Genomic DNA, 55,617 nt, shown 5'->3' with positions numbered 1-55,617 from the left:
GATTATCGCGAAGTACTGGAAGTGGGGCAGTCGACGCGGCGTGACCAGCGGGATGCCCGCTTCAAGGACCAATACACGGTAGGTTTGAGTTGGGTCGACCCGTCCCTGGGAGGCTTTTCCGTCAGTTATTCCCGTAGCTCGCAATTTGATGATCGCTCCGCCGAACACGTCTTTGCCTCATGGAACCAGCAGTTCAATGGCACCCAGGTGGCTTTGATTGCGGATTCCCGGGTGGGCGGCTCTCGACCGCGCAAGGTCAAGAACACCGTTCGAGACGAGCGCAGCGATGTGTCGGATAAGGGGCTTTCGCTTCGGTTGCAGGTCACCGTGCCGTTCGGTGGGGATCGCCGCGTCACCTCGTATGCCAGTCGGCGGGGCGACAGGTTCGATCTTGGGACCGCCTTCAGCGATCGGGTCAACGACTATGTGAACTATGAAGTGGGGGTTGCGCGTGAACAGGCGAGCCGTACACAGGCTGTTCACGCCCGCGTGAATGCCATGCCGCGTTACACCCAGATAGGGTTGGGTGTGCGACATGATTCATTGAGCACCGGATATACCGGCCAATTGCAGGGCGGCGTGGTGGCCCACGACAGAGGCATGACGTTCTCGCCCTATGCCGTCCAGGACACCTTTGGAATTGTCTCGGTGGGTAATGTCGGGGCAGCCAAGGTTTCGACGCCGCAGGGGCCGGTCTGGACTGACTACCGCGGGCAGGCGGTGATCGCCAGCCTGCCTGCCTACCGCAGCAGCAATGTCGAGGTGCAAACCCAATCCCTGCCCAAGCGCATCGATCTGAAAAACGGCACCAAGGTCCTTGCGGCCGGACGCGGTTCTTTCAACACGATCGATTTCGAAGTAGTGAAAGTGCGCCGTGTATTGCTTGAGGTCCGTGACGCGCACGGCCAACCCTTGCCCCAGGGAGCCTCGGTTCTCGACAGCAACAATGCTTTCCTGACCAGCGTCGTGGGCGAGGGCATGGTCTTCCTTAACAGCCTGGATGAGTCGCGAGCGCTGAACATCTCCTTGCCAGATTCAAGCACCTGCTTGTTGCAACTGAACCTTGAGCCAGAATCCAATGACGACAAATTCTATGAAACAGGTTCGGCGGTCTGCCGTACCCTCTGAGCCGGTGGGGCCTTTTGACGGTGTACGCCTGCGTCATGGGCTTATCCTTTACCTGCTGCTGTTTGTCGTGGTGTTGGCCAATGAGGCGCGGGCAGATAACTGCCAGGTGTCCTTGAGCCAGCCCCGGGTTGATTACGGCCTGGTTCGCCAGGCCGAGCGGGGCGACCCACAGATCGCGCTGGGCAAGCGCACGCTTCGCCTGAGCATGGCCTGTGAGGTGCCGGTATCCATGGCGCTGCGCTTTACGGGCGTACCCGCAGGCCTGGAGGGCTTTCGGTTTGGGCGCCAGGGGCATTTCACCCTGAGCCTGCAGTCCGCTCAAGTCGATGGAAAATCCGTTGAGCTGGTAATGCCGCACCTGTCTGAAGAGCCGGCGACCGGACGATTGCTGCCGGGCCATAGGCTTGTTGCACACGTAGCGGGTATGCCGGTGCATGGGCGCCGCTTCACCGCCCTGGTCAACGTCGAGACCTTCCTGCCTGCGGCTTTGCTGGCCGTCAGGGATGAAACGACATTTGAGGGGCAGGGCGGTTTTGAGTGGGCGCCCGGGGCTTGATGCCTCAGTCCGTGCGCTCCACCGAACCAATGAAGTTGGCCAGCTCGGCGGTCTGCGGATTGGCAAACAGGATTTTCGGGTCGCCCACTTCATGCACCTTGCCCTGGTGCATGAACACCAGCTTGTCACCCACTTCCCGGGCAAAACGCATCTCATGGGTGACCATGATCAGTGTCATGCCATCCTTGGCCAGTTGGCGCACTACGCTGAGCACTTCGTTGACCAGCTCCGGGTCCAGGGCCGAGGTGATTTCATCGCACAGCAGCACTTTGGGCGACATCGCCAGAGCCCGGGCGATTGCTACCCGCTGCTGCTGGCCGCCGGACAAACGATCGGGGAACGCGTCGAACTTCTCCCCCAGCCCAACGCGCTCAAGCATCTGTCGCGCCAATTGTGCGGCCTTGGCTTTCGGCACTTTCTGCACCACTTGCGGCGCAAGCATGACGTTTTCGCCCACCGTCAGGTGTGGGAACAGGTTGAACTGCTGGAACACCATGCCGACTTTCTGCCGCAGGGTGCGCAGGTCGGCGCGGGCGGCGTCGAGGTATTCGCCGTCGACCTCGATCACGCCGTCGTTGATCGACTCCAGGCCATTGAGGGTGCGCAGCAGGGTGGATTTGCCCGAGCCGCTGCGACCGATGATCGCCACCACTTGGCCTTCTTCGACACTCAGGTCGATGCCCTTGAGTACGTGGTGATCGCCGTAATACTTATGCAGGGCGGAAATTCTAAGCAGAGGCATGCAGTCTCCTTTCCAGGTAGCGCGCACTGAGGGACAAGGGGTAGCAGAGCAGGAAGTAACCCAGCGCCACCAGGCCATAGACCATGAAGGGTTCGAAGGTAGCGTTGGCGAGCATGCCGCCGGTCTTGGTCAGCTCGGTGAAGCCGATGATCGAGGTCACGGCGGTGCCCTTGACCACTTGCACCGAGAAACCCACGGTTGGCGCCACGGCAATGCGCAGGGCCTGGGGCAGGATCACATAGCGCAATTGCTCCAGCGGGTTCAGGGCCAGGCTCGCGGACGCCTCCCATTGGCCGTGGGCGATGGAGTCGACGCAGCCACGCCAGATTTCGGCCAGGTAGGCGCTGGTGAACAGGGTCAAGGCAATCGCCGCCGCCAGCCAGGGCGAAATGTCCACGCCGAGCAAGGCGATGCCGAAGAACACCAGGAACAGTTGCATCAACAGCGGCGTGCCCTGGAACAGCTCGATATAGGTGCGGGCGACATTGCGCGGGAACGCCTTGGTGCTGATGCGCATAGTCATCACCAGCAAGCCGATCACGCCGCCGCCGATGAACGCCACCAGCGACAGCAGCAAGGTCCACTGCAAACCGGTGAGCAGGTTGCGCACGATGTCCCAGAACGAAAAATCACTCATCGGGCGTTCCTCATGACATAGCGCCGGCCGATCCAGTTCAGCAATTGGCGGATCATCAACGCCATGCACAGGTAGACCAGGGTTGTCAGCGCATAGGTTTCAAAGGCGCGGAAGTTGCGCGACTGGATAAAATTGGCGGCAAAGCTCAGTTCCTCGGTGGCGATCTGCGAGCAGACCGCCGAGCCGAGCATCACGATGATGATCTGGCTGCTCAGGGCCGGCCAGACCTTGCCCAGCGCGGGCAGCAACACCACATGGCGGAACGCCTCGAAACGTGTCATCGCCAGCGCGGCCGCCGCTTCCAGTTGCCCGCGGGGGATCGCCTGGATCCCGGCGCGGATGATCTCGGTGGAGTACGCCCCCAGGTTGATCACCATCGCCAGCACTGCCGCCTGCCATTCGGTGATTTTCAGGCCGAGGGACGGCAGGCCGAAGAAGATGAAAAACAACTGCACCAGGAACGGCGTGTTGCGGATCAACTCGACGTACACGCCGAAGATCCAACTGAACGGCTGGATCTTCCACGCCCGCACCACAGCGCCGACGATTCCCAGCGCCACACCCAGCACGGCGCCGATGGCGGTCAGTTCAAGTGTGAACAGCGCGCCGCGCAGCAACAGATCGGTATTGGCCAGGACCGGCACAAAGTCGAATTGATAGGCCATAGGCTAACCCTCGTTACCGCGCTCAGAGATCAGCCGGCAGCGGCTCTTTGAGCCACTGCAATGCATTCTTTTCCAGGCTGCCGTCGGCCTTGGCCGCGACCAGGATCTGGTTCACCTTGTCCAGCAGCGCCGGCTCGTTCTTGTTCACGCCCACGTACACCGGCGAGTCCTTGAGCTTCACTTTCAGTGCCGGCACGCGCTTGGGGTTGCGTTCGCTGATGGCCACCATCACCACGTTGCCGCTGGCGATCAGGTCCACCTGGCCGGCGAGGTAGGCGGCGATGGTCGAGTTGTTGTCTTCAAAGCGCTTGATCGTCGCCTCTTTAGGCGCCACGGCGGTCAGCTCGATGTCTTCGATGGCGCCACGGGTCACGCTGATGGTTTTGCCGTTGAGGTCGTCTACGGTGCTGATCGGCGCATCGGGAGGGCCGAATACGGCGAGGTAGAAGGGCGCGTAGGCCTTGGAGAAGTCGATGACCTTCTCGCGCTCGGCGTTCTTGCCCAGGCTGGAAATCACCAGGTCGACCTTGCCGGTGGTGAGGAACGGGATGCGGTTGGTGCTGTTGACCGGGGTCAGTTCAAGCTTGACCTTGAGCTGGTCGGCCAAAAGCTTTGCGGTGTCGATGTCCAGGCCGCGGGGCTTCATGTCCGGGCCGACCGAGCCGAACGGCGGGAAATCCTGGGGCACGGCCACCTTGAGGGTGCCACGGGCGACGATATCGTCCAGACCGTTGGCCTGGGCGGGCGCCTGGCTCAGCATCAGGCTGGCAAACAGGGCAGTGAGCAGGGCGCTGCAACGCTTGGTCATGGCGACTCTCCGAAAAGGACGAAAGGATTTTCCGGTTTTTGCCAGTGCACAGCCCATGCCAGCACCGCCGTATTTCGCGCCAGAGCCGGTGGCTGTTGAGTCTTGGCGGTCTTACTGGTCTGAACAGTTACTGGGTTTTCTGCACCCTTTTCGAGCGCCTTCAAAACCGCGCGAGCCCCTTTGGGGCGTGGCTTGCCGGGCGCTGCGAATAGCTTTACAACTAGCCGCTCAGTTGACTGGAAACCTGAGTTTCTTATGAATTCCATCGCCCAAGCCGTACCGGAAGTGGCGCTACAGGCCATCCGCAAATTGATCGCTGACGAGGGCTTCGGGCCGGGTGATGCGTTGCCCTCCCAGCGCGACCTGGCGCTGCAATTGGGCGTGAGCCGGGCCTCTTTGCGTGAAGCCTTGTCGTCACTCAGTGCCTTGGGCGTGGTAAGTGTGCAGCCGGGCAAAGGCGTGTTCGTGCAAGCGGCCGAAGAGCTGCCGGGGTTGGCCTGGCCGTTTACGGCACAGGCGACGCCGCTGGATATCTTTCAACTGCGCTACGCCCTGGAAGGTTTTGCGGCGGGGCTGGCGGCGGTGATGCTGACCACCGGGGAGTTGGACATCCTGGAAGATAACGTCGAGGCGATGCGCAAGGAGCTGAAGGCCGGTGATTTCGAGGCAGCCGCCCGGCTGGACTTCGAATTCCACCGGCGCATCCTGCTGGCCAGCGGCAATCAGGCGATGGTGAGCATCCTCAGCGCCAGTGCCGAGGTGTTCCTGGAGAGCCAGAAACTACCGTTCATCCGGCCGGAGCGGGCCATGGAGACCTGGCAGGAGCACCGCAAGGTCCTCCGTGCCCTGGCCCGACGCGCCAGCGGGGCGGCGCAGAAAAGCATGCAGGAACATGTGCGTAACGCGGCGTTGCGTACAGGGATTGCCTTCATCACTCCCGTAACCCCATGAGTTGGGCTATACCCAAACTCATGCGCCATCATAGGAAGAGTCAATCAGCTGCAGCTTCCTGAACGCGGGAAGGGCGGCTATGATGGGCAACGTTTTTTTTGCTTACAACCCGGAGACATCCATGAGCAACGATCTTATCAAGCACGTCACCGACGCGACCTTCGAGGCCGAAGTACTGAAGGCCCAGGGCCCGGTGCTGGTTGACTACTGGGCTGAGTGGTGCGGTCCTTGCAAAATGATCGCTCCGGTCCTGGACGACATTGCCACCACTTACGAAGGCAAGTTGACCATTGCCAAGCTGAACATCGACGACAACCAGGAAACTCCGGCCAAGCACGGCGTGCGTGGTATCCCGACCCTGATGCTGTTCAAGAACGGCAACGTCGAGGCCACCAAGGTCGGCGCGCTGTCGAAGTCCCAGCTGCAGGCTTTCCTCGACGCCAATATCTAAGCGTCCTCAAAAAGCCCCGCAATTTGCGGGGCTTTTTCGTGAAACAGGGCTAGACGCTCTGAAACTCAGGTGGTACATTCGGCCCCGCACTGGTTTCTCCACTGCCCCCTGCAAGCCGTCGCCGACGCTCTCCTTTTCGATTAGTACGCGATCCTGTCGCCTTCTCTGCGGCGCGGCCTCATTAAGCCAAAAGCTTAATTTCCCCCCCTCCATAAATGATTACGTCATTCCTATATGAATCTGACTGAACTCAAGCAAAAGCCGATTACCGAACTGCTCGAATTGGCCGAACAGATGGGCATAGAAAATATGGCCCGTTCGCGCAAGCAGGACGTGATTTTCTCCCTGCTGAAAAAGCACGCGAAAAGCGGCGAGGAAATCTCCGGTGATGGCGTGCTGGAGATTCTCCAGGACGGCTTCGGCTTCCTCCGCTCTGCAGACGCTTCCTATCTCGCCGGCCCAGACGATATCTACGTCTCGCCGAGCCAGATCCGTCGCTTCAACTTGCGCACCGGTGACACCATCGTTGGCAAGATCCGCCCTCCAAAGGAAGGCGAGCGTTATTTCGCCCTGCTCAAGGTCGACACGATCAACTACGATCGTCCCGAGAACGCGAAAAACAAGATTCTCTTCGAGAACCTGACGCCGCTGTTCCCGACCGTGCGCATGAAGATGGAAGCCGGCAACGGTTCCACCGAAGACTTGACCGGTCGTGTCATCGACCTGTGTGCCCCGATCGGCAAAGGCCAGCGCGGCCTGATCGTGGCCCCGCCGAAAGCCGGCAAGACCATCATGCTGCAGAACATCGCAGCGAACATCGCCCGTAATAACCCTGAAGTTCACCTGATCGTGTTGCTGATCGATGAGCGTCCGGAAGAAGTAACCGAAATGCAGCGCACCGTGCGCGGCGAAGTGGTTGCCTCGACGTTCGATGAGCCGCCAACCCGCCACGTGCAGGTTGCCGAAATGGTGATCGAGAAGGCCAAGCGCCTGGTCGAACACAAGAAAGACGTGGTGATCCTGCTCGACTCCATCACCCGTCTGGCCCGTGCCTACAACACCGTGATCCCAAGCTCCGGCAAGGTGCTTACCGGTGGTGTCGATGCCCACGCCCTGGAGAAACCGAAACGTTTCTTCGGCGCTGCGCGGAACATCGAAGAAGGCGGCTCGCTGACCATCATCGCCACCGCACTGGTTGAAACCGGTTCGAAGATGGATGAAGTGATCTACGAAGAGTTCAAAGGTACCGGCAACATGGAACTGCCTTTGGACCGTCGTATCGCCGAGAAGCGGGTGTTCCCGGCCATCAACATCAACCGTTCCGGCACGCGCCGCGAAGAGTTGCTGACCGCCGATGACGAACTGCAGCGCATGTGGATCCTGCGCAAGCTGCTGCACCCGATGGACGAAGTTGCGGCCATCGAGTTCCTGATCGACAAGCTGAAAACCACCAAGACCAACGACGAGTTCTTCCTGTCGATGAAGCGCAAGTAACACGACGCTTCGGTCAAAAAGGATGGCGCCCCATGGGGCGCCATTTTTTTTGTTTCTGGAAAAGGAGGTTTGGCTTTAGTGTGTGTCTGTTTAGAAACAAACTCGCGTGTGTGACTACACTCGCTGTCCATCCGATCAGGCAAATTACAAGATTTTATGACCATTCTCGCTTATCGCAGGGACATTGACGGCCTGCGTGCCATAGCTGTGCTCGCTGTTGTGCTGTTTCATTTTGGTGTACCGGGCTTTACCGGCGGCTTTGTCGGCGTCGACGTGTTTTTCGTGATCTCCGGCTACTTGATCACCTCGATCATCTGGCGCGAGCGTGAGGCCGGCCGTTTCAGTTTTGTCAGCTTCTGGGCCAGGCGAGCGCGGCGTATCCTGCCGGCACTGTTCGTGATGATGCTCGGCGCGCTGGTGGTGGGCTGGTTCCTGCTGGCGCCCAAGGATTACAGCGAGTTGGGGCGCTCGATACATAACCAGGTGGTGTTTATCTCCAACCTGTTTTTCATGCGTCAGGACGGTTACTTTGATGTGGCCTCCGATATCAAACCGTTGCTGCATACCTGGTCATTGTCGGTTGAAGAACAGTTCTACATCCTCTTCCCACTCCTGCTGACACTGCTGTCGAGCCGGCTCAAATATTGGCGCACGGCGCTGTTCGTGTTGTTGCTGGTGTCATTCGGCATGAGTACATGGGCGGTGGCCCACGCTCCGGAACGAGCCTTTTTCCTGCTGCAGATGCGTGCCTGGGAGCTGTTGGCGGGTGCAATGCTGGCGGTAATGCCGGTACGCGAGTACCGCGCCAGCCCGGCGTTGGCGCAGGCCGTCAGCCTTGCCGGCCTCGGCCTGATCCTGCTGGCGGTCTTCGCGTATGACCCGAGCACGCCGTTTCCCGGCGCCGCAGCGCTGTTGCCGGTGGCGGGCGTGGTCTGCCTGATTTGGGCCAACGGCCAGCAAACTACCCTGATGAGCAAGCTGCTGGGTAGCCGCTTGCTGGTGGGGATTGGCCTGATCTCCTACTCCTGGTACCTGTGGCACTGGCCGGTGTACGTGTTTGGCAAGTACGCCAGTGTCGACGGGCTGGGTCCGTGGGAGCTTGGTGCACTGTTTGTGTTGAGCCTGGTGCTGGGTTATGCGTCCTGGCGGTTTGTCGAGGCGCCGTTCCGTGAGCGTCGGCTGTTGGCAGGGCGCAAGCAAATCCTGGTGGCGGCTGGTATCGCGCTGCTTGGGGTGGGACTGCTCGGCAAAGGCCTGGTCTTGACGAAGGGCTTGCCTTGGCGCCTGTCGCCCGAGGCGCTGCAATTTGCCCAGGCGCGCGAGTGGAGCCCGGACCTCATGGCCTGCCTGGTGGATGGTGGGAAAAATCGCCACCATGGATTTTGTCATTTCGGACCTCAGTCCGCGCCGACGCGCGCGCTGGTCTGGGGCGATAGCCATGCCACGGCGCTGGTTCCGGCGTTGCGAGACGGCGCCAGCAAGTACGGTGTCAGCGTCACGCAGGCAGGTTATGCCGGTTGCCTGCCGTTTAATCGCAAGGAAAGCGTTCCGGGCTGCCTGGCCTTTAACCAGCAGGTCACGCAGTTGCTCGGCAAGGAAACCTTTAGCGACGTGGTGCTGGTGGCGCGCTGGAGCCTGTATGTCTATGGGCAGCGCGATGGTGACACCGAGGCTTCGTTGCTGGACCCGGCGACCGGAACCTATGACCGCGCCTTCGCCGAGCGGCGCTTCGCTGAAAGTCTGGGCGCCCTTGTGCAGCAATTGCGCGCCAGCGGTCATCGGGTGTGGCTGGTCAAGGAAGTCCCCCTGCAGGAATTCAGTCCGCCTTACCGCCTGAGTCGCCTGGCGATGCTCGGCCGGCCCACCGACAAAGAAGGCATGCCCCTGGATGAGCACCTCCAGCGCCAGGCCTATATCAGTAGCGTATTCGAGCGCATGGCGGCGGCTGATCCCGGGGTAAAGGTAATGGATCCGGCGCCCAAGTTATGCAGTGCGAATGACTGGTGCCGGGTGGAACTGGACGGTCAGTCGCTGTACACCGACGACAATCACCTCTCGGCGGTTGGTTCGCGGTATGTCGAGGCGTTTCTTGAACCCTTGTTCAAAGCCTTGCGCGATGAAACCCAGGCATCGGCTCTTTGAGTCTGTGTCGTCGGCAATGCTGCTCAATAAGCTGCCAGCGACCGTAAGAGCAGGTAGGATGTACGCCTATTTTACGGGTGGCATGGTTAATGAAATTCAAGGATCTTCGGGATTTCGTGCAGCAACTTGAGCAGCGCGGAGAGTTGAAACGTATCCAGGTGCCGATTTCCCCGGTCCTGGAGATGACTGAGATTTGCGACCGCACCTTGCGCAACAAGGGCCCGGCGCTGCTGTTCGAAAACCCGGTGGGCTTTGATATCCCGGTGCTCGGCAACCTGTTCGGCACTCCCGACCGCGTGGCGTTTGGCATGGGCGCCGAGTCGGTCAGCGAACTGCGCGAGATCGGCAAGCTGCTGGCCTTCCTCAAGGAACCCGAGCCACCCAAGGGGCTCAAGGACGCCTGGTCGAAGCTGCCCATCTTCCGCAAGATCATCGCCATGGCCCCCAAGGTCGTGAAAGACGCGGTTTGCCAGGAAGTGGTGATCGAAGGCGAGGATGTCGACCTCGGCATGCTCCCCGTGCAGACCTGCTGGCCTGGCGACGTCGGCCCGCTGATCACCTGGGGCCTGACCGTCACCAAGGGCCCGAACAAGGACCGCCAGAACCTCGGCATCTACCGTCAGCAAGTGATCGGCCGCAACAAGGTCATCATGCGCTGGCTGAGCCACCGTGGCGGCGCCCTGGATTTCCGTGAGTGGTGCGAAAAGCATCCCGGCCAGCCATTCCCTGTTTCCGTGGCCCTGGGCGCCGACCCGGCGACCATCCTCGGCGCCGTCACGCCGGTGCCCGACAGCCTGTCCGAGTACGCTTTCGCCGGCCTGTTGCGCGGCAATCGCACTGAGCTGGTGAAATGCCGCGGTAACGACCTGCAAGTGCCGGCCACCGCCGAAATCATCCTCGAAGGCGTGATTCACCCGGGCGAGATGGCCGATGAAGGCCCCTACGGCGACCACACCGGCTACTACAACGAAGTCGACAGCTTCCCGGTGTTCACCGTCGAGCGCATCACCCACCGGATCAAGCCGATCTACCACAGCACCTACACCGGCCGCCCGCCGGATGAGCCGGCGATCCTCGGCGTGGCGTTGAACGAAGTGTTTGTGCCGATCCTGCAAAAGCAGTTTCCGGAAATCACTGACTTCTACCTGCCGCCCGAAGGCTGCTCGTATCGCATGGCCATCGTGACGATGAAGAAGTCGTACCCCGGCCACGCCAAGCGGGTAATGCTGGGTGTGTGGTCGTTTTTGCGACAGTTCATGTACACCAAGTTCGTTATTGTCACCGACGACGACATCAACGCCCGGGACTGGAACGACGTGATCTGGGCCATCACCACGCGCATGGACCCCAAGCGCGACACGGTGATGATCGACAATACGCCGATCGACTACCTCGACTTTGCTTCCCCGGTATCGGGCCTCGGCTCGAAAATGGGCCTGGACGCCACCCATAAATGGCCGGGTGAAACCACCCGCGAATGGGGCCGCGTGATCGTCAAGGACGAAGCGGTCACTGCCCGTGTCGATGCGCTCTGGAAAGAATTAGGAATAGATTGATGCGTGTAACCCTGCAGCCTTCCGGTGCGGTACTTGAACTGACGCCCGGCGAGCGGATCCTCGAGGGCGCGCGCCGCCTGGGCTACGATTGCCCCCAGGCCTGCCGCAATGGCGTGTGCCACGTGTGCGCGGCGCTGCTGGTGGAAGGCCGGGTGCAGCAAGCCGGTGAGGTGCGTGACCATGGCGAGTTCTATACCTGCATTGCCGAACCGCTGGAAGATTGCATTGTGTTGTGGGATGGCGTGCTGGCGCCGGGAGAATTGCCGGTGCGCAAACTGTCTTGCCAACTGAGTGAATGCGTTGAAGTGGGCGGTGACGTCTGGCGCGTGCGCCTGCGGGCTCCGGCCGGCAAGGCGGTGCGCTACCACGCCGGGCAGTACCTGATGATTGAGCGGGAAAACGGCGAGAAGTCGGCGTTCTCCCTGGCCTCGGCGCCCCACGCCGGGCGCGAGCTGGAATTGCACGTGCTGGCCCGGGAAGACAGCGCCCGCAGCCTGCTGGAGCAGTTGCAGCGCAACCAGATGGCCCGCATCGAAATGCCGTTTGGCGACACCCACCTGGCGGAACTGCCCGACGGGCCGCTGGTGCTGATCGCCGCCGGCACCGGCATGGCCCAGATGCATAGCCTGATCGAACACTGTCGCGCCAGTGGTTTCAAGCACCCGGTGCATCTGTATTGGGGGGTACGTCGACCGGAAGACTTCTACGACATCGAGCACTGGGACCAGTGGCTGCAACTGCCCAACCTGTTCCTGCACAAAGTGGTCAGCGACCTGTGTGGCTGGGAAGGGCGCTGCGGGCTGTTGCATGAAGCGGTGTGCGAAGACATCAGCGACCTCAAGGCCGTGCATGTCTACGCCAGTGGTTCACCGGCGATGATCTACGGCACCCTGGATGCGCTTGTCGAGGCCGGCATGGATGCACACCAGATGCGTGCTGACGTATTTGCCTACGCACCCCGCCCGTAACGTGTGGCGAGGGAGCTTGCTCCCGCTGGGCTGCGCAGCAGCCCCGAAACAGTCGCTGGGATCTATCTGAAAGACCGCATGAACTTCAGGGGCCGCTTCGCGACCCAGCGGGAGCAAGCTCCCTCGCCACAGAAGCCCTTCAGCGGCTCGATCAGAAACGAACGCCCGTGGTCACCATCGCCGCATTGAACCCGAGCAACACCAGCTCGGCGGCGACCGGCCCGTAGTGGGTGCCCACCGAGGGGATGATCACCGGCGCTACCCCCAGTCCATTCAGCGGAATCTTGTCGCGGTACTTGCCGCGATAGCCCTGGATCACACCCCCTGTCAGCTTCAAGTACACCGGGTAATCGGGCATGTCATAGCGTTTGCCGGCATAGGCGTAGTACGAACGCTGGCTGAACGAGTTGCGAAACGTCGCCCCGCCATACACCAGGCCTGACGCTTCATTGCGCTCCAGGCCGATCAGGTCCTGGTTGTTGTTGTGGTCCTTGTCCGGCGCAAAATGCCGGGTGTAGACGCTCGTCTGGGCATACCAGAAGCCTTTTTCGTCCTGGGTCGGCACTTCCGCCGCCAGGGCGGTGGTGGCCTGTGCCAGGAACAACAGGCTGGGCAGTCGGTATTTCATGGAGTGACCTCGGTAGTCGATTCGGTTGGCGGCCAGGTGGGTCGTGACAGGCGCCTATTTTGAAGGCCCAGCGTGCCCCCAGGCTGAACCTGCGCTGAAACTACAGGGATTGAGGCAGCCAATCCTGATGAGCGGAGGGGCCTGGGCTTATGCATTCGCTTATTCTTTAAAGGTATTTAATTTGTTACATAAATATCATTAAGCTATATGCCAACGGACTACCGACTTTCTGCCAATAACCAATAAATGACCGCCACCGTCCGCCACACGGATCGATCGTACGAGCTCAGAGCATTGACGTTCTGGCTTTTGATTCCAAGGGGAGCGGTATGGGGAGCAACAAGCAGCACCTGCTGTACACGGCGATTTTGTCGGCTAATTTGCTGACCGCTGTGGGATTCAGTCCAGTGGCATCCGCCGAAACGGCCACTGCCGATGTACCCAAACTCGATACAGTCATTGTCACCGGCACCCGCGCCCAAGAGCGCACCGCCAGTGCCTCGTTGTCACCTATCGATGTGATTTCCGGCGACACCTTGCGCAGCACCGGCTCTGATGAGTTGGGCGCGGTGTTGGCCCGATTGATTCCTTCCATCAACTTTCCACGCCCGAGCCTGGTAGACGGTGCCGAACTGGTGCGCCCGGCGCAGCTGCGTGGCCTGTCACCGGACCAGGTGTTGGTGCTGGTCAACGGCAAGCGCCGCCACACCAGTGCCTTCGTCAATCTCGGCGGTGCGGTTGGGCGTGGCTCGGCGCCGGCGGATTTGAATGCGATCCCGTTGTCGGCGGTCGACCATATCGAGGTGCTGCGTGACGGCGCATCGGCCCGCTACGGCTCCGATGCGATTGCCGGGGTGATCAACGTGATCCTCAAGCATGACGACCACGGCGGCTCGATCACCAGCAAGTTTGGTGAGTACAAGAAGGGCGACGGTATCCAGCGCAACCTCAGCGGCAACACCGGTGTGGCACTGGGCGATAACGGGTTTATCAACATCTCTGCCGAAGGTGCCGACAACGATTACACCAACCGCGCCGGCAAGGACCTGCGTCCGGGCAGCGTTGGTTCGACGACCTACGGCCAGCGGGTGTTCCGCCAGGGCGAGCCGGCCACTGACCAGGGCAAGCTGTTTCTCAACTCGGAATATTCCTTCAGCGATGCGGCCGAGTTCTATGCGTTTGGCGGCTACAGCAAGACCCGCGGCGAGACGGCGGCGTTCTACCGGGCCAGTAACGCGAGCAACAACATTCCTGCGCTCAACCCCAATGGTTACCTGCCGTTGATTCGCGGTGACGTGGAAGACACGTCCCTGGCGGTCGGCCTGCGCGGCTTGTTGGCCTATGACTGGCACTACGATGTGTCGGTCAACTACGGCAAGAACCAGTACCAGATCGGTACCGAAACCATCAACACCTCGCTGGGCCTGGCCACGCCGCGCAAGTTCGACAACGGCACGTTGGTCAATGACCAGAAGCAACTCAGCCTGGACCTGTCGCGGGAATTCAGCCTGGGCTGGTTGCCGTATCCAGTGTCGGTGGCGTTTGGCGGCGAATACCTGGACCAGGGTTACCAGATCAAGGCGGGCGACCCGGCGTCCTACTACCAGACCGGCAGCTCGGGCCTGGGCGGCTTCCGTGATTCCGACGCCGGCACCAGCACGCGCCACAACTGGGCGCAGTACCTGGACCTGGAAACCAACTTCACCGAAAAACTCAGTGCCTCCGCCGCCGTGCGTCACGAGGACTACAGTGATTTTGGCTCCAACGTCAGCGGCTCGCTCTCGGCGCGCTACGACTTCACCCCGCAAGTGGCCTTGCGCGGCAGTGTATCCAACGGTTTCCGTGCGCCGTCCCTGGCACAGCAAAACTTCGCCTACACCTCGTCGCAACTGATCGGCAACACCATCCAGGAAGCCGGCACCTTCCCGGCCAACAGCCAGGTGGCGCGCCTGCTCGGCGCTGAAGACCTGAAAGCCGAGAAGTCCCGCAACTACAGTCTCGGCCTGGTGCTGGAGCCGACCGACAACCTGACCGTGACCGCCGATGTCTACCGTATCGACATCAGCGACCGCATCAGCCTGTCCTCCAACCTGGACCTGAGCAAGAACCCGGCTGCGCTCGCGTATCTGCAGGCCAATGGCGTGGGCAACATCAACTACACCACCGTGCGCTACTTCACCAACGCCACCGACACCACCACCAATGGCGTCGACCTGGTGGCCAACTATCGCTACCAACTGGACAACGGTGTGCGCTGGAACAGCACCGTGGGCTACAACTACAACCACACCAAGGTCACCGACGTAAAAGCCAACCCGTCCGTACTGGATAGCCTGGGCGCGAGCCTGGTTCGGGTGGACCGTCGCGAGCGCATCGGCCTGCTGGGCGATACCACGCCACAGCACAAGCTGAGCCTGGGCAACGACCTGAGTTTCGGCAACTGGGCGCTGCACAGTAATTTGGTGCGCTATGGTTCATTCACCAGCTACCAGGCCGACCCGACCAACGACCAGAGCTTCAAGGCCGCCTGGCTGTTGGATCTGTCAGCCGACTACAAGCTGAAAAACTGGACCTTCACCGTTGGCGGCGACAACGTCACCGACAAATACCCGGAAAAACTCAATGCCTACGCCAGCAGTGGTGGCAATTTGGCCTATAGCACTTTTTCGCCGTACGGTTACAGCGGCGCGTTCTATTACGGTAAAGTTGCTTACAACTGGTAACAGCTTCTCGTAACAACAAAGGAGACCTAAGCGATCTGCCATGACCGCCATTGAATCTGATCTTTTGCAATTGGCTTACCCTCCGCGGCTCGATCTGGGGCCGCAACTCACTCACGAACAGTTGATGAGCTCGATGCAAGCCACCATGGCGCTGCACAAGGGTGGGCCGGTCTGGCTATTCGCTTACGGTTCGCTGATCTGGCGGCCTGAATGTTCGTCGACACAGCGGATGCGGGCGCGGGTCCACGGTTATCACCGGGGCTTGTACCTGTGGTCCCATGAGCACCGGGGCACGCCGGAAATACCGGGGTTGGTGTTTGGCCTGGATCGCGGCGGCTCGTGCAGCGGGTTTGCCTACCGCTTGCCGGAAGATCAACTGGAGGCCTCGTTGTATGCCCTGTGGCAGCGCGAGATGCCGTATCCCTCGTACCGGCCGCACTGGCTCAGCTGTCGTCTGGAAGATGGCAGCCAGGTGCAGGCATTGGGATTTGTCCTGGAACGGCACCTGCCCAGTTATGCCGGCAATTTGCCCGACATCGTGCTGAATCACGTGTTGCAAAGCGCTTGCGGGCGTTACGGCACTACGCGCGATTATGTCGAGCAGACCGTCAACGCCCTGCGTAGCCACGCCATGCCAGACAAGAATCTGGAGGCGCGGCTCAAGCGGTGTTCCAAAGGCTGTTCCGACGATTAACGTGCGGCACTGACGCTATTGGTATGCCACAAGGTGGGGATCAGGAACGCGATGGCCAGCAGGCACGCGCCGATCAGCAATACGAAACCACCGTCCCAGCCGAAATGGTCAACGGTGTAGCCCATGGCCGCACTCGCTGCCACTGAACCACCCAGGTAACCGAACAAGCCCGTAAAGCCCGCTGCGGTACCGGCGGCTTTTTTCGGTGCCAGTTCCAGCGCCTGCAGGCCGATCAGCATCACCGGGCCGTAGATCAGGAAGCCGATGGAGAACAGCGCGATCATGTCGATCATCGGGTTGCCCGGCGGGTTGAGCCAGTAAACCAGGGTCGCCACGGTGACCAGGCCCATGAACACAATGCCGGTCAGGCCACGGTTGCCACGGAAGATCTTGTCCGACATCCAGCCGCACAGCAGCGTGCCCGGAATGCCCGCCCACTCGTAGAAGAAGTACGCCCACGAGGTTTTATCCACGTCGAAGTGCTTGGCTTCCTTGAGGTACGTCGGCGCCCAGTCCAGCACGCCGTAGCGCAGCAGGTAGACGAAGACGTTGGCGAAGGCGATGTACCAGAGCATTTTGTTGCGCAGCACGTACTTGACGAAGATTTCCTTGGCGCTGAATTCGTCCTCGTGGCTGGCGTCGTAGCCTTCCGGGTAGTCGTTCTTGTATTGCTCGATGGGCGGCAGGCCCACCGATTGCGGGGTGTCGCGCATGGTGATGAATGCAAACGCCGCCACCAGCAGGGCCACGGTAGCCGGGACGTAGAACGCCGCGTGCCAGTCGTTGAACCAGGCCATGCCCAGCAGGAACAGCGGGCCGATCAAGCCGCCGCCGACGTTATGCGCCACGTTCCATACGGAAACCACACCGCCGCGTTCCTTCTGCGACCACCAGTGCACCATGGTCCGCCCACTTGGCGGCCAGCCCATGCCCTGGGCCCAACCGTTGATGAACAGCAGAATGAACATCATGGTCACGCTGGAGGTAGCCCAAGGTGCGAAACCGAAAATGAACATCACCCCGGCGGACACCAACAGGCCGAAGGGCAGGAAGTAGCGCGGGTTGGAGCGATCGGACACCAGGCCCATGAGGAACTTGGACAGGCCATAGGCAATTGCGATCGCCGACATTGCCAGGCCCAGCTGGCCACGGGTGTAACCCTCGTCGATCAGGTACGGCATGGCCAGGGAGAAGTTCTTGCGCAGCAGGTAGTACCCGGCGTAACCGAAGAAAATACCGGCGAAGATCTGCCAGCGCAGGCGTCGGTACGTGCTGTCTATTTTTTCTTCAGGCAGGGGCGCCTGATGTGCGGCAGGACGGAAGAAAGCAAACATTCAAGAGCTCCAGATTTCTTGTTTTGACTGCGGATGCGAATGTTACAGTTTCGTTACCGAAAATAGCACCGCCTCTTATCTGCGGGCATAGGAATTGAGTGCAATTGCATGTTCTTTTACGAACATGTCGCTTAGAGGCAAGTGAGGGACGTTTTCAGGAGGGGATGCCAAGAAGCTGTGGTGAGGGAGCAAGCTCCCTTACCACAGGCAGTGATTCGGTTCAGTTGCCGTTGGCGGCTGCGATATCACCTGGAAGCAGGTGTTCCTGGATCTTCTGGCTGCGGGACTCCACCAGTTGACCCTGGTCGTCGAAGCGCAACACGATCAGCCAGTCATACACATTTTCCGGCCATTTCTTCATCCCGGTCAGCGCCGCGCCGTCACCGCCGAAGGACTCGATCAACTTGTCGATATGCCCGTGATGCCAGGCGATCAACACGGTCTGCGCCTGGTTGGACTTGCGCAGGGACTTCACCAGCTTGCCGACTTGATCGTCTGAGTAGGGGGTTTCAAGCGGGAGCTGCAGGCGCTGGGCCAGGGGTGTCAGGGTCAGGCGCGGGCGAGAGCTTTCCTTGCTGTCGCTGGTAGCGATCAGCCGCTGGGGCACCACGGAGATGCCGTTCAACAGCAGCGGGTCGAAATAGCTGGCGTAGGCCGCCGCCCGCTGTTCGCCCTTGGGGCTCAGCAACGGACCTTCATCGGGTTTTTCCGCATGGCGCACGATCAGCACCGTCACGTTGTTCAGCCCGCGTACATCCTTGCCCTCTTTATGGGCAAAGGCGTGAGCCGACACCATCATCAACAACCCCAGAAACAGCGCGCGCAGCGGTGTGACCATTATTCATTCCTGCCAGTGAGTGAGTGCCTCGGCCGATCATGGGCCCAGGCACTCCGCGGACAAAATGAAACAATAGTCAGCGTAGCTGCACCACGACCTTGCCCACAGCCTTGCGCTGGCCGAGGTCGTTGATCGCCTGCGCCGCCTGCTCCAGCGGGTACACCTGGGACACCAGCGGCTTCAACTTGCCCTCGGCGAACCAGCCGAACAGTTGCTGGAAGTTGGCGGCATTGTCCTGCGGCTGGCGCTGGGCGAACGACCCCCAGAACACCCCGACCACCGCCGCGCCCTTGAGCAGCGCCAGGTTCACCGGCAGCTCGGGAATGCGCCCGCTGGCAAAGCCCACCACCAGCAGCCGGCCATTCCAGGCGATGCCGCGAATGGCCTGGTCAAACAGGTCGCCGCCCACCGGATCGTAGATCACGTCCACGCCGTTGCCGCCGGTAAGGCGTTTGATCTCGTCCTTGAGGCTGGCTTCGCTGTAGTTGATCAACTCATCGGCACCGGCAGCCTTGGCCACCGCCAGCTTGTCGGCGCTGCTGGCCGCGGCGATCACCCGGGCGCCCATGGCCTTGCCGATTTCCACCGCAGCCAGGCCGACGCCGCCGGAGGCACCGAGCACCAGCAGGGTTTCCCCGGGTTGCAGGTTGGCCCGTTGCTTCAGGGCGTGCATCGACGTGCCGTAGGTCATGCTGAAGGCGGCGGCGGTGTTGAAGTCCATGCTCGGCGGGATCGGCAGCACGTTGTAGCCCGGCACCGCGACCTGCTCGGCGAAGCTGCCCCAGCCGGTCAGGGCCATCACCCGGTCACCGACCTTCAGGTGGCTGACGTTCTCACCGACTTGGCTGATCACGCCTGCCGCTTCACCGCCCGGCGAAAACGGGAAGGGCGGCTTGAACTGGTACTTGCCCTCGATGATCAGGGTGTCCGGGAAATTGACCCCGGCCGCATGCACGTCCAACAGGATTTCGTTCTTCTTGATCGCCGGGCTTTCGACGTCTTCCAGCACCAGGGTTTCGGCGGGGCCGAAGGCTTTGCACAGCACAGCTTTCATCGGACTATTCCTTTTGGCGTGTTGGCCGATAAGTGTAGGTGGGCAGGGCGACGGGTCAACGAGCATGCCCCGGCCTGATAAGTCGCCATAAGCTTGTGCTCAGGGCTGCTAGCGTTATGCTACTGGGCAACCGAATTGAGGAATGAACTGTGAAAGCGTGGATCCTGTTGATGCTGGCCCTGACACTGCCGACGGCAGCCCTGGCCGAAGAAGCCAAAGAAGGCGAAGCGCCGAAGGTCAGCTATATCAGCCTGAGCCCGCCGTTTGTCGGTAACTACGGCCTGGATGGCACCGCGAAGCTGCGGGTGTTCAAGGCGGATATCGCCCTGCGGGTCACCGGTCCCGAGGCAGCCGCTGCCGTGAAAGCCAACGACGCGCTGATTCGCAACCAGTTGGTGGCGCTGTTTACCCAGCAGACCAACGACACCATGAGCAGCGTTGATGGGAAGGAAAAACTGCGCCAGGAAGCCCTGAAGCAGACCCAGCAAGTAATGAACGACGAAACCGGCAAGCCGCAGGTTGAGGATCTGTTGTTCAACAACCTGATCATCCAGTAAGCCGGTCGCTTCGCGCTCTTCGCGAGCAAGCCCGCTCCCACACTTGACCGAGTTCTAACATGAGAATGCGGTTGAATGTGGGAGCGGGCTTGCTCGCGAAGAGGCCCTGACAGACACCTCAGGAAGCCAGGCTCTTCCTGAACCGCGCCAACGCCACCGCAAAGAACAGCAACCCAATCCCCGCCAGCGCCAGCAAGTCCGGCCACACCACATTCACACCCGCATCCCGGAACAGAATCGCCGCACTCAGGCTCACAAAGTGCGTCGACGGCGAGCCCTGCATCACCCATTGCAACCACTGCGGCATGCTGTCCAGCGGCGTGCTGCCGCCGGACAACAGCAGCATCGGGATAATCACCGGGATCGCCAGCAGGCCAAACTGCGGCGTCGAGCGGGCGAGGGTGGCGAGGAAGATGCCGAGGGCAGTACTGGCAAACAGGTACAGCGCCGTCACCAGCAAAAACAAAGTCAGCGACCCGGCCAGCGGCACGCCGAGCAAGCCTTTCACCACCACTTCCAGCGACAGCCAGGTGCACAGCACCACCACCAGCATGTTGCTCCAGATTTTCGCCAGCATGATTTCCAGCGCAGTCAGCGGCAGCACCAGCAAATGGTCGAGGGTGCCGTGTTCGCGCTCACGCAGCAGCGCGGTGCCGGTCAGCACGATGGCGAGGATGGTGATGTTGTTGACGATCTGGATCACCGCCAGAAACCAGCCGCCTTCCAGGTTGGTATTGAACAGCGCCCGGGTGGTCAGCAGCGCCGGCGCCTTTTGGGCGGCATCGGCCTGGTTGCCATAGGTCAGCAATTCCCGCTGGAAAATCCGCCCGATATACCCGGCGCCCATGAATGCCTGGCTCATGGCCGTGGCATCGACGTTGACCTGCACCCCCGGCTGGCGCCCGGCCAACAGGTCGGCCTGGAAATTCGCCGGTACGTTGATCACGAAGGTGTACTGGCCGCTGTCCATCACCTTGTCCAGTTGGTCGTACGGCAACGGCACCGCCGCCTGGAATTCCGGCGGTTGCAGTGCTTCGGCCAGTTGCCGGGAAAGCGCGCTGTGGTCTTCATCCACAAAGGCCACGCTGGCGTTGTGCACACCGATCACCGAGCCGGCGGCGGGCATATAGATGGCGACGGTAAAGGCGTAGAACAGGAACAGCAGCAACACGCTGTCGTGGCGCAGGCTGGTCAGTTCCTTGATGCCGAGGCGCAGGATATGGGCGAACTTGTGCATCTCAGGCCTCCTGCTTCTTGAGCATGATCAGGCTAAGCCCGGTGAACCCCAGGAAAAACCCGAACAGCGCCAGGCACTGTGGCCATAGCTGACGCAGGTCCAGGGCCTTGGTAAAGGTGCCCACCGCAATGTCGAGGAAGTAGCCCGCCGGGAACAACATGCCCATCAACGCGGCGGCGCCTTCCAGGGACGAGCGCGGCACGATCAGCCCGGAGAACTGGATGGTCGGCAGGCTGGTGATGATCATGGTGCCCAGGATCGCTGCGATCTGGGTGCGGGTGAACGCGGAAATCAGCAGGCCCATGCTGGTGGTGGCCAGCACATACAGCAGGCCGCCGAAAGCCAGGGTCACGCCGCTGCCCTTGAACGGCACGCCGAACAGCCAGCGGTTCATCGCCACCAGCAGGCCCAGGTTGATCAGGCTCACGGCCAGGTACGGCGCCTGCTTGCCCAACAGGAATTCCAGGCGGGTCAGGGGTGTGGCGTAGAAGTTGGTGATGGAGCCCAGTTCCTTCTCGCGCACGATCCCCAGGGCCGTGAGCATTGCCGGGATGAAGGCGAGGATCAGCGCCATCACGCCGGGGCCGATAGCGTTCACGCTGACCACGTCCTGGTTGTAGCGAAAGCGGGTTTCCAGTTTGGCGGCGGCTTGCTGATTCAATGGTGTGCTGTTCAGTTCGGCCAGTTGTTGGAGGTTGGCCTGGTGCACGGCCTCGACATAATTGCGGCTGGTTTCCGCACGGAACGGCATGCCGCCATCGAGCCAGGCGGCCACGGCGGGTTGGCGGCCGGCGTAGAGATCGCGGCCGAACCCTGGCGGAATCTCCAGCGCCAGTTTGATTTCCGAGCGTTGCAGGCGTTTGTGCAGTTCGTTGGAGTCAGTGATCGGCGGCTGTTCGGCGAAATAGCGCGAACTGCGAAAGGCTTCCAAGTAGGCCCGGCTTTGCGGCGTCTGATCCTGGTCGTAGACGGCGAAGGCGAGCTTCTCCACGTCCAGGGAAATGCCGTAGCCGAAGATCACCATCATGAAAATCGCCCCCAACAGGGCGAAGGCCATGCGCACTTTGTCCCGCAGCAGTTCCTTGCCTTCGCGGCTGGCCACGGCCAACAGGCGGGCGACGCTGAACCCGCGTTTGCTGACGGGTGGGGCCATGGGTTCGCTGACGGTTTCGGAGGGCGCGGTGGCCGCTTCGGGCGCGCCTTGAGCCTGTTCCAGGCAGGTGACAAACGCTGCTTCCAGGGTTTCGCCGTGGAACTGCTGTTGCAGCGCGTCCGGCGTGTCGCAGGCCAGCACCTTGCCCGCGTGCATCAGCGAGATGCGGTCGCAGCGCTGGGCTTCGTTCATGAAGTGGGTGGACAGGAAGATCGTCACGCCCTGTTCCCGGGACAGTTCGATCAGCAGCCGCCAGAAGTCATCCCGCGCGGCCGGGTCGACGCCCGAGGTCGGCTCATCGAGGATCAGCACTTCCGGGCGGTGCAGCACCGCCACCGCCAGGGACAAGCGCTGGCGCAGGCCCAGCGGCAACTCGCCGGACGGCTGCTCGGCAACGTCGCCCAGGTCAAAACGCTTGATCAACTCGTCGATGCGCTGGCCGCTCTCGGCCTTGGGCAGGTCGAACAACTGCGCATGCAGCACCAGGTTCTGGCGCACGCTGAGTTCGCCGTACAGCGAGAAGCTTTGCGACATGAAACCCACGCGCTTGCGGGTGGCCAGGTCCTTGGCGTTTACCGGGTTGCCCAGCAGCGTGGCGGTGCCCTCGGTGGCGGGCATCAACCCGGTGAGGACTTTCATGGTGGTGGTCTTGCCGCAGCCGTTGGAGCCGAGGAAACCAAAGATCTCGCCCCGGCCAATGGCGAAGCTGACCTTGTTGACTGCCGTGAAGTCGCCGAAGCGCAGGGTCAGGTCGTGGGCTTCGATGGCGATGTCGGTGTTGTCGCTTTGCCGGGGCGGAATCACCAGCGGTTCGTTGTTATGGGCACTGTCGCCCTGGAAATGGGTGAAGGCTTCGTCCAGTTTGCCGCTGGGCGTCGCGGCGGCGAGTTCGCTGCTCAGGCCGTCGGCGATCAGCTTGCCGCGGTCGAGCATCAGGCAGTGTTCAAACTGCTCGGCTTCTTCCATGTAGGCGGTGGCCACCAGCAGTGTGAGCTGCGGGCGTTCGCTGCGTACGGTTTCCACCAGTTCCCAGAAGCGTCGACGGGACAGCGGGTCGACGCCGGTGGTGGGTTCGTCGAGGATCAACAGGTCCGGGTCGTGGATCAGTGCACAGCACAGGCCGAGTTTCTGCTTCATGCCGCCGGAGAGCTTGCCGGCAGGTCGCTCGGCGAAGCGTGCGAGGTCGGTGGCCAGCAGCAGGTTGTGCATGCGCTGGTCGCAATCGGCTTTTGACAGGCCGAACAGCGTGGCAAAGAACCGGATGTTTTCGCTGATGGACAGCTCGGGGTAAAGGTTGCCGCCCAGGCCTTGAGGCATGAAGGCGATACGCGGGTACAGGCTGTTGCGGTGGCGGCGGTCTTCGATGGAGCCGCCGAGTACTTGCAGTTCGCCTTGTTGAAGCTTTTTGACCCCGGCGATCAAGCCCAGCAGGCTCGACTTGCCGGCGCCGTCCGGGCCGATCAACCCGCAGCGTGTGCCGGCGGGCAGGCTGAAGGCGATGTCGATCAGCGCCTGTTGCTTGCCGTAGCGATGGTTGATCCCCGTGGCGTGCAGCGCCAGGCCGTTCATTGCAGGTTGGCCGGCCAGTCCAGGTCAGCGGTGCGCACATAGCCGGCGCCGGGCATGCCCGGTTTGGCTTGGGGCACGGCGCTTGGTTGGGTCAGGCGCAGCTTGACCCGGAACACCAGCTTCTGACGTTCGTCGCGGGTTTCCACTTCCTTGGGGGTGAACTGCGATTTGGCGGCGACGAAGCTGATTTTCGCCGGCAGCGGTTGCTTCGGCAGGGCGTCGAGGACGATCCGAGCCTCACTGCCGACGGTCAGGGCGCCGGTTACCGAAGCGGGCAGATACAGGTTCATGTATTGGTCGTTGGGGTCGATCAGCAGTAACACGCGACCACCCGCGCCGAGCACTTCGCCGGGTTCGGCCAGGCGTAGCTGGATGATGCCGTCGATAGGCGCCCGCAGGCTGCTGTCTTCGATTTCACTGGTGAGCTGGGCGACCTGAGCCTGGGCGGCGCCGATGGCGGCCTTTACCGAATTGACCTGGGCCTGGGCGGCGACCACGGCAGCGTTGCCGGTGTTTTGCCGGGCCTGCTGCTGGTCGATCAGCTGGCCGCTGGCGAAGCCGCGCTTGTACAGCTCCTGGGTGCGCTTGAGTTCCTGGCTGGCCAGCAGTTGTTCGCTCCGGCGCAGTTGCACATTGGCTTCGGCAGCAGCGAAATTCTCCCTGGCCCGCAGCACTTCGGCTTCGGCCTGGGCGCGCTGGGCTTCCAGGGTGCGGGTGTCCATGCGCGCCAGCAGTTGGCCCTTGAGCACCTTGTCGCCTTCGTCCACCCGCACTTCGGCGAGGCGACCGGGGATCTTGGCGGCGATCTGCACTTCAGTCGATTCCAGCCGGCCATTGCCCATGCTCAAGCCTTCGGGCAGGCGGTCTTGGGTGGATTGCCAATAGCCGAAGCCGCCGGCGGCCAGCAGCAAGACAATCAATGGAATGGCGAAAAGATGGGAGGTGCGGTGGTTCGTCGACATGGGTGCATCCTGCGGCGTTAGCGTCCTAGTTTGACCGATCCTGCCCGGAGGCCCTTGATGCGGGTCAAATGAAGCGCCAGCCTAACCCGGTTGGCGCGCAGATGCATGCGCCATGGGCGTGACCGCAGGGTTCTGCTGTTTCAGCGCAGGCCGAGTACGGCGGCCCATTGCTCGGCGGTGACCGGCATCACCGAAAGGCGGCTGCCTTTTTGCACCAGGGGCAACTCGGCGAGGGCGGTTTGCTGTTTCAGATAGCCCAGCCCCAGGACCTTCGCAAAGGTCTCGACGTGGGCAACATTGATCGCGCTCCACGGGTTTTTTTCAGGGCTGGCCTTGGCGTCGAAATAATGACTGTCGGGCTCCAGCGCGGTCGGGTCCGGGTAGGCTGCCTCGACGATTTTACCGATGCCGGCAATCCCCGGTTCCGGGCAGCTGGAGTGGTAGAAGAAGAACTGGTCACCCACCGCCATCGCCCGCAGGAAGTTCCGCGCCTGGTAGTTGCGCACCCCGTCCCACCGGGCCTCGCCGAGCTTTTCCAGGCCCTTGATGGACAGTTCATCGGGCTCGGATTTCATCAGCCAATAGGCCATGTTTTCGCTCCTCAAAAGTCGATTGGGAAAGTTGTCCTGCAATTTTATGACAAACCGACAGTCGGTTGGCGTCAAGGTTTGCGTGTTGGTTCACGTTAACGCAGAATGCCGGGGTTTTGAGCTTGACGCAGCTGGCACGGACTACTAATGGAACGTTGCTGTCATCGTGTGCAAGATGCCTGAAGGGGGGCAATCGATGAAACGCAAACCGGATTTACTATGGATTTTGGTTATTTTGTTCGGCCTGGGCGTTGTGACCACCGGCTATGCGCAGAGCTTGTGGTCGAACAAGACTGACGCACCGATTGAACTCGCACAGCAACAGCCGCAACCGTTCAAACGCTGACCCGTCTTCAAGGCGCTGCTGATTCCAGTAGCGTCTCTGCTATATACCAATCCTTATCGGTGACTGTGCCCTCAAGCGGTACATCCCAGCTTGCCTGTGCCAATCGTTCGACCTTCTGGCATTCATGGGCCAGGCCCAACAGCGTCGGCTTGCGCCAGGATTTCCGGCGGGCCATGTAGGCCAGGCTGCGGTCATAAAACCCGCCGCCCATGCCCAACCGTCCGCCCTCATCATCAAAGCCAACCAGTGGCAGCAGCACCAGGTCCAGCGCCCAGACCTTGCGTTGTCGGCTGGCATTTACCTGGGGCTCGAGGATGCGAAAACGGTTGGGCCTCAGCTTTTCGCCGGGGCGCACTCGCTGGAACACCATCTTGGTTCGCGGCCATGCACTGAGCACCGGCAGGTAAGTCGCCTTGCCCCGGCGCTGTGCAGCGCGCAGCAGCAGGCGCGGATCGATTTCACCGTCCGTCGGTAGATATAAGGATAGGTGTTTGGCCCGGCGAAACAGCGGGTGCTGTGCCAGTTGCCGATACAGGCCCAGGGCGGCCTGGCGTTGCTCGCTTGGCGTCAGGGCGCGGCGGGCTTTGCGCAGCATGCGTCGAAGTTGCGGGCGTGAAAGCGGCGCAGGTTCGGTCATGGTTTTCGGCTCATAAAACAATGCCAGTCCTGGGACTGGCATTGGATTTGGGAATCAGGCTCCCCGACAGAACCGCTGTCGACTTAGCCCTTGAACCCGAAAGTTCAAGGTGGAAGAAACAGTAGGCTTTAAGGCTTTCCGTCTAGCGGACATGCACACCAGCCCAACGTGTAACTTCCAGGGTAGTGCGAATCGGCTCAGGGACATCGCCGACTGGCAAGCACGCCAGGGAGTGGGGCGAGTATACCCGAAACCGACGCCGCAATCAGCCCTTGGGTGGCTCTGGATCGGTAGAAAGTACCAGATCGACCCGCTCCAGCAGGTCGCGCACCTGCTCGCGCGTCGAGCCGCTGGCCTGCACGTCAGGCCGTTCCTGCTTATGCAGCAGATCGTGGGTAATGTTCAGGGCGGCCATCACGGCGATGCGATCGGCGCCGATGACTTTGCCGCTGCTGCGGATTTCGCGCATCTTGCCGTCCAGGTAGCGGGCAGCGCTCACCAGGTTGCTGCGTTCTTCCTGGGGGCAGATGATCGAATATTCTTTGTCGAGAATCTGCACGGTGACGCTATTGCTTGAACTCATGAGTCTTGCTCCAGGGCCTTCAGGCGCGAAATCATCGATTCGACCTTACGCCGGGCGATTTCGTTTTTTTCAATGAGGTGAGCGCGTTCCTCGCGCCAGGTCTTTTCCTGAGCTAATAGGAGTCCGTTTTGGCTCTTAAGTTGCTCGACCCGGTTAATTAGCAGCTCGAGTCTGGCCATCAGCGCTTGCAGGTCGGTGTCTTCCATTGGGTTCCACTGGATTTTGTCTGATGAATGGCAACTGCTGGATAAACGATCTGACGCCCTTGATAGTCTTGGTACGTCTGCCGATGCTAGGATACAGCGCTTCATTCTAGACATTGCGCCGTCTGGCGCCTAGCTCACCATGCCCATTCAGAACTCCCCGTACGATGCTTTTTCCAAACTGCTGAGTTCCAGCGGTCATCCTTGCTCGCCTGCCGAACTGCACGGCGTGCTGCTGGGCCGCAGCTGCACCGGTGTCGGCTTTGATGCCGACAACTGGCTGGCCGACGTCGCCGAGCTGCTGGAAACCGAGCCTACCGAAAACGTGCGCAATGCGCTCATCGGCCTGCAAGAGATGGTTAAAGGCGAGCTGACCGGTGATGACGTCACCGTCGTCTTGCTGCTGCCTACCGATGACGCGCCGCTCACCGAGCGCGCCGCCGCGTTGGGCCAATGGTGCCAAGGCTTCCTCCACGGTTTCGGCGTGAACGCCGGCGGCCTCGACCTGAGCACCGATGCCCAGGAAGTGCTGCAGGACCTGGCCGCCATCTCTCAGGTGCAAGACGCCCTGGAAGAGTCCGAAGACGGCGAAAGCGACTACATGGAAGTCATGGAATACCTGCGCGTCGCGCCGCTGCTGCTGTTCACCGAGACCCGTAAATCGGCTGAGCCCGCTGCACCCAAGCCGTCGCTGCACTAAGAAAGGAAGCCCATCTGCCCATGATCCATATCCCCAAAGCGGAATACACCCGGCGCCGCAAGGCGCTCATGGCGCAGATGGAACCCAACAGCATCGCCATCCTGCCGGCGGCCGCGGTAGCCATCCGCAACCGTGACGTCGAGCACGTCTACCGCCAGGACAGCGACTTCCAGTACCTGAGCGGCTTCCCCGAACCGGAGGCGGTGATCGTGCTGATGCCCGGCCGCCAGCACGGCGAGTACGTGCTGTTCTGCCGCGAACGCAATGCCGAGCGCGAACTGTGGGACGGCCTGCGAGCGGGCACCGAAGGCGCGATTCGCGATTTTGGCGCCGATGACGCCTTCCCGATTACCGATATCGACGACATCCTGCCCGGCCTGATCGAAGGCCGCGACCGGGTGTATTCGGCCATGGGCAGCAATGCCGAATTCGACCGGCACCTGATGGAGTGGATCAACGTGATCCGCTCTAAAGCGCACCTCGGCGCCCAGCCACCGAACGAATTTGTTGCCCTGGATCATCTGCTTCATGACATGCGCCTGTATAAATCGGCGGCAGAAGTGAAGGTGATGCGCGAGGCGGCGCGGATTTCCTGCGCGGCCCATGTACGGGCGATGCAGGCCAGCCGCGCCGGGTTGCATGAGTTCAGCCTGGAAGCGGAGCTCGACTACGAGTTTCGCAAGGGCGGGGCGAAGATGCCGGCCTATGGTTCCATCGTCGCCTCGGGGCGCAACAGCTGCATCCTGCATTACCAGCAGAATGACGCGGTGCTCAAGGACGGCGACCTGGTGCTGATCGACGCCGGTTGCGAGATCGACTGCTACGCCAGCGACATCACCCGCACCTGGCCGGTGAGCGGCAAGTTTTCCGCCGAGCAGAAGGCGATTTATGAAATCGTGCTGGCTTCCCAGGAGGCCGCCTTTGCTGAAATCGCCCCGAACAAGCATTGGAACCAGGCCCACGAGGCGACGGTGCAAGTGATCACTGCCGGGCTGGTGAAGCTGGGATTGTTGCAGGGTGATGTCGACGAACTGATCGCCAGTGAAGCCTATAAAGCCTTCTACATGCACCGCGCCGGCCACTGGCTGGGGATGGATGTGCACGATGTCGGCGAATACAAGGTCGGCGGCGAGTGGCGGGTGCTGGAAGTCGGCATGGCACTGACCGTGGAGCCGGGGATTTACATCTCGCCGGACAACCAGAACGTGGCGAAGAAATGGCGTGGCATTGGCGTACGCATCGAGGACGACGTGGTGGTGACCAAGCAAGGCTGTGAAATTCTGACCGGTGGCGTGCCCAAGTCCGTCGCCGAGATCGAAGCATTGATGGCGAGCGCCCGATGAGCCGGGTCAACCTGGCGATTATCGGCGGCGGCCTGGTGGGTGCCAGCCTCGCATTGGCCTTGCAGGCCGGGGCCAAGGCCCGGGGCTGGAAGATCGTGCTGATCGAGCCGTTTGCCCCCGGCGACAGCTACCAGCCGAGCTATGACGCGCGTTCTTCAGCGCTGTCCTTTGGCGCGCGGCAGATCTATCAACGGTTGGGCGTGTGGCAGGAAATCTCTCGCCGCGCCGAGCCGATCAAACAGATTCATGTGTCGGACCGTGGCCGCTTCTCTACCGCGCGCCTGTCGGCCATGGAAGAGGGTGTGCCGGCGCTTGGCTACGTGGTGGAAAACGCCTGGCTGGGCCATTGCCTGTGGCAAGGGCTGGACAAGGACGTGGTCAGTTGGCGTTGCCCGGCGGAAGTTACGCGCATGGAGCCGCTTGCCGATGGCTACCGCCTGACCCTCAATGACGAAACCGTGCTGGAGTGCGACCTCGCGGTGCTGGCCGATGGCGGTCGCTCAGGTTTGCGCGAGCAACTGGGCATCGGCGTTAAAAAGCGGCCGTACAACCAGAGCGCCCTGATCGCCAACATCACCCCAAGCGAGGCCCACAACGGCGAGGCGTTCGAGCGGTTCACCGACGAAGGCCCGATGGCCTTGCTGCCGTTGCCGGACAACCGTTGCGCGCTGGTCTGGACCCGCATCGGCATGGACGCCAAGCGCCTGGCCGAGCTGGACGAACGCAGCTTCCTGAATGAACTGCAGGGCGTGTTCGGCTACCGCCTGGGCACCCTCAAGCAAGTCGGTGCGCGCCACCTGTACCCGCTGACGCTCGTGGAAGCGGAAGAACAAGTGCGCTCTCATCTGGCCGTACTTGGCAATGCCGCCCACAGCCTGCACCCGATTGCCGGTCAGGGCTTCAACCTGTCCCTGCGGGATGCCTACGCGTTGGCCGAGGCGCTGCTGGCCGGGCCGGCGATTCCGGGCGACCTGGCGACACTGCAGGCGTACCGCGAGCGTCAGCGCATGGACCAGAAGCTCACCGTCGGCTTCTCCGATCAGGTCACCCGCCTGTTTGGCAGTGCGCAACCGTTGGTCGCGCTGGGCCGCAACATGGGCTTGCTGGGCCTCGACTTGCTGCCGCCGGCCAAGCGCTGGTTCGCGCGCCAGGCCATGGGCCTGGGCACCCGTCCCGATGCGTGAGTGGCTGACCCGACGCCTGGGCAAGGCGCGGCTGTTGCGCTGGATCATGACTCTGTACCCGCCGTACCTCGGGGCCGGAGTTCGGGTGTTGCACATCGGCAGCGATTTCCGCGAGGTCAAGGTGCGCATGGGCCTGGGCTGGTACAACCGCAACTACGTCGGCACGCAGTTTGGCGGCAGCCTGTATTCGATGGTCGACCCGTTCTACATGCTGATGCTGATGGAGAACCTGGGCCGCGACTACATTGTCTGGGACAAGGCTGCCGCTATCGACTTTATCTCGCCGGGCAAAGGCCCGGTGTTCGCCGAATTTTCCATCGACCAAGCATTGCTGGACGAGATTCGCCAGCACACCGCCAGCGGCGACAAGTATTTACCGCAGCTCAAGGTACAGATTCATGACGGCTCCGGCACCCTGGTGGCGCGGGTCGACAAAACCCTTTACGTGCGGCGCAAGCTGCAATCGAGACAGGCTTAAAGCATGGACATGCGCGCAGATGTGCTGATTGTCGGGGCCGGAATGGTCGGAAGCGCCCTGGCGCTGGCGTTGCAGGGCAGTGGCCTGCAGGTGCTGCTGCTCGACGGCAGCCCGCTGAGCGTCAAGCCGTTCGACCCTCATGCTGCGTTCGAACCGCGGGTGAGCGCCTTGTCGGCCGCCAGCCAGCGCATCCTCGAGCGCCTTGGCGTGTGGGACGGGATTGTCGAGCGACGTGCCAGCCCGTACGGCGAGATGCAGGTGTGGGACGGCAGCGGCACCGGGCAGATCCACTTCTCGGCGGCCAGCGTGCATGCCGAGGTGCTGGGGCATATCGTTGAAAACCGTGTGGTCCAGGACGCCTTGCTCGACCGCCTGCACGACTGCGACCTCGGCCTGCTGGCCAATGCGCGCCTGGAACAGATGCGCCGCTCCGGCGATGACTGGCTGCTGACCCTGGCCGATGGCCGCACCTTGCGCGCGCCACTGGTGGTCGCGGCGGACGGTGCCAACTCGGCAGTACGTCGCCTGACCGGCACCGCTACCCGTGAGTGGGATTATTTGCACAACGCCATCGTCACCAGTGTGCGCAGCAGCCAGGTGCATCAAAAGACGGCCTGGCAGCGTTTTACCGACAATGGCCCGCTGGCATTCCTGCCGCTGGTGCGGGACGGGCAGGAAGACTGGTGTTCGATCGTCTGGTCGACCACCCCGAGTGAGTCCGAGCGCTTGATGGCGCTGGATGATGAAAGCTTCTGCCGTGAACTGGAAAATGCCTTCGAAGGCCGCCTGGGCAGCGTGATAAGCGCCGATCCACGGCTGTGCGTGCCGTTGCGTCAGCGCCACGCCAAACGTTACGTGGCAGAAGGCCTGGCATTGATTGGCGACGCGGCCCACGTCATTCATCCGCTGGCGGGGCAGGGGGTGAACCTGGGCTTCCTCGATGCGGCGGTGCTCGCCGAGGTGCTGCTGGCGGCCAACGAGCGCGGCGAGCGCCTGGCGGATGTGAAGGTGCTCAGCCGTTACGAGCGTCGGCGCATGCCGCACAACCTGGCGCTGATGGCGGCGATGGAAGGCTTTGAGCGGTTGTTCCAGGCCGATCAACTGCCGTTGCGCTGGCTGCGTAATGCAGGGCTGAAGGTGGTTGAGCAGATGCCGGAGGCCAAGGCGTTGTTTGTGCGTCAGGCATTGGGTTTGACCGGGGATTTGCCGGAGCTGGCCAAGGCCTGAGGGTGCTGTGCAACATCTGGTAACGGCTCCGTTGAGCGTTACCAAATGTGAGTCTTTATCATTTGCGCTCTTTTTGCAAATGAGAGACCGCACCCATGTTGGCACCCAAGCGCCTCCTGACTGCCCTGGCACTCACTCTTATCGGCAGCACCACCGTGCAGGCGGCCGATGAGGTCGTGGTCTACTCCTCGCGCATCGACGAACTGATCAAGCCGGTGTTCGACGCCTACACCAGGAAGACCGGCGTGCAGGTGAAGTTCATCACCGACAAGGAAGCGCCGCTGATGCAGCGCATCAAGGCCGAAGGTGAAAACGCCACCGCCGACCTGCTGCTCACCGTCGACGCCGGCAACCTCTGGCAGGCCGAGCAGATGGGCATCCTGCAGCCGTTCACCTCTGCGGTGATCGACAAGAATATTCCCCTTCAATACCGTTCTTCGGCCCATGCCTGGACCGGCCTGAGCCTGCGAGCGCGGACCATCGCCTACTCCACCGATCGCGTGAAACCGGGCGACCTGACCACCTACGAAGCCCTGGCCGACAAGCAGTGGGAAGGCCGCCTGTGCCTGCGCACCGCGAAGAAGGTCTACAACCAGTCGCTGACCGCCACCCTGATCGAAACCCACGGCGCGGCCAAGACCGAAGAAATCGTCAAGGGCTGGGTCAACAACCTGTCCACCGACGTGTTCTCCGATGACATTGCCGTGCTGGAAGCGATCAACGCCGGGCAGTGTGACGTGGGCATCGTGAACACCTACTACTACGGCCGCCTGCACAAGCAGAAGCCGGACCTGGCGGTGAAGTTGTTCTGGCCGAACCAGGGCGACCGCGGGGTGCACGTCAACCTGTCGGGCATCGGCCTGACCAAGCATGCACCGCACCCGGAAGCAGCCAAGGCGCTGGTGGAGTGGATGACCACGCCGGAAGCGCAGAAGATCTTTGCGGATGTGAATCAGGAGTTCCCGGCCAACCCGGCGGTGCCGCCGTCGGCGGAAGTGGCGACCTGGGGCAAGTTTGTGGCCGATACATTGCCGGTGGAAGTGGCGGGCAAGCGCCAGGCTGAGGCTATTCGCTTGATGGATCGCGCTGGCTGGAACTAGATACAATTTGCAAGGCGCCGCCGATCTAAATGTGGGGGCGGGTTTGTGTGGGAGCGGGCTTGCTCGCGAAGAGGGTGTATCAGTCACATATGCGTTGACTGACACGCCGCTTTCGCGAGCAAGCCCGCTCCCACACAAGCCCGCTCCCACATTGGTTAGCGCTGGCTTCAAGCTATTCATTCTCTGAGAATTAACCTTTGGCCCATCCCGCCCAACGCCGCTGGTACCTGCCGGTCTTCACCGTTGCCGCCCTGGTGCTGCTGCCGTTGAGCGTGCTGTTGCTGTCGTGGCAGACCATCGACCACCAGATCTGGTCCCACCTGTGGGAAACCCAGATGCCACGTCTGCTGGGCAACACCTTGACCCTGGTGCTGGGCGTCGGTGTGGGCGTTACGCTGCTGGGCGTCAGCCTGGCCTGGCTGACCAGCCTCTGCGAATTCCCCGGCCGGTGCTGGCTGGACTGGGCGTTGATGCTGCCCTTCGCGATTCCCGCCTATGTGCTCGCCTTCGTCTTCGTCGGCCTGCTGGACTTCTCCGGCCCGGTGCAAACCCTGCTGCGCGAATGGTTTGGTACAGGCTTGCGCCTGCCGCGTGTGCGCTCGACCAGCGGTGTGATCATCGTGCTGGTGCTGGTGTTCTACCCCTACGTTTATCTGCTGGCACGCACCGCGTTCCTCGCCCAGGGCAAAGGCCTGATGGAAGCGGCGCGTGTCTTGGGGCAGTCGCCGTGGCAAGCGTTCTGGCGGGTGGCCCTGCCCATGGCGCGTCCCGCCATCGGTGCGGGCGTGGCCCTCGCGCTGATGGAAACCCTGGCGGATTTCGGTGCCGTCTCGGTGTTCAACTTCGACACCTTTACCACCGCCATCTACAAGACCTGGTACGGCTTTTTCAGCCTCTCCAGTGCCGCGCAACTGGCCAGCCTGTTGCTGTTGGTGGTGATGCTGGTGCTGTACGGCGAGCGCCGCGCCCGGGGCGCCAGCCGGCCGAGCAACGAGCGACCTCGCGGCAAGGCGCTTTACCATCTGCGCGGGTTCAAGGCGGCGTTGGCCAGCGGTTGGTGCGGATTGGTGTTCGCCTGCGCGTTCGTGATCCCGATGCTGCAACTGGTGGCCTGGTTCTGGCAGCGTGGCCGTTTCGACCTGGACGAGCGCTACGCCGGTTTGATCGTCCATACCCTGTACCTGGGCGGTATGGCTGCCCTGATCACCGTCAGCGTGGCCCTGGTGCTGGCGTTCGCCCATCGCCTGGCGCCCACCCGGGCCATCCGCTCCGGCATCAGCCTGGCCAACGTAGGCTACGCGCTGCCCGGCTCGGTGCTGGCGGTGTCGATCATGTTGGCGTTCAGCTACCTGGATCGTGAACTGGTGATCCCGGTCTCCGGCTGGCTGGGGGGCGCCGGCAAACCGCTGTTACTGGGCAGTTTGTCGGCCTTGCTGCTGGCGTATCTGGTGCGCTTCATTGCGGTGGCCTACGGGCCGCTGGAAAACAGCCTGGCGCGAATCCGCCCGTCCTTGCCGGAAGCCGCCCGCAGTCTTGGGGTCAGCGGGCCGCGACTGTTTTGCAAAGTGTATCTGCCACTTTTGCTGCCGGGCACCCTGAGCGCGGCGCTGCTGGTGTTTGTCGATGTGCTCAAGGAAATGCCGGCGACCCTGCTGATGCGCCCGTTCGGCTGGGACACGCTGGCGGTGCGGATTTTCGAGATGACCAGCGAAGGGGAGTGGGCGCGGGCTTCGCTGCCGGCCCTGACCCTGGTATTGGTGGGGCTGTTACCGGTCATCGGGTTGATCCGACGTTCGGCGCGACGAATCGGTTAGGTGCCAGTCCTACGGCTTGAGGCTACAATGCGCGGCATTCGGTGCGGTCGATCTTTCAGATCGGGTTGCTGAACGCGGCTACAGGCCTTGTATTTCAAGGCGTGCGGCCCGAACGGCGACCGTCCGCACCTTCGCCACGCCCGGAAGGAGAAACCCATGGGACAGCGCACGCCTCTGTATGACCTGCATCTCGCCCTTGGCGCGAAAATGGTCGATTTTGGCGGTTGGGATATGCCTTTGCACTACGGCTCGCAGGTTGAGGAGCACCATCAGGTGCGACGCGACTGCGGGGTGTTCGATGTATCCCATATGACCGTGATCGATATCACAGGCCCCCAGGCCAAGGAATGGCTCCAGCATTTGCTGGCCAATGATGTTGACCGATTGCACGGCTGCGGCCGCGCGTTATACAGCGCCATGCTCAACGAGCAGGGCGGCGTGGTGGACGACATGATCGTCTACCGTACCGAGGGCGGTTACCGGCTGGTGGTCAACGCCGCCACCCGTGACCAGGACATGGCCTGGATGCAGGCTCGGCTCGGCAGCTATCAGGCCCAGCTCCGCGAGCGGCCCGAATTGGCCATGCTCGCCATTCAAGGCCCCCATGCCCGGCAAAAGATCGCTGAACTGGTGACCCAGTCCCGCGCCACCCTGATCCATCAGCTCAAGCCCTTTGAAGGCCTGGCTGACGGCGACTGGTTTATCGCGCGCACCGGTTACACCGGCGAAGACGGTCTTGAAATTGTCCTGCCGGCCGATCAGGCCCCGGCGTTCTTCAACGACCTGGTAGGCGCAGGCATTTCGCCCATCGGCCTCGGCGCCCGCGACACGCTGCGCCTCGAGGCCGGCATGAACCTTTACGGTCAGGATATTCACCAGGACGTCTCGCCCCTGGCAGCCAACATGGCCTGGAGCATCGCCTGGGAGCCGGCCGAGCGGGATTTCATCGGCCGCGCCGCCCTGGAAGCCGAAAAGGCTGCGGGTGTGAAGTCCAAGCTGGTCGGCCTGGTGCTGGAAGAGCGCGGGGTTTTACGCGCTCACCAGGTGGTTCGTATCGCCAATGTTGGCGAAGGAGAGATCACCAGTGGTAGTTTCTCTCCTACGCTAAGCAAATCCATTGCCCTGGCGCGTGTGCCGTCGGCGACTGCTGACCGGGCCGAGGTGGAAATCCGCGGCAAGTGGTACCCGGTTCGGGTGGTCAAACCGACGTTCGTGCGCCATGGCAAAACATTGATCTAACTTTTCCGGCGGGCCAATGGCCGCTGACATTTTTCCTTGAGGACACAGACTATGAGCGATATCCCTGCCGACCTGCGTTTTGCCGAAAGTCACGAATGGGCCCGTCTGGAAGCTGACGGCACCGTGACCGTCGGGATCTCGGACCATGCCCAGGAAGCATTGGGGGATGTAGTGTTCGTTGAGTTGACCGAAGTCGGCAACGTGTTCAAGGCGGCTGACCAGGCCGGCGTGGTTGAATCGGTGAAGGCCGCTTCGGATATCTACTCGCCAATTGCTGGCGAAGTGATCGCGGTGAACGACGCCTTGAGCGGTGAGCCAGAGCTGTTGAACTCCGACCCTTACGGCGCCTGGATCTTCAAGCTCAAGCCAAGCAACCCGGATGAACTGAAAAAATTGCTGGACGCTGCCGGCTACAAGGCTGCCATCGGCGAGTGATCCCGCTGCGGGAGCCGGCAATCGGCTCCCGCAAAGGTTTTATCCGCGTTTCAATACTGCTTTTACCGCCGCTACCGAACGCTCTACGTCCGCCTTCGTCATCGCCGTGAACATCGGCAACGACACAATCAAACGCCCCACTTTTTCCGCTACCGGGAACATGCCTTCCTTGAATCCCTGTGCCTTGTACAAGCTCAGCAGGTGGATCGGTGGGTAGTGATAGCCAATGCCGACGCCATGGGCCTGCATCTGCTCCATGAACGTGGCGCGTGCGGGCAGGCCGTCCTGACGCTCCGGCAGTACCAGCTGGAACAGGTGCCAGTTGCTGTTTTCGAAGTCTGCCGGTGGCAATTGCGCACCGTACTGCGCTTCAAAATCACTGCCGAAGCATTCGAAATAGTGACGCGCCAGTTCCTGGCGGTGGGCAGTGATCTTCTCGATATGGGCAAACTGGCCCAGGCCGATGGCTGCTGCGATGTCGGTCATGTTGAACTTGCCGCCCAACACATCCACGTCGAGGCCATCGAAGCCGGTGCGGGTCACGCCCTGCAGGCGATATTTTTCCGCCAGGCGCGCTTCTTCAGCGTTGTTCAATACCAGGCAGCCGCCTTCGGACGAGGTGATGTTCTTGTTCGCCTGGAAGCTGAACGATACGAAATCGCCGGTAGCGCCAATGCGTTGGCCATCCCAGCTGGAACCCAGGGCCTGGGCTGCATCTTCGACGATGCGCAGGTTGTACTTGTTGGCCAGCGCGTAGAGCAATGGCATGTCCAACGGCAGGCCCGCCAGGTATACCGGGATGATTGCCTTGGTGCGCGGTGTGATCGCGGCTTCTACCTGCGCCAGGTCGATATTGCGGGTCACCGGGTCGATGTCGGCGAACACCGGCGTGGCACCGACTTCCAGAATCACGTTGGCCGTGGCTACCCACGAAATCGGGGTGGTGATGACTTCGTCACCAGGCCCGATACCGGCGATGCGCAAGGCAATCTCCATGGTGCAGGTGCCCGAGTTGAAGGTACGCACCGGGCGCCCCCCAAAATATTCCGACAACTGCGCCTCGAACGCCTGCACTTTCGGCCCGCTGGTGATCCAGCCGGAGCGCAGTACGTCGCCTACCGCCGAGATGGTGGCTTCATCAATGGTGGGCTTGGAGAACGGCAGAAAGGGCAGTTGGCTCATGACGTTGAAGGCATCCGTTTCAGAAGGCGATGAGAAAAAAGCATATCAATGCCGGGCATGGTTGCACGGCTCGACTGAATATAGCCTGTCGTCTGTGAATGAATCGTCCCGCCTGAAACAAAAAATGCCGCCTCGGGAGCGGCATTTCAGCATCGGTGTCAGAAGGCAACGCGTGCCTCAAGAAACACGTTCTGCTCTTTGAGCTTGCCTTTGAGCTGTTCGTCCCGGGCGTTTATCCGATTGGCGAACGTGTTGTAGCCGGTCTCGATCCCGCCCATGTCCACGTAACGCCAGCCGGTACCCAGGGTCAGGGTTTCGCTGACCTTGGCATCCAGCCCCAGGCCAACGCTGTAGGCGAAGTTGTATTGGCGATTGCTGGCGAAACGGCGGGTGTCGTTGGTCTGGTAACCCTCGGCGTCAACCTGGGCCACGCCGACTCCCGCCATACCGTAGAACGACAGCCATTCATTCATCGGGATGTTTTTATAACCGTTGAGCATCAGGCGCTGGCTGTCGGTGCGCAGGCTGTTGACGTTGGCATTGAACGGTGCCCAATGGGATTTGAAGGTCGAGTGGCTGGGCATCGTGTATTCCCCCTCCAGGCGCCAGCCATCGGCAAAGGCATAGCCCACGGCGAATGAGCCGGTGAACGTCTTGCTGCTGTCGGGGGCTTCTACCCGGTGGGTTACGCGTGGGCTGGTCAGCAGTGAGCTTGAGAGATTCTGCCGGGCGCTGTTGAGCTTTGCCGACCCGTACCAGCTTTCTGCCTGGGCATAAGGCGTGGCAACCGCGGCGAGCAGCAGGGCGTAGGAGAGTTTTTGCATGGTCATCGATTCACTCAGTCTGAAGGGAATCGATAGCTTGTTGCCGGGCGCGCCTGCAACTCGACAGGACTTTTCCTGTTCAGATGCGGAATCGCCAGCGTCTGGCGTAGGAAATCAGGGCAAAAAAAATGCCGCTCTCGAGGAACGGCATTTTTTATGCGGCGGTATTACTCGGAAGCAATGGCGTTTTTTGCCAGGATAGCGTTCGCCAGGTCCATATCCGTGGCCTTGAGGCCAGGGTTATCGGCGCGGACTTTCTGCATCGCAGCTTCCAGGTATGGGCCACGGATGTTGCCGTCACTGGCGACGAAGCTACCGGCGTCGTCTTGGGCGGCGACTACCATTTTGTGGTCCTTGAAGGTCAGGTACGTCGAGCCGGTCGTGGCACCCGATGAGATGACATTACGCCAGAAGCTGTCGGCCATGGCTGAACCGACAGGAAGGGAAAGCACAGCGAGGGTTGCGACAGCATATTTTAGACGCATGATGGGTGACTCCGACTGGGTTATCTGAACAGTTTGATTGTAGATAGCCCAGCCGAGTTCCATGGATGACTAAACAGTTTCAACCTGCAAAATCACGCCTTCCTGACCAATGACACGTACGTGTGCCCCAGCCGGCGCGTCCGGCCCGGATGCCATCCACACACCGTCACCCACCTTGATCTTGCCACGGCCCTCGACGATGGCCTGATGCACCACAAAGGTGCGACCGATCAACTCGGAGCCGCGCATGTTCAGCCCCGGCTGGTCGCTGACCTTGGCGCTGCTGCGCTGGCGTCGCCACCAGTACACCGCCGTGAGGATCGACAACACGGCGAACAGCAGCAGTTGCCACTCCAGCCCCAGGCTCGGCACCAGGAACTTGATCACGCCCACGGCTGCCGCGGCGATGCCCATCCACAGCAGATAACCACCGGCACCGAACACTTCAAGGATCAACAGCACCGTGCCCAGTGCCAGCCAGTCCCAAAACGACAGGTGCTGCAGGAATTCCCACATGGTGCGTGCCTCAGGCTTTCTTGTTGTCGAAGGTTGCCTTGACGATTTCGCCGATGCCGCCGACTGCGCCAATCACCTGGCTGGCTTCCAGCGGCATCAGGATCACCTTGCTGTTGTTGGCCGAGGCCAGCTTGCCCAGTGCGTCGATGTATTTCTGGGCGACGAAGTAGTTGATGGCCTGCACGTTACCGGTGGCGATGGCTTCCGATACCACTTGAGTGGCGCGGGCTTCGGCCTCGGCCTGACGTTCGCGGGCTTCGGATTCCAGGAAGGCGGCCTGACGACCACCTTCGGCCTCCAGGATCTGCGCCTGCTTCTTGCCTTCGGCGGTCAGGATCGCGGAGGCTCGCAGGCCTTCGGCCTCGAGGATCTGCGCACGCTTGATCCGCTCGGCCTTCATCTGGCCGGACATGGCGGCCATCAGGTCGGCAGGCGGGCTGATGTCCTTGATCTCGATCCGGGTGATCTTGATGCCCCACGGTGCGGTGGCTTCGTCGACGGTGCGCAGCAGTTTTTCGTTGATGCCGTCACGCTGGCTGAGCATCGCATCCAGCTCCATGGAGCCGAGCACGGTACGGATGTTGGTTTGCAGCAGGTTGCGGATGGCGTGTTCGAGGTTGTTCACCTCGTAGGCAGCCTGGGCGGTATTGACCACCTGGAAGAAGCACACGGCGTCGATTTGCACCGTGGCGTTGTCAGCGGTGATGACTTCCTGGGGTGGGATATCCAGCACGCTTTCCATCACGTTGATCTTGCGACCGATGCGGTCCATGACCGGAATGATGATGTTCAGGCCGGGCTTGAGGGTGTTGGTGTAGCGGCCGAAGCGCTCGACTGTCCACTGGTAACCCTGCGGGACCACCTTGAAACCCATGAAGAGGATGGCGACGGCCAAGCCTACAAAAAGAAGCAGTACGGTTCCGATCTGCATAACGATTCCTTGTCTGGTGACGGTGAAGCGAGGTTTTTCCGATTGTAACGGTGTTGTCACGGATAAGGACGGATTACCGCGCCATCGATCAAAGGATTTGTTTCTGAATCCCCAGGCGTCACTCGCAGTACCTCTTCAAGTGTTGTCAGTCCTGCCATTACCTTGCGCATACCGGCCGACCGCAAGCTGCACATTCCCTGGTCAAGGGCCGCCAGACGCAGGGCCTGGAGGTCGGTGCCCGGGCTGACCAGGGCCTTGAGGCGATCGTTCATCAGCATGATCTCGTAGACCCCGGCTCGACCCCGATAGCCACTTTCCCGGCACTCGCCGCAACCCACTGCCTGATGGACCTGCCCGGCTTGCCGCTTGCAGTGCGGGCACAACAGCCTGACCAGGCGCTGGGCCATCACCCCCAGCAGCGTGGCATTGATCAGGTAATGGGGAATGCCCAGTTCCAGCAAGCGGCTGATGGCGCCGGGCGCATCGTTGGTGTGCAACGTCGACAGCACCAGATGCCCGGTCAGGGCGGCCTGGATCGCCATTTCTGCGGTTTCCAGGTCGCGAATCTCGCCGATCATGATGATGTCCGGGTCCTGGCGCATCAGGGCGCGGATGCCGCTGGCGAAGGTCAGGTCGATGTTGTGCTGCACCTGCATCTGGTTGAAGGCCGGCTCCACCATCTCGATCGGGTCTTCGACGGTGCACAGGTTGACCTCGCGAGTGGCCAGTTGCTTGAGCGTGGTGTACAGCGTGCTGGTCTTGCCGGAACCGGTAGGGCCGGTGACCAGGATGATGCCGTTGGCCTGGCCGGTCATGGATTGCCAGCGTTGCAGGTCGTCGTTGGAAAGTCCCAGTTGCTGGAAATCCTTGTGCAGCACCTGCGGGTCAAAAATTCGCATCACCAGCTTTTCGCCGAAGGCTATGGGCAAGGTCGACAGGCGCAGTTCCACTTCCCCGCCCGTGGGGCTTTTGGTCTTCACCCGGCCGTCCTGGGGTTTGCGTTTTTCCGCCACGTTCATCCGGCCCAGGCTTTTCAGGCGGCTGACCACCGCCATCGTCACCTGGGATGGGAATTGATAGACGTCATGCAGCAGCCCGTCGATGCGAAAACGCACGCGCCCCTGATCACGTCCGGGTTCGATATGGATATCACTGGCCCGCTGGCCAAAGGCGTACTGCAACAGCCAGTCGACGATGTTGACGATGTGCGCGTCGTTGGCGTCGGGCTCCTGGTCGCTGGCGCCGAGATTGAGCAGTTGTTCGATATTCGGCGCGCCGGAGGTTTTTTGATCAATGGCGCCGCTGACCGATTTCGCCAGTCGGTAAAACTCCACGGTGCAGCGCTGGATCTCCTGGGGATTGGCCAGCACCCGCTTGATGGAGCGCTTCAACACCTGAGCCAGGCCGGCTTCCCAACTGCACACGTAAGGCTGGGCACTGGCGACGGTAACGCTGTGGGCGTCGACCGCAACGGCCAGGATCTTGTGGCGCTGGGCAAAGGCATAGGACATCAGCGGCACCACCGCCGCGACGTCGATTTTCAACGGATCGATACGCAGGTAGGGCTGGCCGCAGTGGCGGGCGAGCCATTCGGTCAGCATTTCCAGAGACGGCCCCTGGCTGGCAATGCATTCCAGGGGATGCAGCCCACTGTTCGCCGGTAGGGCCAGGTCGGCGGGCACCAGGCCCTGGTCGATCAGGGCAGGCAACAACTGATGGATTTCCAGCCAGCGATCCTGGGGATTTGGCGCAACGGACATGGTGACGTTCCTGGGCAACGATTAGGCGTAGTCCTCAGGCTAGTCACCCTTTGCGCTTCGGCCTCCGAGGTATATTGCAGGCTTTTACTGAGCGGCCGCCTGGACCGCCAGAGGCCGCGCAGCATCTGCCGGGCGCAGCTCCAGCGAGCACACACTGATCAGGTTACGAAGTTTTTCGCCGATCACCTGGGCCCGGTGCCAGCTCAGGCCATCCATCACGATATCGATCGCCAGCAGGTCGTCTTCACGCTGCACGCTCACCTGACGTGGCACCAGGAACTGCAGGGCAAAATAGTTGAGCACCCGGCACAGCACGTCGGGTTCAGCCTCGGCGAGGATTTGATAGTGCGCCTGGCAGTGGGCATTGCTGACGGCCCAGGCGTCAACGCGTTGGGCGGGGTGGGAGGCTTCGACGACGTGCATGATGATTCTCCGGATTCGACTGGAGAAATTTTTGCATTCGTCGCGGGAAATTTCTTATCTAAAACAGCCTGTATTGGCTTATAAGAGAATCATGTAATTCTTTAAATCATGATTAATGGGTATTTCTATGCACGCTGAATTGGACGTGTACGACCGGCGCATTCTCGCGCTGTTGCAGGAAGACGCTTCGCTCTCCAGCGCGCAGATCGCCGAACAGGTCGGCCTGTCGCAGTCGCCGTGCTGGCGCCGGATTCAGCGGCTGAAAGAGGAGGGTGTGATTCGCGGCCAGGTCACCCTGCTGGATCGCAAGAAAATCGGCCTTAATACGCAGATTTTTGCCGAGGTGAAACTCAACGCCCACGGCCGTTCCAACTTCACTGAGTTCACCGAGGCGATTCGCGGTTTTCCGCAAGTGCTGGAATGTTATGTGCTGATGGGCGCGGTGGACTTTTTACTGCGGATCGTCACGTCGGACATCGAGGCGTATGAGCGGTTTTTCTTTGAGAAGCTGTCGATGGTGCCGGGGATTCAGGAGGTCAACTCGATAGTGGCCTTGTCGGAGATCAAGTCCACCACGAGTTTGCCGGTGTTGCGCTGATAGTTGTCTTGGCCTGATTTAGTGAAGAGGGAGCAAGCTCCCTCGCCACAAGGTTTTACAGGCGCAGCAGGGTTTTCCAGGCGCGATTCTGATACACCGCAATCGCCTGATGCATCCGCGCATCCAGCGACTCATCGGTGATCGGCTGGTTGGCCAGGTGCGCCAGCTTGTTCAGCTCGCCATACAAACGGTCCAGCTCGGCGATATCCAGCACCTGGCGTGCATGGTGCAGCCAGGCCAGGATGCGTTCGATACGCGGCAGTTGCTCGGCCAGGTCTTCCGGCTGTTGCTGGTAGCGCGGCAGTTGCAGGGCAACGGCGTCATCGGCCAGCAGGCGCGGCAGCCAGTTGGCCAGCTGTGCAGCGCCCTGGCGATTGCCACGCACGTTGCGATCCGCGGCCCAGGTGCGGGCCAGCAGCCAGCGGGAAGTGGTCAGGGAGAACAAACCCCAGCGCACGTCTTCCAGTTCTTCGGCGAACTGCTCCGGCGCGGCCTTGCGGATGTCTTCATCGTCGTCACCGGCCTGGACCAGCGGACGCCAGTCTTCCAGCAAGGCGTCCAGTGCGGCGCGCAATTCGCTGGTGGACTGACGCGGTGCGGCCTGGCCGAGGCTGCCGAGCAGAGCCCGCAGTTCGCCGAGGTTTTCCACCCAGTCCTGCAGCAGACGCCAGTGGCCGTTGAAACGGTATTGCTCGGCCAGGCGCTGGCTGCTGCCCAACAGATGCCACATGACGGCAGCAAATGCGTCGTCCAGCGGCATTTCGGCGTGCAGCACCGGTGCCGGCAGGCTCAGGGAGTAGCTGTTGGCGTCGAACAGGCGATAGCCACGCTCGGCCTTGCTGATATCGCACGGCATCAGCGCCAGGGTCGCGGCCAGTTCAGCGGCCAGTTCCAGCAGGGCGGCCGGGTCGCCTTCGCGCAGTTCCAGTTCCAGCTCGCAGATTTCTTCTTTCTGCTTGCCGGCAACCACGTGGCCCAGGTCCAGGGCGGCTTCGATCACCACCTTGGCCTTGCCGCGGCCCCAGGCGATTTCAGCGCGTTCGCGGACGAAATCGGTGGTGAAGATCGGCTTGAGGGTCTTTTTGTCCAGCTCGGCCAGTTGCTCGGGCCAGCATTCGCCGTCGAGTTTCTTCACGTCGAGCTTGGCTTTGGCCAGGTCCCAGTTGTACTCATTGCGTTCCGACAAGCCGGCGACGCTCTGGCCACGGGTCTTGAGGGTCTGGATCACTTCGTCGCCGTCTTTGCGCAGGCGCAGGGCCACTTTGGCCTGGGCCAGGTCGCGTTCCGGGGTGTCGAAGTACTGGTTCATCAACTCACGGCGTTCCCAGCCACTTTTGTTGCGTTTTTTCAGTAACGGGTGCTCACGCAGCGCGGCGAGGGTTTCGCGGCTGACACGGAGCTTGATTTCGGTTTCTTTCTGCATGGCCGGAAAATCCAGGATCGGGAGCGCAGCCGGGGAAAAGAGTGGCTGCCAAGGTCGTGCAGTGTACAGGACTGAGCCCGGCAACGTGCCGCAACGGTTTATTGTGTCACTCAGATAGCTCTATGATGGGGTTCGTCCGGGAAGTTGAGAGACAGCGCATGCCTTTACCGTCCATGAAAGATCAATTCGCCGCGCTGATTGCCGCGCCTTCGGTCAGTTGTACCCAGGCCTCTCTCGACCAATCCAACCGCCCGGTCATCGATTTGCTCGCCACCTGGCTGGCAGACCTGGGCTTTGCCTGCGACATCCAACAGGTCAGCCCAGGCAAATTCAACCTGTTGGCCAGTTTCGGCACCGGCCCTGGCGGCCTGGTGTTGGCGGGCCACAGTGACACCGTGCCGTACGACGGCGCCCTATGGCAGACCGATCCGCTCAAGCTGACGGAAGTCGACGGCCGCTGGGTAGGACTGGGCAGCTGTGACATGAAGGGCTTTTTCGCCCTGGTGATCGAAGCCGTCCAGCCGTTGCTCGACCAGCCTTTCAAGCAGCCGCTGCTGATTCTTGCTACCTGCGATGAAGAAAGCTCCATGGCCGGTGCTCGTGCACTGGCCGAGGCGGGTCGTCCCTTGGGCCGTGCGGCGGTGATCGGTGAACCCACCGGCCTCAAACCCATCCGCCTGCACAAGGGCGTAATGATGGAGCGCATCGATATCCTCGGGCGCAGCGGCCATTCGTCGGACCCAAGCCTGGGCCACAGCGCCCTCGAAGCCATGCATGACGCCATTGGCGAACTGCGTGGCCTGCGCCTGGCCTGGCAGCGCGAATACCGCAATCCGCAGTTCAGCGTGCCGCAGCCGACCATGAACTTCGGCTGCATCCACGGTGGCGACAACCCCAACCGCATCTGCGGCCAATGCTCCCTGGAATTCGACCTGCGGCCCCTGCCGGGCATGGATCCCCAGGTGCTGCGCGCTGCCATCCGGCAGAAGCTCGAACCCTTGGCCGAGCGCCATCAGGTGAAGATCGACTACGCGCCGCTGTTCCCCGAAGTGCCGCCGTTCGAGCAGGCCGAGGATGCAGAGTTGGTGCGGGTAGCTGAACGACTTACCGGTCATCGCGCCGAAGCAGTGGCGTTCGGCACCGAAGCGCCTTATCTTCAGCGCCTTGGTTGCGAGACCCTGGTGCTTGGCCCTGGCGATATCGCCTGCGCCCACCAGCCAGGCGAGTACCTTGAAATGTCACGCTTGACGCCTACAGTGCGTCTATTGCGTGAACTGATTCAACATTACTGCCTGATACCTGCATAAATTAACCCCTGCCCATCCGTACATAGAAGGAGAGCGAGCGTGTCGCCAAGCCTGTTCCGACGATAACCAACAGCCCGCTGTGCGTTTTTGCGATTCATCCATTTTTGGCTGCTTTTTATTACAGGCCCAGGTTTTTATGCCCGAATACGTCAATTGGCTTCGTCACGCTTCGCCTTACATCAATGCCCACCGGGATTGCACCTTTGTCGTCATGCTGCCGGGCGATGGTGTAGAGCACCCGAACTTCGGCAATATCGTCCACGACCTGGTGCTGCTCCACAGCCTGGGCGTGCGACTGGTGCTGGTCCACGGTTCGCGCCCGCAAATTGAAACCCGCCTCGCCGCCCGCGGCCTGACCCCGGCTTACCACGAAGGCTTGCGCATCACCGATGCCGCGACTCTGGAGTGCGTGATCGATGCGGTCGGCCATCTGCGCATTGCTATCGAAGCGCGCTTGTCGATGGACATGGCCTCTTCGCCGATGCAGGGCTCGCGCCTGCGGGTGGCCAGCGGCAACCTGGTGACGGCGCGCCCGATCGGTGTACTTGAAGGCGTCGACTATCACCACACCGGCGAAGTGCGCCGGGTCGACCGCAAGGGCATCAACCGCCTGCTGGACGAGCGCTCCATCGTGCTGCTGTCGCCGCTGGGCTACTCGCCTACCGGCGAAATCTTCAACCTCGCCTGTGAAGACGTCGCCACCCGCGCGGCCATCGACCTGGGCGCGGACAAGTTGCTGCTGTTCGGTGCCGATCTCGGCCTGATCGACGAGCACGGCCGCCTGGTGCGTGAATTGCGGCCGCAACAGGTGCCCGCGCACCTGCAACGCCTGGGCAACAACTACCAGGCCGAATTGCTGGACGCGGCCGCCGAGGCTTGCCGTGGCGGCGTAGGGCGCAGCCACATTGTCAGTTATGCCGAAGATGGTGCCTTGCTGACCGAGCTGTTCACCCGGGATGGCGGCGGTACGCTGGTGGCCCAGGAACAGTTCGAACTGGTGCGCGAAGCGGCGATTGAAGACGTCGGCGGGTTGCTGGACCTGATCAGCCCGCTGGAAGAGCAGGGGATTCTGGTGCGTCGTTCCCGGGAAGTGCTGGAGCGGGAAATCGAGCAGTTCAGCGTGGTGGAACGTGAAGGCATGATCATCGCCTGTGCGGCGCTGTATCAGATCGCCGACTCCGACGCAGGGGAGCTGGCGTGCCTGGCCGTGAACCCGGAGTACCGTCATGGCGGTCGCGGTGACGAGCTGCTGGAGCGCATCGAGACCCGTGCCCGGGCCCAGGGTTTGAAGACGCTCTTCGTGCTGACGACCCGTACCGCCCACTGGTTCCGCGAACGTGGTTTTGTGCCGAGCACGGTGGATCGCCTGCCGTCGGCGCGGGCGTCGTTATACAACTATCAGCGTAATTCGAAGATTTTCGAAAAGGCGTTGTAAGGCTAAGGGGCGAGGGGGCAATCCTCTCGCCTGTCACTTTGGCGAGTCGTGCTCCTCGGCGGACGCATCGGCCCTGAACACAGGGTTTGCCAATTTATACATATAACTGACATCAAAGTGACATTATCACCGGGTACGGTGAGGTGGATTGCTGGGACGGCAGAAAAGTTTCATCGATACAAAAACTGTAACAAATTGACGGAATGATGTGCGTTTGGCCATGATGGCGTCGCGTTTTTGATCGTGAGTGACGTATGACCCCGTTTGGTCAACACAAAACGATCTAAAAAAGCGCAAAGACATACTCTTTCGGAAAACGCTTATGGAGCGGCATCGCCTGTCGGCTTGACCGTCCCATGGAAAGCGTTATTCCTGAATGGTATGAAAAAGGACGAAACAATTCTTTTTGGGTGTATGAAAAACTCATTACCCTGCAAGGACCAAATTAACTGCGGTTAGACGAAAGTAGTAGACACACAAGGTTACGATTGACTTGTCAGTCACTATCCGGTGCTAATCGCGCATCTGTGGATCGAGGGCGTCAGACCCGAGACCTAAGAAATACAAAAATTAGAAATGAGAGGAGCGGTACATGAAGAAGTCAACATTGGCGTTGGCCGTAGCTTTGGGGGCAATCGCCCAACAAGCAGGCGCCGCTGGTTTTATCGATGACAGCAAGATCACGCTGGGCGTACGTAACTTTTACATCAACACCGACAACCGCGATCTGAAGCCATCGGCTACCTCGAACACCCGCAGCAAAAACGCTGAATGGGGTCAGGGTTTCGACCTGCGTTTCATCTCGGGTTTTACCCAAGGTACTGTGGGCTTCGGTCTTGACGCCATCGGCCTGTACGGCGTGCGTCTGGATTCCAGCCGCGCTGATCACGGTAACTACACTGGTACTGCTTCCGGCGGCACCGTGTTCCCAAGTGATGGCAACAAGGCCGTTCACGATTTCGCCAGCCTGGGCGTGACCGGTAAGGTCAAGATCTCCCAAACCGTGCTGAAGATCGGTACCTTGCAGCCGAACAACCCGGTGATCAAGACCAACGACGGTCGTCTGTTGCCACAAACCTTCCAGGGCGGCGAGATCTCTTCGAACGAGTTCAAGGACCTGACCCTGACTGCTGGTCAGATCGAGCACTCCAAAGGCCGTAACTCCAGCAACAATGAAGGTCTGTCCCTGGCCGGTGCCAACGGCAGCTCGAACTACGACGCTGGTAACTTCGTCAACAAGTTCTACTACGCCGGTGCTGACTACAAAATCAACAAAGACCTGACCGCTTCGTACTACTTCGGCGAGCTGAAGGATTTCTACTCTCAGAACTTCCTGGGCCTGGTCCACAACTGGGCGATCGGTCCTGGCGTCCTGAAAAGTGACCTGCGCTACTACCGCAGCCGTGACAACGGTGCCAACGGTGATACTGCCGGTTACTACACCTCCGGCTACTACTCGGATCATCCGACCAACGCCACCAAGGTCAAAGGTAAGGTCGACAACGACCTGTACAGCTACCTGGCGCTGTACTCGGTTGCCGGTCACACCTTCGGTGCTGGCTACCAGTACACCAAGGGCGACAGCGACTTCCCTTGGCTGAACCAAGGTGACGGCTCGTCTAACAGCACCATCACCGACATGCAAATCCAGAAGTTTGCCCGTGCTGGCGAACGTACCTGGCAAGCTCGCTACGCCTATGACTTCGCCAAGATCGGCGTACCTGGCCTGACTGCCGGTGTGGTTTACCTCAAAGGTAGCAACATCGACACCACCGTCGGCGAGCGTAACGAGTGGGAACGCGACCTGACCCTGGCTTACGTTGTTCCAGAAGGTCCGCTGAAAAACCTGGGCGTTGCCTGGAAAAACGCGATGTGGCGTACCGACCTGGCGAACACCCGTTCCCAGGACGAAAACCGCGTAATCCTCAGCTACACCTACGCGTTCAAGTAAGAGCGTAAAACCTTGCCCGGCGCAATGCCGGGCAGGGTGCTTTACTTTTCAAGCCGGGCTCAACCCCCGCAAGCCCGTCCTGAACCCCTCTTTGTACAGCGTCTCAAGGCCTTCTCGAACCTTGAAGCGGATGTTGATCCACGCCCGTTGCCAAGTCCAATGAACAGATTTTTAATATTCCTTTATCGTCTAGATAAATCGATATTTATTCTTTTTAAATAATCCGCGACACAGGCACAGTGGGCTCCATAAGCACTCATCAGGAGCCACACCATGAGCCTCAGACTGGGCGACATCGCCCCCGACTTTGAACAGGATTCCAGCGCCGGCAAGATTCGCTTCCACGAGTGGCTGGGCGATAGCTGGGGCGTGCTGTTTTCCCACCCGGCGGACTTTACCCCGGTGTGCACCACCGAGCTGGGTTTCACCGCCAAGCTCAAGGATGAATTCGCCAAGCGGGGCGTCAAGGCCATTGCGCTGTCGGTGGACCCGGTGGACTCCCACCACAAGTGGATCGAAGACATCAACGAAACCCAGAACACCATCGTCAACTTCCCGATCCTGGCCGACGCTGACCGCAAGGTCTCCGACCTGTACGACCTGATCCACCCGAATGCCAGTGACACCCTTACCGTGCGTTCGCTGTTCGTGATTGATCCGAACAAAAAGATTCGCCTGACCATCACCTACCCGGCCAGCACCGGTCGCAACTTCCACGAAATCCTGCGGGTGATCGACTCGCTGCAACTGACCGACAACCACAAAGTCGCGACCCCGGCCAACTGGCAGGACGGTGACGAAGTGGTGATAGTGCCGTCGCTCAAGGACGAGGAAGAGATCAAGAAACGCTTTCCGAAGGGTTACCGGGCGGTGAAGCCGTACCTGCGGCTCACCCCTCAACCGAATCGCTGACACACAACCACATGTGGGAGCGGGCTTGCTCGCGAATGCGCACCGTCAGGTAGCGCATCCTTTAATGACACACCGCTTTCGCGAGCAAGCCCGCTCCCACACTTGCGCGCATTTCAAGTCTCACATAGCAGGGGTTTTAAGGCCGTTTCGACGGCCTTTTTTTATGCCTGCGATTTAGTCGGCAGCATATGCATTTAAAGAATAAACAAATGAAAAAATAAGATTTATAGATATATAAATTGGCTGATATGGTCTGTCCCATCTTGGCGCCATCGCCACATAGCGAACCGCCGACACTTTCCAAAGGAATTTCCTACATGCTGGTCGTAACACTTGGTGGTAGCCCCAGCCAACGTTCCCGGTCCGGGGTCTTGCTGGATCACACCCGCAACTGGTTGCAGCAACAAGGCGTGGAAGTGGTGAGTTATCAGATACGGGACTTCCCGGCCGAAGACTTGCTGCACGCGCGGTTCGATAGCCCGAAAATCATCGACCTGTTGCAGCAAGTGGCGAACGCCGATGGCCTGGTGATCGCCACGCCGGTGTACAAGGCTTCGTTTTCCGGCGCGCTGAAAACCATCCTCGACCTGCTGCCTGAACGCGCCCTGGCCCACAAAATAGTGTTGCCGATGGCCACCGGCGGCAGCATCGCCCACATGCTCGCGGTGGACTACGCGCTGAAGCCGGTGCTGTCGGCATTGAAAGCCCAGGAATTGCTCCACGGGATTTTCGCCGAAGACAGCCAGATCGCCTACGGCGAAGGCAGCGCCCAGGCGCAACTGGTGCCGGTGCTGGAACAACGCTTGAGCGAGGCCCTGGAGACGTTCTACAGCGCCATGGCCCGCCGCCCGAAACCCCTTGACCCCAATGTGTTGAATGAACGTTTGTTGAGTGCTCGCTGGAGCATTTAAGCCTTACCCAGCTTTACCTGAATTCGACAAGTACTACTCACCTTACTCAGCCGCCAACGGCCAAGCAGGTGCAGCCAACCCCCTAATCGTATATTTGGAGAGAGCGCCATGCGCACTGTCATCTTGCGTCGTGGTCTGGTCGCACTGTTTGCTGCGGCTGTGTCCTTCGGCGCCATTGTTCAAGCCCAGGCCGCCGAAACCTTGCGGATCGGCTATCAGAAATACGGCACCCTGGTGCTGCTCAAGGCCAAGGGCTCGCTGGAAAAGCGCCTGGCCGAGCAGGGCGTGCAAGTGCAGTGGACCGAGTTTCCCGGCGGCCCGCAGCTGCTGGAAGGATTGAACGTAGGCTCCATCGACTTCGGCGTGACGGGTGAAACCCCGCCAGTGTTCGCCCAGGCTGCCGGTGCCGATCTGCTCTACGTCGCCTATGAACCGCCGGCGCCTACCAGCGAAGCGATCCTGGTACCGAAAGACTCGCCGATCAAATCGGTGCAAGACCTCAAGGGCAAGAAAGTCGTCCTCAATAAAGGCTCCAACGTGCACTACCTGCTGGTACGTGCCCTGGAAGATGCCGGCCTGAAATACACCGACGTGCAGACCGTGTTCCTGCCGCCCGCCGATGCCCGCGCCGCGTTCGAGCGTGGCAGCGTCGATGCCTGGGTGATCTGGGACCCGTACCAGGCAGCCGCCGAGAAGCAACTGCAAGCCCGCACCCTGCGTGACGGCACCGGCATTGCCGACAACCATCAGTTCTACCTGGCCACCAAGCCGTACGCCGAAAAACACCCTGAAGTGATCAAGACGCTGGTGGAAGAAGTCCGCGCCGTGGGCGAATGGTCCAAGGCCAACCCGGAACAAGTCACCGAACAAGTTGCTCCGCTGCTGGGCCTGCCGGCCGACATCACCCTGACCTCGGTAAAACGCCAGGGCTACGGTGCGCAGTTCCTGACGCCTGAAGTGATCGCGGCGCAGCAGAAAATCGCCGACAGCTTCTACCAACTCAAATTGATCCCCAAACCCTTGAGCATCAAGGACGTGATCTGGACACCACCTGCCGCCGTTGCCAAAGCGCCGTAATCCGACTTCTTCAGGAGACAACTCCATGAGCCTCAATATTTTCTGGTTTCTGCCTACCCACGGCGACGGCCATTACCTTGGCACCGCCGAAGGCGCTCGCGCCGTTGATCACGGTTATCTGCAGCAAGTGGCCCAGGCGGCCGACCGCCTTGGCTTCGGCGGGGTACTGATCCCCACCGGCCGCTCCTGCGAAGATTCGTGGCTGGTGGCGGCGTCGCTGATCCCGGTGACCCAACGCTTGAAATTCCTTGTCGCGCTGCGCCCCGGGATCATTTCCCCGACAGTGGCTGCGCGTCAGGCCGCGACCCTGGATCGTCTGTCCGGCGGCCGCGCGTTGTTCAACCTGGTGACCGGTGGAGACCCGGATGAATTGGCCGGCGACGGTTTGTTCCTGAGCCATGAAGAGCGTTACCAGGCGTCGGTGGAGTTCACCCGCATCTGGCGCCGCGTACTGGAAGGCGAGACCGTCGATTACGACGGCCAGCACATCAGCGTCAAAGGCGCCAAGTTGCTCTATCCGCCGATCCAGCAACCGCGTCCGCCGCTGTATTTCGGTGGCTCTTCCGAAGCGGCCCAGGACCTGGCAGCCGAACAAGTGGAAATGGTCCTGACCTGGGGCGAGCCTCCGGCTGCGGTGGCGGAAAAGATTGCACAGGTTCGCGCCAAGGCCGCCAAGCTCGGGCGTACCCTGCGCTTCGGCATTCGCCTGCATGTGATCGTGCGTGAAACCAACGCCGAAGCCTGGCAGGCCGCCGACAAACTGATCTCCCACGTGGACGATGAAACCATCGCCCGCGCCCAGGCGTCGTTGTCGCGCTTTGATTCCGTAGGCCAGCAACGCATGGCCGCCTTGCACGGCGGCAGTCGCGACAACCTGGAAGTCAGCCCCAACCTGTGGGCGGGCGTAGGCCTGGTACGCGGTGGCGCCGGCACGGCACTGGTGGGCGATGGCCCGACCGTGGCCGCGCGGGTGAAGGAATACGCGGACCTCGGTATCGATACCTTTATCTTCTCCGGCTATCCACACCTGGAAGAGTCGTATCGCGTAGCGGAGTTGCTGTTCCCGCATCTGGACATCGAGCGTCCCGAGTTGCCGAAAGGCGCCGGCTACGTCAGCCCGTTCGGCGAAATGGTCGCCAACGACATTCTTCCCAAAGCTGCGTCCCAGAGCTGAGGCGCCGCCATGAACCTTGAAAAGTTAAGTCATCGATTGGCGCCCTGGGCGCTGCCGATCCTGTTACTGGCGGTATGGCAGCTGTCCGTCTCGGCCGGCTGGTTGTCGACGCGCATTCTGCCGGCACCCAGCGCGGTGATCGAAGCGGGTGTCAGCCTGGTGCGCAGCGGCGAAATCTGGACCCACCTGGCCATCAGCGGCTGGCGTGCGGGCCTGGGCTTTGTGATCGGCGGCAGCATCGGCCTGACCCTGGGGTTTATCACCGGCCTGTCGACCTGGGGTGAACGCCTGCTGGACAGCTCGGTGCAGATGATCCGCAACGTGCCGCACCTGGCGCTGATCCCGCTGGTGATCCTGTGGTTCGGCATCGACGAGACGGCGAAGATATTCCTGGTCGCCCTCGGCACACTGTTCCCGATCTATCTCAATACTTACCACGGCATCCGCAACGTCGACCCGGCGCTGGTGGAAATGGCCCGCAGTTATGGCCTGTCCGGTTTCAGCCTGTTTCGCCAAGTGATTTTGCCGGGCGCCTTGCCTTCGATTCTGGTGGGCGTGCGCTTCGCGCTGGGCTTTATGTGGCTGACGTTGATCGTCGCGGAAACCATCTCCGCCAGTTCCGGTATCGGCTACCTGGCGATGAACGCCCGGGAATTCCTGCAGACCGACGTGGTGGTTCTGGCGATCGTGCTTTACGCGGTCCTCGGCAAGCTGGCAGACCTGGCGGCGCGAGGCCTGGAGCGAGTCTGGCTGCGCTGGCACCCAGCTTATCAAGTGAATAAAGGAGGTGCGGCATGACCGCTCAACAACCTCCACGCCTGCTGCGGGGCATTCCCCTGGCAGTGCGCAAGTTGCGCAAGGCTTTCGGCGCGCGGGAAGTGCTGAAGGAAATCGACCTGCATATTCCTGCCGGTCAATTCGTGGCGGTCGTGGGCCGCAGTGGCTGCGGCAAAAGTACCTTGCTGCGCCTGCTGGCCGGGCTGGACAAAGCCAGCGGCGGCGAACTGCTCGCCGGCTCCGCGCCGCTGAGCGAAGCGATTGAAGACACGCGGTTGATGTTCCAGGAAGCGCGCCTGCTGCCGTGGAAAAAGATCATCGACAACGTGGGCCTTGGCCTCAAGGGCAACTGGCGCCCGCAGGCACTGGAAGCGCTGGAAGCGGTCGGCCTGGCCGAGCGCGCCAATGAGTGGCCGGCGGCGTTGTCCGGTGGCCAGAAGCAGCGCGTGGCCCTGGCCCGCGCCCTGATCCACCAACCGCGCCTGTTGCTGCTGGACGAACCGCTGGGAGCGCTGGATGCCCTGACCCGGATCGAGATGCAGCAACTGATCGAGAACCTCTGGCAGAAGCACGGCTTCACCGTGTTGCTGGTGACCCACGACGTCAGCGAAGCCGTGGCCATTGCCGATCGGGTGATTTTGATCGAAGACGGCGAAATCGGCCTCGACCTGCACGTGGAACTCCCACGTCCGCGGGTGCGTGGCTCCCACCGCCTGGCGGCGCTGGAAACCGAAGTGCTTAACCGTGTGTTGTCGCTGCCCGGCACCCCGCCGGAACCCGAACCTGTTTCACCGCTGCCTACGCAATTGCGTTGGGCTCAATAACTCACTTGTCTTACACAGGAAGAACGACCATGACTATCAAAGCCATCAACGTGCGTAACCAGTTCAAAGGCACCATCAAGGAAATCGTCGAAGGCGACGTGCTGTCGGAAATCGACGTACAGACCGCGTCCGGTATCGTCACTTCCGTGATCACCACCCGCTCGGTGAAAGAGCTGGAACTGGTGATCGGCAGTGAAGTGATTGCCTTCGTGAAATCCACCGAGGTGTCGATCGCCAAGTTGTGATCAATGGTTCGCACAAACCCCGAAGGTGAAAGCCTGTCGGGGTTTTTGTCGTTCTCAAGAGTGCTTTCGCGAGCAAGCCCGCTCCCACATTTGACCGAGTTCTACCTTTGGAATACGGTCGAATGTGGGAGCGGGC

At 61.2% G+C, this 55,617-nt stretch carries 55 protein-coding genes and 1 other RNA gene (1 of these 56 only partly in view); 32 read left to right on the top strand and 24 right to left on the bottom strand.

Annotated features, from left to right (window positions below):
- Window positions 1-1,128 carry the final stretch of a fimbria/pilus outer membrane usher protein gene (locus tag ACW9I6_RS06765; protein ID WP_457339081.1) on the top strand. It extends 1,323 nt beyond the left edge of the window, so the window shows 1,128 of its 2,451 coding nt (coding positions 1,324-2,451); its start codon lies off the left edge, out of view; its stop codon occupies window positions 1,126-1,128.
- A complete protein-coding gene (locus tag ACW9I6_RS06760; RefSeq protein WP_457339078.1) occupies window positions 1,094-1,684 on the top strand; it encodes a hypothetical protein in 591 nt (196 codons plus the stop codon). Before ACW9I6_RS06765 ends, ACW9I6_RS06760 begins: the two co-directional genes overlap by 35 nt.
- 4 nt (window positions 1,685-1,688) lie before the next feature.
- Here ACW9I6_RS06760 and ACW9I6_RS06755 read toward each other — a convergent pair whose 3' ends face one another.
- The 4 genes from ACW9I6_RS06755 to ACW9I6_RS06740 are packed head-to-tail and all read right to left on the bottom strand — an operon-like array spanning window position 1,689 to window position 4,536.
- Window positions 1,689-2,426 carry an amino acid ABC transporter ATP-binding protein gene (locus ACW9I6_RS06755; RefSeq protein ID WP_003213999.1) on the bottom strand — a complete coding sequence of 246 codons (738 nt, stop codon included), beginning with the start codon at window positions 2,424-2,426 and terminating at the stop codon, window positions 1,689-1,691.
- Window positions 2,413-3,063: an amino acid ABC transporter permease gene (locus ACW9I6_RS06750; RefSeq protein WP_003213996.1), complete on the bottom strand. Its 651-nt coding sequence runs from the start codon at window positions 3,061-3,063 to the stop codon at window positions 2,413-2,415. The genes ACW9I6_RS06755 and ACW9I6_RS06750 overlap by 14 nt, the downstream gene beginning before the upstream one ends.
- A complete protein-coding gene (locus ACW9I6_RS06745; protein WP_003213995.1) occupies window positions 3,060-3,728 on the bottom strand; it encodes an amino acid ABC transporter permease in 669 nt (222 codons plus the stop codon). The genes ACW9I6_RS06750 and ACW9I6_RS06745 overlap by 4 nt, the downstream gene beginning before the upstream one ends.
- Window positions 3,729-3,750: 22 nt before the next feature.
- Window positions 3,751-4,536: a transporter substrate-binding domain-containing protein gene (locus tag ACW9I6_RS06740; RefSeq protein ID WP_457339077.1), complete on the bottom strand. Its 786-nt coding sequence runs from the start codon at window positions 4,534-4,536 to the stop codon at window positions 3,751-3,753.
- 255 nt (window positions 4,537-4,791) lie between these two features.
- Between ACW9I6_RS06740 and ACW9I6_RS06735 the strand changes: the two genes are divergently transcribed.
- The 6 genes from ACW9I6_RS06735 (at window position 4,792) to ACW9I6_RS06710 (ending at window position 12,098) form a co-directional block, all read left to right on the top strand.
- The gene (locus ACW9I6_RS06735; protein WP_457339076.1) at window positions 4,792-5,487 is read left to right on the top strand and encodes a FadR/GntR family transcriptional regulator; all 696 of its coding nucleotides are present in this window, start codon (window positions 4,792-4,794) and stop codon (window positions 5,485-5,487) included.
- A gap of 121 nt (window positions 5,488-5,608) precedes the next feature.
- Complete coding sequence (gene trxA / locus ACW9I6_RS06730; protein WP_003213989.1) at window positions 5,609-5,938, top strand: thioredoxin TrxA; 330 nt, start codon at window positions 5,609-5,611, stop codon at window positions 5,936-5,938.
- A 234-nt stretch (window positions 5,939-6,172) separates the two neighbouring features.
- Window positions 6,173-7,432 (top strand): transcription termination factor Rho, encoded by a 1,260-nt coding sequence (rho, locus tag ACW9I6_RS06725; RefSeq protein WP_008438874.1) that lies wholly within the window; start codon window positions 6,173-6,175, stop codon window positions 7,430-7,432.
- Between the two features lie 156 nt (window positions 7,433-7,588).
- A complete protein-coding gene (locus tag ACW9I6_RS06720; protein ID WP_008438877.1) occupies window positions 7,589-9,574 on the top strand; it encodes an acyltransferase family protein in 1,986 nt (661 codons plus the stop codon).
- Between the two features lie 89 nt (window positions 9,575-9,663).
- The gene (gene ubiD / locus ACW9I6_RS06715; RefSeq protein ID WP_008438879.1) at window positions 9,664-11,130 is read left to right on the top strand and encodes a 4-hydroxy-3-polyprenylbenzoate decarboxylase; all 1,467 of its coding nucleotides are present in this window, start codon (window positions 9,664-9,666) and stop codon (window positions 11,128-11,130) included.
- Window positions 11,130-12,098, top strand: a complete 969-nt coding sequence (locus ACW9I6_RS06710) for a CDP-6-deoxy-delta-3,4-glucoseen reductase (protein ID WP_003213981.1) — start codon at window positions 11,130-11,132, stop codon at window positions 12,096-12,098. Before ubiD ends, ACW9I6_RS06710 begins: the two co-directional genes overlap by 1 nt.
- Window positions 12,099-12,249: 151 nt before the next feature.
- Here ACW9I6_RS06710 and ACW9I6_RS06705 read toward each other — a convergent pair whose 3' ends face one another.
- A complete protein-coding gene (locus ACW9I6_RS06705) occupies window positions 12,250-12,726 on the bottom strand; it encodes a hypothetical protein (protein ID WP_003213979.1) in 477 nt (158 codons plus the stop codon).
- 329 nt (window positions 12,727-13,055) lie between these two features.
- On the opposite strand from ACW9I6_RS06705, the gene ACW9I6_RS06700 reads away from it, so the two are divergent.
- Window positions 13,056-15,449: a TonB-dependent receptor plug domain-containing protein gene (locus tag ACW9I6_RS06700; protein WP_008438880.1), complete on the top strand. Its 2,394-nt coding sequence runs from the start codon at window positions 13,056-13,058 to the stop codon at window positions 15,447-15,449.
- Between the two features lie 40 nt (window positions 15,450-15,489).
- On the top strand, window positions 15,490-16,143 hold the full coding sequence (locus tag ACW9I6_RS06695) for a gamma-glutamylcyclotransferase (RefSeq protein WP_003213974.1): 654 nt from the start codon (window positions 15,490-15,492) through the stop codon (window positions 16,141-16,143).
- On the opposite strand, the gene glpT is transcribed toward ACW9I6_RS06695, so the two are convergent.
- The 3 genes from glpT to ACW9I6_RS06680 all read right to left on the bottom strand — a co-directional run bounded on the left by glpT (window position 16,140) and on the right by ACW9I6_RS06680 (window position 19,369).
- The gene (gene glpT, locus ACW9I6_RS06690) at window positions 16,140-17,477 is read right to left on the bottom strand and encodes a glycerol-3-phosphate transporter (RefSeq protein ID WP_003213972.1); all 1,338 of its coding nucleotides are present in this window, start codon (window positions 17,475-17,477) and stop codon (window positions 16,140-16,142) included. The genes ACW9I6_RS06695 and glpT overlap by 4 nt on opposite strands.
- 220 nt (window positions 17,478-17,697) lie before the next feature.
- Window positions 17,698-18,315, bottom strand: coding sequence for a flagellar basal body-associated protein FliL (locus tag ACW9I6_RS06685; protein WP_177054896.1), 618 nt, complete (start codon window positions 18,313-18,315; stop codon window positions 17,698-17,700).
- A 76-nt stretch (window positions 18,316-18,391) separates the two neighbouring features.
- On the bottom strand, window positions 18,392-19,369 hold the full coding sequence (locus ACW9I6_RS06680; RefSeq protein WP_177054897.1) for an NADPH:quinone oxidoreductase family protein: 978 nt from the start codon (window positions 19,367-19,369) through the stop codon (window positions 18,392-18,394).
- Between the two features lie 149 nt (window positions 19,370-19,518).
- Here ACW9I6_RS06680 and ACW9I6_RS06675 point away from each other — a divergent pair, with 149 nt between their 5' ends.
- Window positions 19,519-19,926: a flagellar basal body-associated protein FliL gene (locus ACW9I6_RS06675; protein WP_003213967.1), complete on the top strand. Its 408-nt coding sequence runs from the start codon at window positions 19,519-19,521 to the stop codon at window positions 19,924-19,926.
- Between the two features lie 118 nt (window positions 19,927-20,044).
- Here the strand turns inward: ACW9I6_RS06675 and ACW9I6_RS06670 are convergent, their stop codons facing one another.
- The 4 genes from ACW9I6_RS06670 to ACW9I6_RS06655 all read right to left on the bottom strand — a co-directional run bounded on the left by ACW9I6_RS06670 (window position 20,045) and on the right by ACW9I6_RS06655 (window position 25,437).
- Window positions 20,045-21,163, bottom strand: coding sequence for an ABC transporter permease (locus ACW9I6_RS06670; RefSeq protein WP_003213965.1), 1,119 nt, complete (start codon window positions 21,161-21,163; stop codon window positions 20,045-20,047).
- A 1-nt stretch (window position 21,164) separates the two neighbouring features.
- Window positions 21,165-23,885, bottom strand: coding sequence for a ribosome-associated ATPase/putative transporter RbbA (gene rbbA, locus ACW9I6_RS06665; protein ID WP_457339075.1), 2,721 nt, complete (start codon window positions 23,883-23,885; stop codon window positions 21,165-21,167).
- Complete coding sequence (locus ACW9I6_RS06660) at window positions 23,882-24,847, bottom strand: HlyD family secretion protein (protein WP_003213963.1); 966 nt, start codon at window positions 24,845-24,847, stop codon at window positions 23,882-23,884. The genes rbbA and ACW9I6_RS06660 overlap by 4 nt, the downstream gene beginning before the upstream one ends.
- Window positions 24,848-24,987: 140 nt before the next feature.
- Complete coding sequence (locus tag ACW9I6_RS06655) at window positions 24,988-25,437, bottom strand: EVE domain-containing protein (RefSeq protein ID WP_003213961.1); 450 nt, start codon at window positions 25,435-25,437, stop codon at window positions 24,988-24,990.
- A 196-nt stretch (window positions 25,438-25,633) separates the two neighbouring features.
- Between ACW9I6_RS06655 and ACW9I6_RS06650 the strand changes: the two genes are divergently transcribed.
- The gene (locus ACW9I6_RS06650; RefSeq protein ID WP_003213959.1) at window positions 25,634-25,783 is read left to right on the top strand and encodes a hypothetical protein; all 150 of its coding nucleotides are present in this window, start codon (window positions 25,634-25,636) and stop codon (window positions 25,781-25,783) included.
- A 7-nt stretch (window positions 25,784-25,790) separates the two neighbouring features.
- Here ACW9I6_RS06650 and ACW9I6_RS06645 read toward each other — a convergent pair whose 3' ends face one another.
- From ACW9I6_RS06645 to ACW9I6_RS06630, 4 genes are all read right to left on the bottom strand, one after another.
- A complete protein-coding gene (locus ACW9I6_RS06645; protein ID WP_102370312.1) occupies window positions 25,791-26,420 on the bottom strand; it encodes a 5-formyltetrahydrofolate cyclo-ligase in 630 nt (209 codons plus the stop codon).
- 56 nt (window positions 26,421-26,476) lie between these two features.
- Window positions 26,477-26,655, bottom strand: a non-coding RNA gene (ssrS, locus tag ACW9I6_RS06640) — 6S RNA.
- A 30-nt stretch (window positions 26,656-26,685) separates the two neighbouring features.
- Entirely contained in the window at window positions 26,686-27,003 is a 318-nt protein-coding gene (locus tag ACW9I6_RS06635; protein WP_003213956.1) for a cell division protein ZapA, read from the bottom strand.
- Window positions 27,000-27,209 carry a TIGR02449 family protein gene (locus ACW9I6_RS06630; protein WP_003213954.1) on the bottom strand — a complete coding sequence of 70 codons (210 nt, stop codon included), beginning with the start codon at window positions 27,207-27,209 and terminating at the stop codon, window positions 27,000-27,002. The genes ACW9I6_RS06635 and ACW9I6_RS06630 overlap by 4 nt, the downstream gene beginning before the upstream one ends.
- 139 nt (window positions 27,210-27,348) lie before the next feature.
- Here ACW9I6_RS06630 and ACW9I6_RS06625 point away from each other — a divergent pair, with 139 nt between their 5' ends.
- The 9 genes from ACW9I6_RS06625 to gcvH all read left to right on the top strand — a co-directional run bounded on the left by ACW9I6_RS06625 (window position 27,349) and on the right by gcvH (window position 36,726).
- Window positions 27,349-27,906, top strand: coding sequence for a YecA/YgfB family protein (locus tag ACW9I6_RS06625; protein WP_003213952.1), 558 nt, complete (start codon window positions 27,349-27,351; stop codon window positions 27,904-27,906).
- A 20-nt stretch (window positions 27,907-27,926) separates the two neighbouring features.
- Window positions 27,927-29,249 carry a Xaa-Pro aminopeptidase gene (pepP, locus tag ACW9I6_RS06620; RefSeq protein ID WP_102370134.1) on the top strand — a complete coding sequence of 441 codons (1,323 nt, stop codon included), beginning with the start codon at window positions 27,927-27,929 and terminating at the stop codon, window positions 29,247-29,249.
- Window positions 29,246-30,433 (top strand): 2-octaprenyl-6-methoxyphenyl hydroxylase, encoded by a 1,188-nt coding sequence (gene ubiH, locus ACW9I6_RS06615; protein WP_457339074.1) that lies wholly within the window; start codon window positions 29,246-29,248, stop codon window positions 30,431-30,433. Before pepP ends, ubiH begins: the two co-directional genes overlap by 4 nt.
- Window positions 30,426-30,911 carry a DUF4442 domain-containing protein gene (locus ACW9I6_RS06610; RefSeq protein WP_003213946.1) on the top strand — a complete coding sequence of 162 codons (486 nt, stop codon included), beginning with the start codon at window positions 30,426-30,428 and terminating at the stop codon, window positions 30,909-30,911. The genes ubiH and ACW9I6_RS06610 overlap by 8 nt, the downstream gene beginning before the upstream one ends.
- Before the next feature lie 9 nt (window positions 30,912-30,920).
- On the top strand, window positions 30,921-32,138 hold the full coding sequence (locus tag ACW9I6_RS06605; RefSeq protein WP_162835188.1) for a 2-octaprenyl-3-methyl-6-methoxy-1,4-benzoquinol hydroxylase: 1,218 nt from the start codon (window positions 30,921-30,923) through the stop codon (window positions 32,136-32,138).
- Between the two features lie 95 nt (window positions 32,139-32,233).
- Window positions 32,234-33,238, top strand: coding sequence for an extracellular solute-binding protein (locus ACW9I6_RS06600; RefSeq protein ID WP_003213942.1), 1,005 nt, complete (start codon window positions 32,234-32,236; stop codon window positions 33,236-33,238).
- A 197-nt stretch (window positions 33,239-33,435) separates the two neighbouring features.
- Window positions 33,436-35,052 carry an ABC transporter permease gene (locus ACW9I6_RS06595; protein WP_177050307.1) on the top strand — a complete coding sequence of 539 codons (1,617 nt, stop codon included), beginning with the start codon at window positions 33,436-33,438 and terminating at the stop codon, window positions 35,050-35,052.
- 156 nt (window positions 35,053-35,208) lie between these two features.
- Window positions 35,209-36,291, top strand: a complete 1,083-nt coding sequence (gcvT, locus tag ACW9I6_RS06590; RefSeq protein WP_003213938.1) for a glycine cleavage system aminomethyltransferase GcvT — start codon at window positions 35,209-35,211, stop codon at window positions 36,289-36,291.
- Window positions 36,292-36,342: 51 nt separating this feature from the next.
- Window positions 36,343-36,726: a glycine cleavage system protein GcvH gene (gene gcvH, locus ACW9I6_RS06585; protein WP_087693282.1), complete on the top strand. Its 384-nt coding sequence runs from the start codon at window positions 36,343-36,345 to the stop codon at window positions 36,724-36,726.
- A 39-nt stretch (window positions 36,727-36,765) separates the two neighbouring features.
- On the opposite strand, the gene ACW9I6_RS06580 is transcribed toward gcvH, so the two are convergent.
- From ACW9I6_RS06580 to ACW9I6_RS06550, 7 genes are all read right to left on the bottom strand, one after another.
- A complete protein-coding gene (locus tag ACW9I6_RS06580; RefSeq protein ID WP_177050305.1) occupies window positions 36,766-37,908 on the bottom strand; it encodes a DegT/DnrJ/EryC1/StrS family aminotransferase in 1,143 nt (380 codons plus the stop codon).
- Between the two features lie 158 nt (window positions 37,909-38,066).
- On the bottom strand, window positions 38,067-38,738 hold the full coding sequence (locus ACW9I6_RS06575) for an outer membrane protein (RefSeq protein WP_087693280.1): 672 nt from the start codon (window positions 38,736-38,738) through the stop codon (window positions 38,067-38,069).
- Window positions 38,739-38,899: 161 nt separating this feature from the next.
- The gene (locus tag ACW9I6_RS06570; protein ID WP_008438896.1) at window positions 38,900-39,217 is read right to left on the bottom strand and encodes a DUF2388 domain-containing protein; all 318 of its coding nucleotides are present in this window, start codon (window positions 39,215-39,217) and stop codon (window positions 38,900-38,902) included.
- Between the two features lie 69 nt (window positions 39,218-39,286).
- Window positions 39,287-39,733, bottom strand: a complete 447-nt coding sequence (locus ACW9I6_RS06565; protein ID WP_008438897.1) for an NfeD family protein — start codon at window positions 39,731-39,733, stop codon at window positions 39,287-39,289.
- Window positions 39,734-39,743: 10 nt separating this feature from the next.
- Window positions 39,744-40,664 (bottom strand): SPFH domain-containing protein, encoded by a 921-nt coding sequence (locus ACW9I6_RS06560; RefSeq protein WP_003213925.1) that lies wholly within the window; start codon window positions 40,662-40,664, stop codon window positions 39,744-39,746.
- A gap of 56 nt (window positions 40,665-40,720) precedes the next feature.
- Window positions 40,721-42,424, bottom strand: a complete 1,704-nt coding sequence (locus ACW9I6_RS06555) for a GspE/PulE family protein (RefSeq protein WP_178965008.1) — start codon at window positions 42,422-42,424, stop codon at window positions 40,721-40,723.
- An 84-nt stretch (window positions 42,425-42,508) separates the two neighbouring features.
- Complete coding sequence (locus ACW9I6_RS06550; RefSeq protein WP_102604088.1) at window positions 42,509-42,847, bottom strand: hypothetical protein; 339 nt, start codon at window positions 42,845-42,847, stop codon at window positions 42,509-42,511.
- Between the two features lie 127 nt (window positions 42,848-42,974).
- On the opposite strand from ACW9I6_RS06550, the gene ACW9I6_RS06545 reads away from it, so the two are divergent.
- Entirely contained in the window at window positions 42,975-43,445 is a 471-nt protein-coding gene (locus tag ACW9I6_RS06545; RefSeq protein ID WP_003213920.1) for an Lrp/AsnC family transcriptional regulator, read from the top strand.
- A 55-nt stretch (window positions 43,446-43,500) separates the two neighbouring features.
- Here ACW9I6_RS06545 and ACW9I6_RS06540 read toward each other — a convergent pair whose 3' ends face one another.
- The gene (locus ACW9I6_RS06540; RefSeq protein ID WP_003213918.1) at window positions 43,501-44,868 is read right to left on the bottom strand and encodes a CYTH domain-containing protein; all 1,368 of its coding nucleotides are present in this window, start codon (window positions 44,866-44,868) and stop codon (window positions 43,501-43,503) included.
- A 158-nt stretch (window positions 44,869-45,026) separates the two neighbouring features.
- Between ACW9I6_RS06540 and argE the strand changes: the two genes are divergently transcribed.
- From argE to ACW9I6_RS06490, 10 genes are all read left to right on the top strand, one after another.
- Complete coding sequence (gene argE / locus ACW9I6_RS06535) at window positions 45,027-46,175, top strand: acetylornithine deacetylase (RefSeq protein ID WP_177122665.1); 1,149 nt, start codon at window positions 45,027-45,029, stop codon at window positions 46,173-46,175.
- A 136-nt stretch (window positions 46,176-46,311) separates the two neighbouring features.
- Window positions 46,312-47,610: an amino-acid N-acetyltransferase gene (gene argA / locus ACW9I6_RS06530; protein WP_003213914.1), complete on the top strand. Its 1,299-nt coding sequence runs from the start codon at window positions 46,312-46,314 to the stop codon at window positions 47,608-47,610.
- A 592-nt stretch (window positions 47,611-48,202) separates the two neighbouring features.
- A complete protein-coding gene (locus ACW9I6_RS06525) occupies window positions 48,203-49,561 on the top strand; it encodes an OprD family porin (protein ID WP_003213912.1) in 1,359 nt (452 codons plus the stop codon).
- Between the two features lie 273 nt (window positions 49,562-49,834).
- Window positions 49,835-50,473 (top strand): peroxiredoxin, encoded by a 639-nt coding sequence (locus ACW9I6_RS06520; RefSeq protein ID WP_003213910.1) that lies wholly within the window; start codon window positions 49,835-49,837, stop codon window positions 50,471-50,473.
- A gap of 317 nt (window positions 50,474-50,790) precedes the next feature.
- Entirely contained in the window at window positions 50,791-51,384 is a 594-nt protein-coding gene (ssuE, locus tag ACW9I6_RS06515; RefSeq protein ID WP_003213909.1) for an NADPH-dependent FMN reductase, read from the top strand.
- A gap of 108 nt (window positions 51,385-51,492) precedes the next feature.
- The gene (locus tag ACW9I6_RS06510; RefSeq protein WP_003213907.1) at window positions 51,493-52,461 is read left to right on the top strand and encodes a sulfonate ABC transporter substrate-binding protein; all 969 of its coding nucleotides are present in this window, start codon (window positions 51,493-51,495) and stop codon (window positions 52,459-52,461) included.
- 25 nt (window positions 52,462-52,486) lie between these two features.
- Entirely contained in the window at window positions 52,487-53,635 is a 1,149-nt protein-coding gene (gene ssuD / locus ACW9I6_RS06505) for an FMNH2-dependent alkanesulfonate monooxygenase (protein WP_003213905.1), read from the top strand.
- Window positions 53,636-53,644: 9 nt separating this feature from the next.
- Complete coding sequence (ssuC, locus tag ACW9I6_RS06500; protein WP_008438905.1) at window positions 53,645-54,433, top strand: aliphatic sulfonate ABC transporter permease SsuC; 789 nt, start codon at window positions 53,645-53,647, stop codon at window positions 54,431-54,433.
- The gene (gene ssuB, locus ACW9I6_RS06495) at window positions 54,430-55,236 is read left to right on the top strand and encodes an aliphatic sulfonates ABC transporter ATP-binding protein (RefSeq protein ID WP_008438906.1); all 807 of its coding nucleotides are present in this window, start codon (window positions 54,430-54,432) and stop codon (window positions 55,234-55,236) included. The genes ssuC and ssuB overlap by 4 nt, the downstream gene beginning before the upstream one ends.
- A gap of 29 nt (window positions 55,237-55,265) precedes the next feature.
- Window positions 55,266-55,481 carry a TOBE domain-containing protein gene (locus ACW9I6_RS06490; RefSeq protein ID WP_003213899.1) on the top strand — a complete coding sequence of 72 codons (216 nt, stop codon included), beginning with the start codon at window positions 55,266-55,268 and terminating at the stop codon, window positions 55,479-55,481.
- Window positions 55,482-55,617 lie beyond the last annotated feature (136 nt).

It is taken from the genome of Pseudomonas sp. SDO5522_S412 (assembly GCF_054071215.1).
Note: the sequence above shows the minus strand (reverse complement) of the source record. Positions and strands in the feature narration are given on the sequence as shown.

Coding starts and splice junctions, on each gene's coding strand:
- ACW9I6_RS06745 (WP_003213995.1), bottom strand. CDS start 3,728: ATGGCCTATCAATTCGACTTTGTGCCGGTCCTGGCCAATACCGATCTG.
- gcvH (WP_087693282.1), top strand. CDS start 36,343: ATGAGCGATATCCCTGCCGACCTGCGTTTTGCCGAAAGTCACGAATGG.
- ACW9I6_RS06605 (WP_162835188.1), top strand. CDS start 30,921: ATGCGCGCAGATGTGCTGATTGTCGGGGCCGGAATGGTCGGAAGCGCC.
- ACW9I6_RS06570 (WP_008438896.1), bottom strand. CDS start 39,217: ATGCGTCTAAAATATGCTGTCGCAACCCTCGCTGTGCTTTCCCTTCCT.
- ACW9I6_RS06525 (WP_003213912.1), top strand. CDS start 48,203: ATGAAGAAGTCAACATTGGCGTTGGCCGTAGCTTTGGGGGCAATCGCC.
- ACW9I6_RS06705 (WP_003213979.1), bottom strand. CDS start 12,726: ATGAAATACCGACTGCCCAGCCTGTTGTTCCTGGCACAGGCCACCACC.
- ssuB (WP_008438906.1), top strand. CDS start 54,430: ATGACCGCTCAACAACCTCCACGCCTGCTGCGGGGCATTCCCCTGGCA.
- ACW9I6_RS06555 (WP_178965008.1), bottom strand. CDS start 42,424: ATGTCCGTTGCGCCAAATCCCCAGGATCGCTGGCTGGAAATCCATCAG.
- ACW9I6_RS06630 (WP_003213954.1), bottom strand. CDS start 27,209: ATGGAAGACACCGACCTGCAAGCGCTGATGGCCAGACTCGAGCTGCTA.
- ACW9I6_RS06660 (WP_003213963.1), bottom strand. CDS start 24,847: ATGTCGACGAACCACCGCACCTCCCATCTTTTCGCCATTCCATTGATT.
- ACW9I6_RS06600 (WP_003213942.1), top strand. CDS start 32,234: ATGTTGGCACCCAAGCGCCTCCTGACTGCCCTGGCACTCACTCTTATC.
- ubiH (WP_457339074.1), top strand. CDS start 29,246: ATGAGCCGGGTCAACCTGGCGATTATCGGCGGCGGCCTGGTGGGTGCC.
- ACW9I6_RS06740 (WP_457339077.1), bottom strand. CDS start 4,536: ATGACCAAGCGTTGCAGCGCCCTGCTCACTGCCCTGTTTGCCAGCCTG.
- ACW9I6_RS06655 (WP_003213961.1), bottom strand. CDS start 25,437: ATGGCCTATTGGCTGATGAAATCCGAGCCCGATGAACTGTCCATCAAG.
- ACW9I6_RS06670 (WP_003213965.1), bottom strand. CDS start 21,163: ATGCACAAGTTCGCCCATATCCTGCGCCTCGGCATCAAGGAACTGACC.
- ACW9I6_RS06635 (WP_003213956.1), bottom strand. CDS start 27,003: ATGAGTTCAAGCAATAGCGTCACCGTGCAGATTCTCGACAAAGAATAT.
- ACW9I6_RS06625 (WP_003213952.1), top strand. CDS start 27,349: ATGCCCATTCAGAACTCCCCGTACGATGCTTTTTCCAAACTGCTGAGT.
- ACW9I6_RS06710 (WP_003213981.1), top strand. CDS start 11,130: ATGCGTGTAACCCTGCAGCCTTCCGGTGCGGTACTTGAACTGACGCCC.
- ACW9I6_RS06550 (WP_102604088.1), bottom strand. CDS start 42,847: ATGCACGTCGTCGAAGCCTCCCACCCCGCCCAACGCGTTGACGCCTGG.
- ACW9I6_RS06610 (WP_003213946.1), top strand. CDS start 30,426: ATGCGTGAGTGGCTGACCCGACGCCTGGGCAAGGCGCGGCTGTTGCGC.
- ACW9I6_RS06680 (WP_177054897.1), bottom strand. CDS start 19,369: ATGAAAGCTGTGCTGTGCAAAGCCTTCGGCCCCGCCGAAACCCTGGTG.
- ACW9I6_RS06645 (WP_102370312.1), bottom strand. CDS start 26,420: ATGACCGAACCTGCGCCGCTTTCACGCCCGCAACTTCGACGCATGCTG.
- ACW9I6_RS06580 (WP_177050305.1), bottom strand. CDS start 37,908: ATGAGCCAACTGCCCTTTCTGCCGTTCTCCAAGCCCACCATTGATGAA.
- ssuD (WP_003213905.1), top strand. CDS start 52,487: ATGAGCCTCAATATTTTCTGGTTTCTGCCTACCCACGGCGACGGCCAT.
- argE (WP_177122665.1), top strand. CDS start 45,027: ATGCCTTTACCGTCCATGAAAGATCAATTCGCCGCGCTGATTGCCGCG.
- ACW9I6_RS06560 (WP_003213925.1), bottom strand. CDS start 40,664: ATGCAGATCGGAACCGTACTGCTTCTTTTTGTAGGCTTGGCCGTCGCC.
- ACW9I6_RS06695 (WP_003213974.1), top strand. CDS start 15,490: ATGACCGCCATTGAATCTGATCTTTTGCAATTGGCTTACCCTCCGCGG.
- ACW9I6_RS06575 (WP_087693280.1), bottom strand. CDS start 38,738: ATGACCATGCAAAAACTCTCCTACGCCCTGCTGCTCGCCGCGGTTGCC.
- argA (WP_003213914.1), top strand. CDS start 46,312: ATGCCCGAATACGTCAATTGGCTTCGTCACGCTTCGCCTTACATCAAT.
- ACW9I6_RS06750 (WP_003213996.1), bottom strand. CDS start 3,063: ATGAGTGATTTTTCGTTCTGGGACATCGTGCGCAACCTGCTCACCGGT.
- ACW9I6_RS06685 (WP_177054896.1), bottom strand. CDS start 18,315: ATGGTCACACCGCTGCGCGCGCTGTTTCTGGGGTTGTTGATGATGGTG.
- ACW9I6_RS06720 (WP_008438877.1), top strand. CDS start 7,589: ATGACCATTCTCGCTTATCGCAGGGACATTGACGGCCTGCGTGCCATA.
- ssuE (WP_003213909.1), top strand. CDS start 50,791: ATGCTGGTCGTAACACTTGGTGGTAGCCCCAGCCAACGTTCCCGGTCC.
- ACW9I6_RS06510 (WP_003213907.1), top strand. CDS start 51,493: ATGCGCACTGTCATCTTGCGTCGTGGTCTGGTCGCACTGTTTGCTGCG.
- ACW9I6_RS06540 (WP_003213918.1), bottom strand. CDS start 44,868: ATGCAGAAAGAAACCGAAATCAAGCTCCGTGTCAGCCGCGAAACCCTC.
- ACW9I6_RS06735 (WP_457339076.1), top strand. CDS start 4,792: ATGAATTCCATCGCCCAAGCCGTACCGGAAGTGGCGCTACAGGCCATC.
- ACW9I6_RS06545 (WP_003213920.1), top strand. CDS start 42,975: ATGCACGCTGAATTGGACGTGTACGACCGGCGCATTCTCGCGCTGTTG.
- ACW9I6_RS06490 (WP_003213899.1), top strand. CDS start 55,266: ATGACTATCAAAGCCATCAACGTGCGTAACCAGTTCAAAGGCACCATC.
- ubiD (WP_008438879.1), top strand. CDS start 9,664: ATGAAATTCAAGGATCTTCGGGATTTCGTGCAGCAACTTGAGCAGCGC.
- ACW9I6_RS06520 (WP_003213910.1), top strand. CDS start 49,835: ATGAGCCTCAGACTGGGCGACATCGCCCCCGACTTTGAACAGGATTCC.
- rbbA (WP_457339075.1), bottom strand. CDS start 23,885: ATGAACGGCCTGGCGCTGCACGCCACGGGGATCAACCATCGCTACGGC.
- ACW9I6_RS06650 (WP_003213959.1), top strand. CDS start 25,634: ATGAAACGCAAACCGGATTTACTATGGATTTTGGTTATTTTGTTCGGC.
- ACW9I6_RS06755 (WP_003213999.1), bottom strand. CDS start 2,426: ATGCCTCTGCTTAGAATTTCCGCCCTGCATAAGTATTACGGCGATCAC.
- trxA (WP_003213989.1), top strand. CDS start 5,609: ATGAGCAACGATCTTATCAAGCACGTCACCGACGCGACCTTCGAGGCC.
- ACW9I6_RS06565 (WP_008438897.1), bottom strand. CDS start 39,733: ATGTGGGAATTCCTGCAGCACCTGTCGTTTTGGGACTGGCTGGCACTG.
- rho (WP_008438874.1), top strand. CDS start 6,173: ATGAATCTGACTGAACTCAAGCAAAAGCCGATTACCGAACTGCTCGAA.
- ACW9I6_RS06760 (WP_457339078.1), top strand. CDS start 1,094: ATGAAACAGGTTCGGCGGTCTGCCGTACCCTCTGAGCCGGTGGGGCCT.
- glpT (WP_003213972.1), bottom strand. CDS start 17,477: ATGTTTGCTTTCTTCCGTCCTGCCGCACATCAGGCGCCCCTGCCTGAA.
- ssuC (WP_008438905.1), top strand. CDS start 53,645: ATGAACCTTGAAAAGTTAAGTCATCGATTGGCGCCCTGGGCGCTGCCG.
- gcvT (WP_003213938.1), top strand. CDS start 35,209: ATGGGACAGCGCACGCCTCTGTATGACCTGCATCTCGCCCTTGGCGCG.
- pepP (WP_102370134.1), top strand. CDS start 27,927: ATGATCCATATCCCCAAAGCGGAATACACCCGGCGCCGCAAGGCGCTC.
- ACW9I6_RS06700 (WP_008438880.1), top strand. CDS start 13,056: ATGGGGAGCAACAAGCAGCACCTGCTGTACACGGCGATTTTGTCGGCT.